At 61.4% G+C, this 57,671-nt stretch carries 41 protein-coding genes, 1 tRNA gene and 12 pseudogenes (2 of these 54 running past the window's edge); 25 read left to right on the top strand and 29 right to left on the bottom strand.

Annotated features, from left to right (window positions below; genetic code table 11):
- From N7E02_RS03530 to N7E02_RS03505, 6 genes are all read left to right on the top strand, one after another.
- A protein-coding gene (locus tag N7E02_RS03530) for a helix-turn-helix domain-containing protein (protein ID WP_286578082.1) crosses the window boundary here: on the top strand, positions 1-791 show its 3' portion. It extends 94 nt beyond the left edge of the window; 791 of the gene's 885 nt are visible here — the last part of the coding sequence; the start codon falls outside the window, past its left edge; it ends in the stop codon at positions 789-791.
- 212 nt (positions 792-1,003) lie between these two features.
- Entirely contained in the window at positions 1,004-1,780 is a 777-nt protein-coding gene (locus N7E02_RS03525) for an L-iditol 2-dehydrogenase (protein WP_286578081.1), read from the top strand.
- 331 nt (positions 1,781-2,111) lie between these two features.
- Positions 2,112-2,618 (top strand): flavin reductase, encoded by a 507-nt coding sequence (locus N7E02_RS03520; RefSeq protein ID WP_286578425.1) that lies wholly within the window; start codon positions 2,112-2,114, stop codon positions 2,616-2,618.
- 159 nt (positions 2,619-2,777) lie between these two features.
- The gene (gene selD / locus N7E02_RS03515) at positions 2,778-3,827 is read left to right on the top strand and encodes a selenide, water dikinase SelD (protein WP_286578080.1); all 1,050 of its coding nucleotides are present in this window, start codon (positions 2,778-2,780) and stop codon (positions 3,825-3,827) included.
- 64 nt (positions 3,828-3,891) lie between these two features.
- Entirely contained in the window at positions 3,892-4,287 is a 396-nt protein-coding gene (locus N7E02_RS03510; protein WP_286578079.1) for a hypothetical protein, read from the top strand.
- Positions 4,288-4,408: 121 nt separating this feature from the next.
- Complete coding sequence (locus N7E02_RS03505) at positions 4,409-5,467, top strand: transglutaminase-like domain-containing protein (RefSeq protein WP_286578078.1); 1,059 nt, start codon at positions 4,409-4,411, stop codon at positions 5,465-5,467.
- A 123-nt stretch (positions 5,468-5,590) separates the two neighbouring features.
- Here N7E02_RS03505 and N7E02_RS03500 read toward each other — a convergent pair whose 3' ends face one another.
- From N7E02_RS03500 to fdnG, 11 genes and pseudogenes are all read right to left on the bottom strand, one after another.
- Positions 5,591-5,986, bottom strand: a complete 396-nt coding sequence (locus N7E02_RS03500; protein ID WP_286578077.1) for a hypothetical protein — start codon at positions 5,984-5,986, stop codon at positions 5,591-5,593.
- Positions 5,987-6,000: 14 nt separating this feature from the next.
- Positions 6,001-6,096: transfer RNA gene (locus tag N7E02_RS03495), tRNA-Sec, on the bottom strand.
- A 25-nt stretch (positions 6,097-6,121) separates the two neighbouring features.
- Positions 6,122-6,265, bottom strand: a complete 144-nt coding sequence (locus N7E02_RS03490) for a hypothetical protein (RefSeq protein ID WP_286578076.1) — start codon at positions 6,263-6,265, stop codon at positions 6,122-6,124.
- 6 nt (positions 6,266-6,271) lie between these two features.
- Complete coding sequence (locus N7E02_RS03485; RefSeq protein WP_286578075.1) at positions 6,272-6,556, bottom strand: hypothetical protein; 285 nt, start codon at positions 6,554-6,556, stop codon at positions 6,272-6,274.
- Positions 6,557-6,793: 237 nt separating this feature from the next.
- The gene (gene selB, locus N7E02_RS03480; RefSeq protein ID WP_286578074.1) at positions 6,794-8,725 is read right to left on the bottom strand and encodes a selenocysteine-specific translation elongation factor; all 1,932 of its coding nucleotides are present in this window, start codon (positions 8,723-8,725) and stop codon (positions 6,794-6,796) included.
- A complete protein-coding gene (locus N7E02_RS03475) occupies positions 8,722-9,549 on the bottom strand; it encodes a tetratricopeptide repeat protein (protein WP_286578073.1) in 828 nt (275 codons plus the stop codon). The genes selB and N7E02_RS03475 overlap by 4 nt, the downstream gene beginning before the upstream one ends.
- Positions 9,536-10,936 (bottom strand): L-seryl-tRNA(Sec) selenium transferase, encoded by a 1,401-nt coding sequence (gene selA / locus N7E02_RS03470; protein WP_286578072.1) that lies wholly within the window; start codon positions 10,934-10,936, stop codon positions 9,536-9,538. Before selA ends, N7E02_RS03475 begins: the two co-directional genes overlap by 14 nt.
- Before the next feature lie 3 nt (positions 10,937-10,939).
- Entirely contained in the window at positions 10,940-11,863 is a 924-nt protein-coding gene (gene fdhE, locus N7E02_RS03465; RefSeq protein WP_286578071.1) for a formate dehydrogenase accessory protein FdhE, read from the bottom strand.
- A gap of 134 nt (positions 11,864-11,997) precedes the next feature.
- The gene (locus N7E02_RS03460; RefSeq protein WP_286578070.1) at positions 11,998-12,714 is read right to left on the bottom strand and encodes a formate dehydrogenase subunit gamma; all 717 of its coding nucleotides are present in this window, start codon (positions 12,712-12,714) and stop codon (positions 11,998-12,000) included.
- A pseudogene (fdxH, locus tag N7E02_RS03455) lies at positions 12,714-13,705 on the bottom strand (formate dehydrogenase subunit beta). Before fdxH ends, N7E02_RS03460 begins: the two are co-directional and overlap by 1 nt.
- Positions 13,705-16,798, bottom strand: a pseudogene (gene fdnG, locus N7E02_RS03450) (formate dehydrogenase-N subunit alpha). The pseudogenes fdxH and fdnG overlap by 1 nt, the downstream one beginning before the upstream one ends.
- Positions 16,799-17,109: 311 nt before the next feature.
- On the opposite strand from fdnG, the gene osmF reads away from it, so the two are divergent.
- From osmF to N7E02_RS03425, 5 genes and pseudogenes are all read left to right on the top strand, one after another.
- Complete coding sequence (gene osmF, locus N7E02_RS03445; protein ID WP_374730609.1) at positions 17,110-18,021, top strand: glycine betaine ABC transporter substrate-binding protein OsmF; 912 nt, start codon at positions 17,110-17,112, stop codon at positions 18,019-18,021.
- A gap of 75 nt (positions 18,022-18,096) precedes the next feature.
- Positions 18,097-18,485 (top strand): annotated as a pseudogene (locus tag N7E02_RS30280) (ABC transporter permease); the annotation flags it as partial.
- A gap of 102 nt (positions 18,486-18,587) precedes the next feature.
- A complete protein-coding gene (locus N7E02_RS30275) occupies positions 18,588-19,229 on the top strand; it encodes an ABC transporter permease (protein WP_510185296.1) in 642 nt (213 codons plus the stop codon).
- Positions 19,226-20,163 (top strand): annotated as a pseudogene (locus N7E02_RS03430) (ABC transporter ATP-binding protein). The gene N7E02_RS30275 and the pseudogene N7E02_RS03430 overlap by 4 nt, the downstream one beginning before the upstream one ends.
- The gene (locus tag N7E02_RS03425; protein ID WP_286578068.1) at positions 20,160-20,897 is read left to right on the top strand and encodes an ABC transporter permease; all 738 of its coding nucleotides are present in this window, start codon (positions 20,160-20,162) and stop codon (positions 20,895-20,897) included. Before N7E02_RS03430 ends, N7E02_RS03425 begins: the two are co-directional and overlap by 4 nt.
- A gap of 12 nt (positions 20,898-20,909) precedes the next feature.
- On the opposite strand, the gene N7E02_RS03420 is transcribed toward N7E02_RS03425, so the two are convergent.
- From N7E02_RS03420 to N7E02_RS03410, 3 genes and pseudogenes are all read right to left on the bottom strand, one after another.
- On the bottom strand, positions 20,910-23,324 hold the full coding sequence (locus N7E02_RS03420) for a DNA translocase FtsK (protein ID WP_374730608.1): 2,415 nt from the start codon (positions 23,322-23,324) through the stop codon (positions 20,910-20,912).
- Positions 23,325-23,568: 244 nt separating this feature from the next.
- Positions 23,569-24,914 (bottom strand): annotated as a pseudogene (locus N7E02_RS03415) (sigma-54-dependent transcriptional regulator).
- The gene (locus N7E02_RS03410; RefSeq protein ID WP_286578067.1) at positions 24,911-26,674 is read right to left on the bottom strand and encodes a sensor histidine kinase; all 1,764 of its coding nucleotides are present in this window, start codon (positions 26,672-26,674) and stop codon (positions 24,911-24,913) included. The pseudogene N7E02_RS03415 and the gene N7E02_RS03410 overlap by 4 nt, the downstream one beginning before the upstream one ends.
- 290 nt (positions 26,675-26,964) lie before the next feature.
- On the opposite strand from N7E02_RS03410, the gene N7E02_RS03405 reads away from it, so the two are divergent.
- Complete coding sequence (locus tag N7E02_RS03405) at positions 26,965-28,290, top strand: dicarboxylate/amino acid:cation symporter (RefSeq protein WP_286578066.1); 1,326 nt, start codon at positions 26,965-26,967, stop codon at positions 28,288-28,290.
- Positions 28,291-28,371: 81 nt separating this feature from the next.
- Here the strand turns inward: N7E02_RS03405 and N7E02_RS03400 are convergent, their stop codons facing one another.
- Together N7E02_RS03400 and N7E02_RS03395 are read right to left on the bottom strand one after the other, a co-directional pair.
- Entirely contained in the window at positions 28,372-29,490 is a 1,119-nt protein-coding gene (locus N7E02_RS03400) for a mandelate racemase/muconate lactonizing enzyme family protein (RefSeq protein WP_286578065.1), read from the bottom strand.
- A 26-nt stretch (positions 29,491-29,516) separates the two neighbouring features.
- Entirely contained in the window at positions 29,517-30,542 is a 1,026-nt protein-coding gene (locus N7E02_RS03395) for a GntR family transcriptional regulator (protein ID WP_286578064.1), read from the bottom strand.
- A 114-nt stretch (positions 30,543-30,656) separates the two neighbouring features.
- Here N7E02_RS03395 and N7E02_RS29385 point away from each other — a divergent pair.
- The 10 genes and pseudogenes from N7E02_RS29385 (at position 30,657) to N7E02_RS03335 (ending at position 41,886) form a co-directional block, all read left to right on the top strand.
- Positions 30,657-31,717, top strand: a pseudogene (locus tag N7E02_RS29385) (Ldh family oxidoreductase).
- An 86-nt stretch (positions 31,718-31,803) separates the two neighbouring features.
- Positions 31,804-32,517 carry a FadR/GntR family transcriptional regulator gene (locus N7E02_RS03375; RefSeq protein WP_286578061.1) on the top strand — a complete coding sequence of 238 codons (714 nt, stop codon included), beginning with the start codon at positions 31,804-31,806 and terminating at the stop codon, positions 32,515-32,517.
- A gap of 62 nt (positions 32,518-32,579) precedes the next feature.
- Positions 32,580-33,554: a sialic acid TRAP transporter substrate-binding protein SiaP gene (locus N7E02_RS03370; protein ID WP_286578060.1), complete on the top strand. Its 975-nt coding sequence runs from the start codon at positions 32,580-32,582 to the stop codon at positions 33,552-33,554.
- Positions 33,555-33,613: 59 nt separating this feature from the next.
- Positions 33,614-34,189 carry a TRAP transporter small permease gene (locus N7E02_RS03365; protein WP_286578059.1) on the top strand — a complete coding sequence of 192 codons (576 nt, stop codon included), beginning with the start codon at positions 33,614-33,616 and terminating at the stop codon, positions 34,187-34,189.
- A 3-nt stretch (positions 34,190-34,192) separates the two neighbouring features.
- Positions 34,193-35,599 (top strand): TRAP transporter large permease, encoded by a 1,407-nt coding sequence (locus N7E02_RS03360; RefSeq protein WP_286578058.1) that lies wholly within the window; start codon positions 34,193-34,195, stop codon positions 35,597-35,599.
- A gap of 59 nt (positions 35,600-35,658) precedes the next feature.
- Positions 35,659-36,696, top strand: coding sequence for an L-idonate 5-dehydrogenase (locus N7E02_RS03355; protein WP_286578057.1), 1,038 nt, complete (start codon positions 35,659-35,661; stop codon positions 36,694-36,696).
- A 16-nt stretch (positions 36,697-36,712) separates the two neighbouring features.
- Positions 36,713-37,912, top strand: a complete 1,200-nt coding sequence (gene uxuA / locus N7E02_RS03350) for a mannonate dehydratase (protein WP_286578056.1) — start codon at positions 36,713-36,715, stop codon at positions 37,910-37,912.
- Positions 37,909-39,315 carry a mannitol dehydrogenase family protein gene (locus tag N7E02_RS03345; RefSeq protein WP_286578055.1) on the top strand — a complete coding sequence of 469 codons (1,407 nt, stop codon included), beginning with the start codon at positions 37,909-37,911 and terminating at the stop codon, positions 39,313-39,315. Before uxuA ends, N7E02_RS03345 begins: the two co-directional genes overlap by 4 nt.
- 37 nt (positions 39,316-39,352) lie before the next feature.
- A complete protein-coding gene (locus N7E02_RS03340) occupies positions 39,353-40,363 on the top strand; it encodes a zinc-binding alcohol dehydrogenase family protein (RefSeq protein ID WP_286578054.1) in 1,011 nt (336 codons plus the stop codon).
- Position 40,364: 1 nt separating this feature from the next.
- A pseudogene (locus tag N7E02_RS03335) lies at positions 40,365-41,886 on the top strand (UxaA family hydrolase).
- 114 nt (positions 41,887-42,000) lie between these two features.
- On the opposite strand, the pseudogene N7E02_RS03330 reads toward N7E02_RS03335, so the two are convergent.
- The 8 genes and pseudogenes from N7E02_RS03330 to N7E02_RS03295 form a co-directional block, all read right to left on the bottom strand.
- Positions 42,001-43,289, bottom strand: a pseudogene (locus tag N7E02_RS03330) (L-fuconate dehydratase).
- A gap of 73 nt (positions 43,290-43,362) precedes the next feature.
- Positions 43,363-44,208 carry a fumarylacetoacetate hydrolase family protein gene (locus N7E02_RS03325; protein ID WP_286578053.1) on the bottom strand — a complete coding sequence of 282 codons (846 nt, stop codon included), beginning with the start codon at positions 44,206-44,208 and terminating at the stop codon, positions 43,363-43,365.
- A 44-nt stretch (positions 44,209-44,252) separates the two neighbouring features.
- Positions 44,253-44,986, bottom strand: a pseudogene (locus N7E02_RS03320) (SDR family oxidoreductase).
- A 144-nt stretch (positions 44,987-45,130) separates the two neighbouring features.
- The gene (locus N7E02_RS03315) at positions 45,131-45,943 is read right to left on the bottom strand and encodes an amidohydrolase family protein (protein WP_286578052.1); all 813 of its coding nucleotides are present in this window, start codon (positions 45,941-45,943) and stop codon (positions 45,131-45,133) included.
- A gap of 4 nt (positions 45,944-45,947) precedes the next feature.
- Positions 45,948-46,954: pseudogene (locus N7E02_RS03310) on the bottom strand (aldo/keto reductase).
- Positions 46,955-47,026: 72 nt separating this feature from the next.
- A pseudogene (locus N7E02_RS03305) lies at positions 47,027-47,970 on the bottom strand (ABC transporter substrate-binding protein).
- Positions 47,971-48,075: 105 nt separating this feature from the next.
- On the bottom strand, positions 48,076-49,131 hold the full coding sequence (locus N7E02_RS03300; protein ID WP_286578051.1) for an ABC transporter permease: 1,056 nt from the start codon (positions 49,129-49,131) through the stop codon (positions 48,076-48,078).
- A 3-nt stretch (positions 49,132-49,134) separates the two neighbouring features.
- A complete protein-coding gene (locus N7E02_RS03295; RefSeq protein ID WP_286578050.1) occupies positions 49,135-50,685 on the bottom strand; it encodes a sugar ABC transporter ATP-binding protein in 1,551 nt (516 codons plus the stop codon).
- A 166-nt stretch (positions 50,686-50,851) separates the two neighbouring features.
- Here N7E02_RS03295 and N7E02_RS03290 point away from each other — a divergent pair, with 166 nt between their 5' ends.
- Positions 50,852-51,523, top strand: a complete 672-nt coding sequence (locus N7E02_RS03290) for a FadR/GntR family transcriptional regulator (RefSeq protein ID WP_286578049.1) — start codon at positions 50,852-50,854, stop codon at positions 51,521-51,523.
- Positions 51,524-51,529: 6 nt separating this feature from the next.
- Here the strand turns inward: N7E02_RS03290 and N7E02_RS03285 are convergent.
- Together N7E02_RS03285 and N7E02_RS03280 are read right to left on the bottom strand one after the other, a co-directional pair.
- Positions 51,530-52,700, bottom strand: a pseudogene (locus N7E02_RS03285) (pyridoxal phosphate-dependent aminotransferase).
- 90 nt (positions 52,701-52,790) lie between these two features.
- The gene (locus N7E02_RS03280; protein WP_286578048.1) at positions 52,791-53,228 is read right to left on the bottom strand and encodes an Lrp/AsnC family transcriptional regulator; all 438 of its coding nucleotides are present in this window, start codon (positions 53,226-53,228) and stop codon (positions 52,791-52,793) included.
- Positions 53,229-53,343: 115 nt separating this feature from the next.
- Here N7E02_RS03280 and rocF point away from each other — a divergent pair, with 115 nt between their 5' ends.
- Both rocF and ocd read left to right on the top strand, forming a co-directional pair.
- On the top strand, positions 53,344-54,264 hold the full coding sequence (gene rocF, locus N7E02_RS03275) for an arginase (protein WP_286578047.1): 921 nt from the start codon (positions 53,344-53,346) through the stop codon (positions 54,262-54,264).
- Positions 54,264-55,340: an ornithine cyclodeaminase gene (ocd, locus tag N7E02_RS03270; protein WP_286578046.1), complete on the top strand. Its 1,077-nt coding sequence runs from the start codon at positions 54,264-54,266 to the stop codon at positions 55,338-55,340. The genes rocF and ocd overlap by 1 nt, the downstream gene beginning before the upstream one ends.
- Before the next feature lie 15 nt (positions 55,341-55,355).
- Here the strand turns inward: ocd and N7E02_RS03265 are convergent, their stop codons facing one another.
- The 3 genes from N7E02_RS03265 to N7E02_RS03255 all read right to left on the bottom strand — a co-directional run.
- Positions 55,356-56,225 (bottom strand): MBL fold metallo-hydrolase, encoded by an 870-nt coding sequence (locus N7E02_RS03265; RefSeq protein WP_374730607.1) that lies wholly within the window; start codon positions 56,223-56,225, stop codon positions 55,356-55,358.
- A 207-nt stretch (positions 56,226-56,432) separates the two neighbouring features.
- A complete protein-coding gene (locus N7E02_RS03260) occupies positions 56,433-57,014 on the bottom strand; it encodes a TetR family transcriptional regulator (protein ID WP_353622759.1) in 582 nt (193 codons plus the stop codon).
- A 90-nt stretch (positions 57,015-57,104) separates the two neighbouring features.
- Positions 57,105-57,671, bottom strand: partial view of a multidrug efflux RND transporter permease subunit gene (locus N7E02_RS03255; protein WP_286578044.1) — the 3' end only. Its footprint extends 2,580 nt past the window's final position; only the last 567 of its 3,147 coding nucleotides appear in the window; its start codon lies beyond the right edge, outside the window — the gene reads right to left on this strand; its stop codon occupies positions 57,105-57,107.

Below are 57,671 nucleotides of genomic sequence, written 5' to 3'. Positions count from 1 at the left end.
CGTGGAGCGTCTGGAACGCGCATCCGGAATGCGAGATCCATCTGATCCGCAATGCAGAGGGTACCTGTCATATTGGCGACTATGTCGGCAGTTTCACCGCAGGTGATCTGTTCATAACAGGACGTGGGCTCGCCCATAACTGGGTGACCCCGCTGGCCCAGGATGAAGCAATAGAAGGCCGCGACGTGCTCATCCAGTTCGATGAGGATCGCATTTTGCGGACGGCCAGCGAATGGCCGGAACTTGCAAGCCTGAAGCCCTTTCTAATCGCCGCTCGCCGGGGGATGGTTTTTGAAGGAGAGACCAGGATGGCAGGTGGACAGCTGATGGAGGCGATCAGAGAGGCTCGCGGTGTCGAACGTCTTTCGCTGTTTCTCCAGTTGCTTCATGTGCTTTCGTCAAGCACAGAGCGACGGCTCCTCTCATCGGAAAACTTCGCACCGAATTCGGATCTCAATTCCCATCGAGCCATTCGTGACGTCCTGAGCTGGATGGCCGAAAATTGCGCCGATAACATCCGCCTGGCAGATCCGGCCGCGCGCGTCGGCATGACCGAGACGTCCTTCTCGCGCTTTTTCAAGCGCCATACCGGCACGACATTCAGCCGCTACCTCAGCGAATTGCGCATCGCCAAGGCATGCCAGGCCCTTGACCGAACAGATCTGGCGATCACCGCGGTTGCGCCGGAGGTCGGAGACGACAACCTCTCCAACTTCAATCGGGCGTTTCGTCTGTTACGCGGGATGCCACCGAGCCAGTATCGTGCGATCCGGCGGAAGATCCAAAACTGACGCTATTTTTCCTGGATATCCCGCCAGTCATACGCTCGAGTGTGCCGACGAGATAAAATTTCATCACATTCTCGCATAGCGGACGCTAGCTTCGGGAATGGCGGCGGCCTATTCCTCTGCCATCGCGGATATTTCTCCGCTTATCCAGCTCATCGGACGGCCCCCGGAATATTCGGGTATCCTGCCAGCACGAGCATTCAAGGGAGGCTTAAATGTCAGGACGGCTGCAAGGCAAGAACGCAATGATCACGGGTGCTGGAAGAGGTATCGGCCTTGCCTTCGCCAAGGCCTACATCGCAGAAGGCGCATGTGTTGCCATCTGCGACATCGATATCGCCCGCGCTGAAGCCGCAGCCAAGGAACTTGGCGAAAGCGCCATCGCGGTCAGGATGGACGTCACCAGCAAGGACAGCATCGACGAAGCCGTCTCCAAGGTGGCGCAGACTTTCGGCAGCATCGACATCCTTATAAACAATGCCGCCCTCTTCACAGCCGCCCCCATCGTGGAGATTACCGAGGCGGACTACCGGAAGGTCTTTGACGTCAACGTCTATGGCCCGCTATTCACCCTTCAGGCGGTCGCCAAGCAGATGATCGCGCAAGGCAAGGGCGGCAAGATCATCAATATGGCATCGCAGGCCGGCCGACGTGGAGAGCCACTCGTCGCGGTTTATTGCGCCACGAAGGCTGCCGTCATCAGCCTGACGCAGTCGGCTGCCCTGAACCTCATCGAGCACAAGATCAACGTCAATGCCATCGCGCCAGGCGTGGTGGACGGCGAGCATTGGGATGGTGTCGACGCATTTTTCGCGAAATACGAAAACAAGGCGCCGGGCCAGAAAAAGAAGGAAGTCGGCGCCGCCGTGCCTTACGGGCGCATGGGGACTGCGGAAGATCTTACGGGCATGGCGGTCTTTCTCGCATCATCCGATTCCGACTATGTCGTGGCACAGTGCTACAATGTCGACGGCGGTCAGTGGATGAGCTGAGTTTGACCTGCGGCGCGCCACGGCCGCCGTTTTGGATCAGAAGTCTATCCGCTCTTATTGAACGCGCTGATCCTTGATCAGCGCGTCTTCGCTTCTTGTCCTGCAATGGCGGTTGGAAATTCTTTGCCGGATTATTGCGCTCTTTGCCCGATCGTTGCTCGACACCAGCAGGTGATCTTGTTTTGCTTGCATATAACGGTGCTGTTTGTTCGCGATGGAGGTTTGGCATCAGCCTTGCTTCTCAGATGAAGGGTAGCGCCCGACACGATACAAAGCGAGTATGCGAGCACACATGAACCAGCAGGTTTTGGGGTCTGATCGTTCAACCGCCATGCAGTCGAATATTGCAGCTTCAGATATCAGGGCTGACTTCCGCGAAGCGATGTCCAAAGTTGGCGCTGCCGTCAACATCGTCACAAGCGATGGTCCTGCCGGTAAGGCCGGCTTTGCTGCCACCGCAGTCTGCAGCGTCAGTGATGCACCCCCGATGATGCTGGTCTGCCTGAACCGATCATCTTCTGCCTATGCCGCAACGATCGAAAACGGAGCGCTCTGCATCAACGTGCTGGCAGCCGAGCATGAGCCGCTGAGCAGGCTTTTCGGCGGCAAGACACCGGTGGAAGAAAGGTTCGGCGGTGCGAACTGGTCGGTCCTGACGACCGGCGCCCCTGCCCTTGAGGGTGCTCTCGCCTCAATCGACTGCCGGATCCGTACTGTCGCCGACGGTAACAGCCATGACATCCTGATCTGCGAGGTCGAGGCAATCCGGCAGCAGTCGGAAGGCGACGGGCTCGTCTACTTCAAGCGCCGCTACCATACCCTTCAGGGCGAGTACTGAAGCTTCCGTCGAAATTACAGCCAGTTTGAACAAATCCGTGCCGAGCCTCGATCACATTTGCCGTGATCGGCGTGGACGGGTTGTGCCGAAGCGTCTATCACCACCTTCAACTATTGCTCCGCGAGACCGATGGGGCTCGCCCAATTGAATGGTATCGACATGGACATTTCCTCTCCCTCCCGTCTTACCGAACTTGCTCATGGCGGCGGCTGTGGCTGCAAGCTCGCACCCGCGGTGCTGCAGAAGCTCCTCGCAGGCCAGCCGGCCGCCCAGCCGTTCAGCCAGCTTCTGGTCGGCAACGAAATGTCCGACGATGCGGCTGTCTGGCAGATCGATGATAATACCTGTGTCATCGCCACCACCGATTTCTTCATGCCGATGGTCGACGATCCCTATGATTTCGGCCGCATCGCCGCGACCAACGCGATTTCCGACGTCTATGCCATGGGCGGCAAGCCGATCATGGCGCTCGCCATCCTCGGCATGCCTATCAACAAGCTGGAGCCGGAAACGATCGGCAAGATTCTGGAAGGCGGCGCCGCCGTCTGCGGCCAGGCCGGCATTCCGGTCGCCGGCGGCCATTCGATCGACTCGGTCGAACCGATCTACGGGCTTGCCGTCATCGGCATCTGTCATCCCTCCCAGGTGCGCCGTAACGGTGGCGCCAAGGCGGGCGACAAGCTGATCCTCACCAAGGGCATTGGCATCGGCATCTATTCCTCGGCGATCAAGAAGAACGCGCTGCCGAAGGAGGCCTATGATGAGATGATCGCCTCGACGACGCTGCTCAACAAGGCCGGAACCAAGCTTGCCGCCAGCGCCGACGTGCATGCGATCACCGATGTAACCGGCTTCGGCATTCTCGGCCACGGGCTGGAAATGGCCCGCGCCTCGGACCTGACCCTGCGCCTCAAGCTCGCCGACATCCCGTTCCTGACCAAGGCGGAGGAACTGGCCGAGAAGGGCTTCATCACTGGTGCCTCCGGCCGCAACTGGGCAAGCTATGGCGAGGCGATCAATCTGCCTGCTGGGATGCCGGACTGGCAGCGCATGCTTCTAGCCGACCCGCAGACATCCGGTGGGCTGCTGGTCGCAGTCAGCGCGGGCAAGGCGGACGAACTGCTGCGGACAATCCGGGCTGCGGGCTATCCGCTCGCCGCCATTGTCGGTTCGGTGGAACAGGGCCCGGCGGCGATCGTCGTCGACTGACGTTTCGACCGGAACAAGGCCCCGGAACGAGCGTTGACGCGTAAGTCGTTAAGGAGGTAGCCCGATGTCCGTTCTTGATCGCCACTGTCCGAAAATCCTCGCCACTGCGGCGGCCCTGATGCTCGTCTCTGCAGGGGCGGCTTCCGCCCAATCTGCCGCCACCGGCACACCGCCATCCGGCCAGAGCCTCGAAAACAAGGTTGCCTGCAATTCCGCCGGCGTCGCGGAAGCCGCGACCAAGCCGGACACCAGTTCGGCTGCAGGTACATCGCCCGGCAATACCGGATCAACGGGCTGGACCGGCGGCACAGGTGGCGCCCATACGGCAACCAATCCTGCCGGAGCTCTGCCGGAATCCAAGACCTGGCAGCCGCCGACGGCGCGCGGGCTGGACCTTGCCATGGCGGTGCCGGCGGAGACCCCAGCAGCCAATCCAGATCAGGCCGACAAAGGCTGCTGAACAGGATCGCCTGACAGTTGAAATCAAAAAGGATTGATAGTCACGATTCCTGTTTCATTGTGACTTGTCTGGGAGTATGGCGGGCGATATTTTTCGCATAGCCGACAGGAGTTGAACCACCATGTTGAATCGCCGCCATTTCCTCGCGAATGCCGCATCGGCATCGCTCGCCGCCGCATTCTTTTCCAAGGGCTCTCTCGCATTCGCGGAAGAACAAAAGGCTGGTGCGTGGCGCACGTTCGAAGTGACCACCAAGGTCGATCTTACCGATGTCAACGGCCCGGCGAAGCTCTGGCTGCCGGTCATCCAGTCCGCCGGCAAATACCAGTCGGCCTACAACCCGCGTTGGGTCTCCGACAGCAAGTCCGTCGACCTGAAGAAGGATGCGGCCTCCGGCGCCGACGTGCTGGCCGCGGAATGGACTGCCGACGGCGAGCGCACGATCGAATTCGTCCAGACCGTCCAAACCCGCAACCGCACCGCAGACGGCGCGGTGGTTCCGCAGGCCGAACTCGATGCGGCCCTCGTCGGCACGCCGAGCGCCCCGATCGACGGCATCGTCAAGGACACCGCAATGAAAATTGTCGGCACTCGCGAGAAGGATGAGGACAAGGCCCGCGCGATCTATGAGTGGGTGGTCGAAAACACCTTCCGTGACGCCAATGTCGCCGGCTGTGGCGTCGGCAACGTCAAGGACATGCTGGAGACCGGCTATTTCGGCGGCAAATGCGCCGACATCAACAGCCTGTTCACAGCGCTTGCCCGCGCCGCCGGCCTGCCGGCCCGCGACGTCTTCGGCATCCGCGTCGCCAATTCCGCAGACTTCAAGACGCTCGGCCGTTCGGGCGACATCACCGGCGCCCAGCACTGTCGCGCAGAAGTCTACCTTCAGGGCCAGGGCTGGGTTCCGGTCGATCCGGCCGACGTCCGCAAGGTCGTGCTGGAAGAAAAGCTGCCGCTCGACAATGATGCGGTCCAAGCCTTCCGCGCCAAGGCTTTCGGCAACTGGGAAATGAACTGGGTCGGTTTCAACACTGCTCGTGACCTCGTGCTGCCGGGCAACTCGATCCAGCAGAATTTCTTCATGTATCCGGCAGCGTTCACCTCGCGCGGCGAAGTGGATTGCCTCAGCCCGAAGACCTTTGCGTACTCGATTTCGTCGAGGGAAATCACAGCCTGATTTGATTTCAGATCAGACGGAAAAGCCGCCCTCGAGGCGGCTTTTTTTGTGGACGGCTTGTTTGAGGCGAAGAGCGCGCCGCGATGCGATCTCCCTCCTTGTGGGGGAGATTACCAGCCAATATCAATGCGGCTTGATTTCCTCGATCGTCAGCCGAAGACCGTCCGCATTGAAGAATTCACCATCGCGGATCAGCGAGCGGTCCTCGTCCAGCTTGCGCACCAGCGTGGCAAGCCGGGACTTGGCTTGTCCGTCTTCGACGAGCCCTTCGCGGCCGGCGCGGTAGAAGACGGCGCCGGACCAGTTGACGCCGGCGCCCTTGAAGACATTCTTCATCTCCGGCCAACGCAGCTCATCGCCCACGACATGAAGATAGGCAGAGCGCAACAGCTCGACCTTCGTTTCCGTGATCGCTACCAAGATGAACAGCATGGTGAAGGAGCCGGCATCGGCATAGGTCTCGATGACCCAGTCGTCGAAATCGTTATCGGCGGGAGGCCCGGCGGGAGGTTTGCTCAAGATGTCTCTCCTGATGGCGGAAGAGAATGGGAGTCGAACCCACCCAAGACAGCGTCGCTGCCCCACCCGGATTTGAAGTCCGGACGCCCCACCGGGGACAGATCTCTTCCAGGCATTGATTTCGTTGCCATTTCATCAGAAACGGCGGTAGCGAAAACGGGTGATTGCTACCGCTTTGCCTTCGCCAAACTCACCTACCGCACGTCCGATCATCTCGTCAATCTGCGCCACGGCATTTGCCGGCGTGACCGGCATCACATCGGAGCGAAGAGGGTACATGACTGCCTAAGCCTCCTGCTGGATGCGCTCCTGAAGAGCGTCCGCGACGGCGTGCAGGAATTCCTTTCGGCGCTGGTCCAATGTCATCTCGGCATCGAGGTTGAGCGGCGCGCGGATCTTTTCCATAAAGCCCGAATGATCGTACTGATCGGAAGCCACGTTTACCTCGACCTCATCCATGAAATGCGCAAGAAGCGGCTCAAGAGCGAGGTTCTTATCCTTCTGATACTGGATGGCCATCTGTTGAGCGAGCTTTCGCATCTGTACATACGGGCCGAACGTGGCACTCATCTAAATTTCCCTTTCATTCGTCTGGCGTAAGCGACCTTAAATAGGTGCTGTTTGTGACGATCACGACAAATATTCGAGATTTATTAGCGGAATACCGTTTATCGATAGCTGACCGGCGGGCGACATTACGTTGACGGCAAGCTCTCCTGTTTGAAATCCGGTCAACGACGTCGCGGCCTGATCCATAACCGATCATAGCGCCAGAATGTCTATCGACGCGCCTCTCCCATCGCGGCATCAGGGAACAGCAGGGCCGAACAGATCGAGCCGATGCGGATTGATGCGGCGAAGATCGCCGCGCCGCAGGGTTACACCATGCCGATCGAAGAATTCGAGGATCTCGATTGCTACTTTCCTGCCGCTCGTCACCTTGTCACGGAAGGCCGTGGCCGTGAATTCCCCGTGTTCCGCCTCTGCCGCGACCTGCCGGATTATCTCCACCATCTCCGCCGTGGTAGTGCGGGTGAAGAAATGGTCGTGACGGATCTGGTCGACGCGGCCGAGCCGGGCGCAGAGTTTCAGCACGCGCCGGATTTCGCGCTCGTCGGTACCGAGCATGTCGGCGAAATCGCGCACCCGCGGCGGGCGGAAACGGTTCTCGTCGATCAGATGCGGCAGGATTTCGGCATAGAGGGCTTCTTCCGCTTCGCCGAGTTGGGCGACATGCCCGGGAAGCCGTACGAAGGCGCCTTCGAGCACGATATTGCCGGCGGTGACTTCGGCGCGAAGCACGGCAAGAAAGGCGGGGGCCGGCAGGCGCGGCGTCATGGCCATGCGCAAACGCTCGCGGCCCTGGCCCTGCAGTTCCGGGTTTTCAGCGTGGAAGGCGGTGAGCAGGTTGACCAGTTGCGTGGCAAAGGCGGCGCGGTGCCTTGCCGACATAGCGTAGCCGATGCCACCCGCTTCGACCAGCACGATGCCGGCGGCGTCGGTTGCGGCATTGAGTTGCGGCGGCGACATGGCCCGGTCGCGAGCAAAGGCGTTGAGATCGACCAGATAGGGTGGGGTGTCGAGTAGCGCGGAGAGCTGTTCGGAAGCGGTGGGCCTTGCCGCCGCCGTCAGCTGCTCGAGGCGTTCTGGCGTCCGGCGTTTTCGGGCTGGCGGCCGGAGGTCGATGAGAGAACCGCCACCGATCGTGCGCTGGGCGGAAACATCGCGCAAGATGAAACGATCGCCGACGGCGGCTGCGATCGGGCGGTCGAGCACGAGCTGGACACGGGCGGTGGCGCCGGGTGCGACCGGGCCTTCCAGCGGCACGATGCGCACGCCGGCCTCGACGCTTTCGTGATGGAAGCGGGCGGAAAACCACTGGCCGATCGCCTTCGGTTCGCTTGCCAGAACCGAAAGCTCGGCGTCGATGCGGTCGGTTGGCGCGTGCAGGACGGGATCGACCACCATGTCGCCGCGATGGATGGCATCCTTGGCGATCGCCTCGCCGGCGAGATTGAGCGCGCAGCGCTGGCCGGCAAAACCACGCTCGACCTGTTGGTTCTGCGCATGGATGGAGCGGACGCGAGCGGAAAGGCCGGAGGGCGAGACGATGACGGCATCACCGATCGCGACCGAACCGGAGAGAACCGTGCCGGTGACGACGGTGCCGGCGCCAGATAGGGTGAAGGACCGGTCGACGGCTAGCCGGAAACGGCCTTCGATGGCGGTTTCGACAGTGGCGCGTTCGGCTTCGGCCAGAATTTCCTTGAGGTCTTCGATGCCCTGTCCGGTCGATGCCGAGACCGGCAGAATGTCGATACCGCTCAGCCTCGTCGGAGCAAGCAGGGTGCGGATGTCGTTGGTGACGGCGGCAATTCGGTCGGCGTCGGCTAAATCGGCCTTGGTCAGCGCGACGATGCCGCGGTCGATGCCGAGCAAGTGGAGAATGGCGAGATGTTCGCGGGTCTGCGGCTTGATGCCGTCATCGGCGGCAATCACCAGCAGCGCGTAATCGATGCCGCCGGCGCCGGCGAGCATGGTGTGGATGAACTTTTCGTGGCCGGGCACGTCGATAAAGCCGGTCACGGCCTCGCCGGCAAATTTCGCATAGGCAAAGCCGAGATCGATGGTGATGCCGCGCGCCTTCTCTTCTTTCAGGCGGTCCGCATCCGTGCCGGTCAGCGCCTTCACCAGCGTCGTCTTGCCGTGATCGATATGGCCGGCGGTTCCGATGATCATGGCGCGCTTCCGGCCGCGATCGCTTCGCCAAGCGGCAGACGGGCGCGACGCTCGGCCTCCGCCGTCTCGGCTGACGAGAGACTGTCGCGGACGGGTTTGAGGAAGGGCTGAGCCAGCGCGCTGCCGCCATTGACGGCACGCAGCAGCCAGGCAAGTGCGGCGACGCGATCGACCGGCGTGCCGGCGCCCATGTGGCAGGCGGCGCCGAGCATGGCCTGCGCATCGGCATCGTCGCCTTCCGCGCCCTTGCGCCACCAGAGAACAGCCTGGGCCGGGTCGCGATCGACGCCGATGGCGTTGTGGTAAAGCATGCCGAGACGGGTCATCGAGGCGGCGACGCCGCCTTCCGCCGCGCGTTCGGCCCAGAGTTTTGCTTCGGCCGGATCGGAGGGGATGATCTCGCCTTCGAGCAGCAACCAGCTCAGCATGTCCTGCGAAGGTGCGTCTCCCTGTTCGGCGGCAAGCCGATAGAGCTTTGCGGCCTTCGCCGGATCGGCATCCGAGCCGGTGGCGTCGGAACCCTGCATGTGAAAGGCAGCGCAATTGCGCTGGCCGACGGGGTCGCCCGCCTCGGCCGACAATGTCAGCCATTTCAGCGCCAGCGGGCGGTCGGAGGGCACGCCGAGACCTTCGGCGAAACAGGCGCCGATATTGTTCTGAGCCCGGGCATTGCCGGCGCGAGCCAGCGGCTCCCATAACGCTAGCGCGGTCTCGTAGTCACCGGCCTTGGCGGCTGCCAGCGCTTCGTCCATCTGGGCTGCGGTCGGGTCAGACGCTATTTGCGGCTCCGCCCCGCGGCCTCGCAGGCGATCAAGCCACCGCATGGCTTGCACCTTCGGAAAAGCTGGCGATGAAGGCCGCCTCGTCGGTCAGGCAGCGCAGGTCGAGCACCATGGCGCCATCCTGCAGGCGTCCGAGGATCGGCCGCGGCAGCGAACGGAACAGTGCGGCCAGCGCTTCGAGCGCACTGCCCGAGGATGCGGTGATCCTCAGTCCCGCGCTCGGGATCGTGTCGACCGGCAGGGCGCCGGAACCGATCTGGCTGGAACAGGGGCAGATTTCGACGCCGTAGCCTTGCGGGCTCAACACGGCCGAGACCTGCGGCAACAGGCGCTCGGCCTGGGCGCGGATATCGGGTTCCTTGCGCGACAGCATGCGCAGCGTCGGCAGGCGTTCGCCGAGACGGTCGGGATCACGATAAAGCTTCAACGTGGCGGCCAGCGCGGCGATACGGATCTTGTCGGCGCGCAGCGCCCGCTTCAGCGGATTGCGGTTGATCTCGGCGATCAGGTCCCTGCGACCGACGATGAAACCGGCCTGTGGTCCGCCGAGCAGCTTGTCGCCGGAAAAAGTGACCAGATCGGCGCCCTCGGCCACCGCCTCGCGCACGGTCGGTTCCTTGGCGAGGCCGTAGCGCGACAGATCGACCAGCGTGCCGGAGCCGAGGTCGTTGAGCAGCGCCACGCCCATGTCGCTTGCGATCTTCGCCAGTTCAGCGCCTTCGACTTCGGCGGTAAAGCCTTCGATGCGATAATTCGACGTGTGGACCTTGAGGATCAGCGCCGTTTCCGGCCCGATCGCCTTGATGTAGTCCCTGGGATGGGTGCGATTGGTCGTGCCGACCTCGACAAGATCGACGCCGGCGCGCTCCATGATATCGGGCATGCGGAAGGCGCCGCCGATCTCGATCAGCTCGCCGCGCGAGACGATGGCCTGCCTGCCCGCGCCGACAGCATTCAATGCAATCAGCACCGCCGCCGCGTTGTTGTTGACGATCGTGGCATCCTCAGCGCCGGTCAGTTCGCAGAGGATGTCGCGCAGATGGCTGTCGCGCTCGCCGCGCTTGCCGGTATCGAGGTCGAATTCGAGTGCTGCCGCATCACGCATCGCATCGACAGCTGCCGCAATCGCCTCCTCGGCGAGAAGAGCCCGGCCGAGATTGGTGTGCAGCACGGTGCCGGTCAGATTGAAGAGCGGCCTCAGATTGGATTTGTCGAGATAACCGAGACGGCTTGCGAGCGAGGCGATGACGCCCGCCTCGTCCGGCAACGCGCCCCCTGCCCTCACCGCATCGCGGATCTCCGAGAGCACCTTGCGCAGCTCTTCGGTGACGACGGTGCGGCCATGGCTCTCGACAAGCGGAGCGACGGCCGGCGCCTTCAGCACCTGATCGACGGATGGCAGCGAGCGGAGATCGGCAAGACCCGACATCGGCTAATACCCGATCAGGAGTGGATCGAAGCCAGCACGCCGGTATTCGCTATCCTTCATCAGGAGATCGAGACCGAGGCTTGCGATATCGTCGGCGACGATTTCGAGCATCGGGTGCCGGTTCTGGTAGAAGATCTTCGTCCAGCTCTGACACTCGTCGCAGACCTCGGCCTTGATGACCGGCTCCTGCCCGCCCTCGATCTCGATGGCGCGGTAGCCAACGCCCTTGGTGGAGCCGCAGGACAGGCACTTGACCCGGACCTCGTTCCACATCGTGGCGCAGGACGAGCAGCAGGCGTAACGGGCGCCTTCGGCACCCTGCACACCGATCACCATGGAGCCGACCGGCTTGCCGCCGCAGCAGGGGCATACGCCGATCGAGACGGGTACCAGACCGTTTCCGTCAATGCCGGCGGCGAGCCGTGCGGCATGAACCTGGGTCGCGGCCGCGACATAGAGGTGATGCGCCAAGCTCTCGATCGGCAGGTTGTCGGCGATGACGTTGTCGACCATCCAGGTCAGCGTCTCATCATCGGCAGCGCGCACAGCTTCCAGCGCTTCGGCAGCGGCCGCCGGCTTTTCCAGCGACTGGGCGCGATCGAGGAACAGCTTCACCGTCTCGCGATAATCGTCGGACAGGACCATGGCCGCCCGGTCGATCGGCGGCATGGCAGCCTCGCGGGCGCGGCTCACCTGCTCGGCTGCGATCGGCTTGATGGGCGGAAGCTCGGCGACGAGATCCGCCTGGATGCGCACGATGCCGGCCAGGAATTTCAGATAGGGGGCGAGATTGCTCGCCTCAGAGAGAACCTCGAAGCGGGTGGCGCGCTCCTTGAAGAAACGGGCCGGGTTCGGCATCAGGGCGAAAGGCGCCTTGGAAATGCCCCCGATCATCGAGGGATCGGGCTGAATGGAAGATACGGACATTCTACCTCGCAGGGCCGACCGGCCACAGCTTTCATCTTGCGCATCGGCTTGAAGATCGCGTCGATCTTCGAAAGGCGCGTGCGTCATTGAAACGGATTGGGCGCTGCGCATCCAGGACGCGCAACGCCTTGGGCTCATTCTGCCGGATCGATCCTACCGCGTCCAGCCATGTCCTTGAACCACTTGCGGTGGTGGCGCCAGGCCCAGCCGCCGGTCACGGTACCGCGCGTCATGGCGCTGATCGTGCCGCGGGTCCAGATGGCCGCGTAGACATGCAGCATGAAGATCAGAATGATGGCGACAGCCGCGAGCGAATGGACCAGAAGTGCGACACGCTGGGTCGGAATGCTCGTGAGCTGACCAAAATACTGTTCCCAGGCCATGATGCCGGTGACGATCAGCACGATGATGAGCGAGGCCATGCCCCAGAAGATGAACTTCTGGCCGGCATTGTACTTGCCGAGTTCCGGCAGGCGCTCTTCATGACCACCGATCACGTCGCCGATCTGCGATGCCCATCGGACGTCATCGCGGTTCGGCAGGTTCAACTTCCACAACTGCGCAAACAGGATGAAGAAGGAGAAGAACAGCACGACGCCGATCCACGGATGGATCCAGCGCGTCGTCTGCCCGCCACCGAACAGTTCGGTGAGGAAGAACAGCGACGGATGGAACATGGCAAGACCGGAGATCAACAGCAGGATCAGGCTGATCGCCGTGATCCAGTGGTTGATGCGCTTGCCCGGTCCATAGCGGACCACCTCGACAGGCGGGCCGCGATGGATGGTATCCTCAGCCCCCACCTTGACGGCGGTGGCCTTGGCCGGCGCGGTATTGGCGGGCGTGCTCATCAGGCGTCCTCCTCACGCTTGTGGGCATGGTCCACGGTCTCGTCGACCAGTTCCTTCGCCTCTTCTTCCTCGTGCTTCGACACGCGGTTGGCCTTGCCGAACAGACCGTGCAGGATCGTGCCCGCGGCAGCCAGTCCCATGACGGCGAGGCCGGCATATTTGGTCGCGCCCTTCCAGGTCTGGACCACGGCCGAGATCTTCGGATCGACCGGCAGGTCGGCATAGATCTGCGGTTTGTCGTTGTGGTGCAGCACATACATGACATGCGTGCCACCGACGCCCGGCGGGTCGTAGAGACCGGCATTGGCATAGCCACGGGACTTGAGGTCGGCAATGCGGCCTTCCGCATGCTTCTTCATGTCTTCCTTGGTGCCGAAGACGATCGCCTGGGTGGGACAGGCCTTGGCGCAGGCCGGGCCTTGACCGACGGCGACACGGTCGGAACAGAGCGTGCATTTATACGCCCGATGATCTGCCTTCGAGATGCGGGGAATGTTGAAGGGACAGCCCTTCACGCAGTAGCCGCAGCCGATGCAGTTGTCGTGGACGAAGTCGACGATGCCGTTGGAATACTGCACGATCGCGCCGGGAGCCGGGCAGGCCTTGAGACAGCCCGGGTCGGCACAGTGCATGCAGCCGTCCTTGCGGATCAGCCATTCCAGATTGTCGGTCTCCGGGTTCACCCATTCGGTGAACCGCATGAGCGTGAACATGTCGGCGGTAAGGTCGTGCGGGTTGGTATAGTACCCGACGTTTTCGCCGATAACCGGATTGGTGTCGTTCCACTCGACGCATGCCGACTGGCAGGCCTTGCAGCCGATGCATTTCGACACGTCGATGAGTTTCGCGACGGGGTGAGCTGCCGCTCGGGCGGCGGCAGCTCGGATGTGGCAGAACGACGGATGAGGTCCTTCTGCGTCAGGTTGGTCTCCATCGGCTGCACCGGCGGATTGCTGACGGCGGTGCGCGGGCTGTCCATGGTATTGGCCATCAGACGCTTACCTCCTTATCCTTGGGTGCGGTCGAGGGTTCAATATTGACGAGGAACGCCTTCGATTCCGGGGTCTCGATATTGGCGTCACCGACAAAGGCTGCGAGCGAATTCGGGCCAAAGCCCTTCTTCGCCGAGCCGGTAAAGCCCCAGTGCAGCGGGATGCCGACGATATGAACCGGCTTTCCGTCGCAGATGAGGGGCCGGATGCGCTTCGTCACCACGGCCTTGGCCTTTACCGAACCGCGTTTCGACCACACGCGGACCCAACCGCCATTGGTGATCTTCTTCTCGGCCGCCAGCTCTTCCGAGATTTCCACGAAGAAGTCCGGCTGAAGCGCCGAGTTCACCCGGTTGTGCTTCGTCCAGTAGTGGAAATGTTCGGTCAGTCGGTAAGAGGTCGCCGCATAGGGGAACTCCGCCGACGTACCGAGCTGTTCGGCGTCCGACTGGAACACACGGGCAACCGGGTTGCCGCGCATTTTCCGGTTGAAGACGTTCTCGACCGGAGACTCGAAGGGCTCCATGTGAGCCGGGAACGGTCCGTCACGCATCATGCCCCGGGTGAAGAGGCGCGAAACGCCTTCCTGGTTCATGATGAACGGGCCGACATCCTGGGGTTTCGCCGTGGGAGCGATATCCGGAACGTCATAACCGGTCCACTTGGCACCATCCCATTCGAGCAGCTTGCGGGTCGGATCCCAGGGCTTGCCGTTGAGGTCCGCCGACGCACGGTTATAGAGCGTGCGGCGGTTCAGCGGCCAGGCGAAGGTCCAGCCCAGATAGGCGCCGGTTTCGTCCGGGTCGTGGTTGTCGCGACGGCCCATATTGTTGCCCTGCTCGTTCCAGCAGCCGGAATAGATCCAGCAGCCGGACATGGTGGAACCATCGTCCTTGAGCTGCGAGAAGTTGACCACCTGCTTGCCGGCGGCAACCAGAACCTTGGTCGGATCGGTCGGGTCCATGACATCGGTCAGCGCGCGGCCGTTGATCTCCTTCGCCAGCTCTTCCGCCGTCGGTTCGCCCGCGTCCTCGTAGTCCCAAGAGAGGTTGAGGATCGGATCGGGGAAGGCGCCGCCTTCCTTGCGATACAATTCCCGCATCCTCAGGAGGATCTGAGCGATGATCCAGGTATCGTGCTTTGCCTCCCCGGAGGCGAGCTCGCTTGCCAGTGCCACTGCAGCCAGCGGCCCGAATTGGTCAACGAACCGTCTTCTTCTGCAAAGCAGGTGGAAGGTAGCTGGAACACTTCGGTCTGGATCGATGCCGTGTCGACGTCGTTGAAGTCACCATGGTTCTCCCAGAAACGCGATGTTTCCGTTTCGAGCGGATCCATCGTGACCATGAACTTCAGCTTCGACAGAGACGAAGTGATCTTGCCACGATTGGGGAAGGCGAGGATCGGGTTAAAGCCCTGGCAGATATAGCCGTTGACCTTGCCGTTGTTCATCAGCTCGAACATACGAAGGATGTCGTATGCCGGAACGTCGAGCTTGGGCAGATAGTTGAACGCCCAGCCATTTTCGGCCGTCGCGGCGTCGCCCCACATGGCCTTCTGGAAGGAGACCATGAACTTCTTGTAGTTCTGCCAGTAGCTGGTCTGACCTGGACGAAGCGGCTTGAACAGGCGCGTCGACATATAGGTCTCGAAGTCGGTGTCCTTCTCGGTCGGCATCGTCAGATAGCCGGTCAGGAGGTGCGACATCAGACCGAGGTCGGTCAGGCCCTGGATGTTGGAGTGGCCGCGAAGGGCGTTCATGCCGCCACCGCGTACACCGATATTGCCGAGGATCAGCTGCAGCATCGCCATGGCGCGGATGTTCTGCGAACCCTTGGAGTGCTGGGTCCAGCCGAGCGCATACATCGACGTCATGGTCTTGGTCGGGGAAGAGCATTCCGCGATCATTTCGGCGACCTTCAGGAATTTCTCCTTAGGCGTACCGCAGATCTGTTCGACCATTTCCGGCGTGTAGGGGGCGAGATGCTCCTTTAACAGGTTCCAAACGCAACGGGGATGTTCAAGCGTCGGATCGGTGACGGCAAAGCCGTCCTCGCCGATAACGTAGTCCCAGCTCGACCGGTCATAGTCGCGCTTTTCCTCGTTATAGCCGGTGAACAGGCCGTCCTGATAGCCGAAGCCGTCCTTGACGATGAAGGCTGCGTTGGTGAACGCCTTCATGTATTCCCACTGCACCTTGCCGTTGTCGATACAGTATTTCATCACGCCGTTGAGGAACGCGATGTCGGATCCCTGGCGGATCGGTGCGTAATAATCCGACACGGAGGCCGTGCGGGTATAACGCGGGTCGACGACAATAAGCTTGGCGCCGCGGTGGGCCTTCGCTTCGGTCACCCATTTGAAACCACAAGGATGCGCTTCCGCCGCGTTGCCGCCCATGACGACGACGAGGTCGGTGTTCTTGATGTCAGTCCAGGCGTTGGTCATTGCGCCACGGCCGAATGTTGGGGCGAGACTCGCCACCGTTGGGCCGTGTCAGACGCGTGCCTGATTGTCGAAACCGACTATTCCTAAGGACTTGGCGAATTTGAAGGTTGCCCAAGCCGTTTCGTTGGAGGTGGCCGAGGCGGCAAGCATGCCCGTCGTCGTCCAGCGGTTCACGTCCAGACCATTCTCGTTCTTCAGGAGAAGGTTGGCGTCGCGGTCGTCCTTCATCAGCCGCGCGATGCGATCGAGAGCCTCGTCCCAGGACATGCGTTCGAACTTGTCCGAACCAGGCTTGCGGTGCATCGGATAAAGGAGACGGGTCGGGGACTTCACGAAGTCCTTGAGAGCCGCCCCTTGGGACAGAGCGTCCCGCGATTGGTCGGATGGTCGACATCGCCTTCGATGTGCATGACCTCCGCCTTGTCACCCTTGCGAACGTCACCCTTGGAATAGATGATGATGCCGCAGGCGACGGAACAGTAGGGACAGGTCTGTCGGGTTTCGGTGGTCATGGCCAGTTTGAAAGGCCGTACATGCGCTATTTCTGCAGCCTCAGCCTCGCTGAAGCCCAACGCACCCATGGAAGTCGCCGCGACACCTGCTCCGGCCAGCTTCAAGAAGCCACGCCTTGAGAGGTCCATATTCATTGTAATTGCTCTCCATTCTAGAGACGAACCAATGTGCGACATTATGCCTGGGTAGGTCTGTGTCAAGTTAACCAGCCACCGCGATGCCGATATTGTGACGGATTTCGACAAATCAGTTTCGGTTGAGATGGGTCACGCTAACCACACCTTCAAAAACTGCTTAAGTCGATAAATTCACGAAGGTTTTTCTTCAAATCCCGATCTTGGAGATGAAACTGCCTCGACAGTTTGAACCCATGCTCTACCTATGCTCCGATCCGTCACCCAACGCGCCGGCGTCAAGACCGGCTCGCCAGTCTAGGGAAGCTCCAATGTCGTTCACGAAGAAATTTGCAGGCCTGCTGTTTGCCCTGTCGATGACCGCCACCGCCGCCTCGGCGCAGGTTGTCGTCTCCTCCAAGATCGACACCGAGGGTGGCGTGCTCGGCAATGTCATCCTGTCGGTTCTCCAGGCCAACGGCATCGAGGCGACCGACCGGATCCAGCTTGGCGCGACACCGGTTCTGCGCAAGGCGATCACCGCCGGCGAAATCGATATCTACCCGGAATATACCGGCAATGGCGCCTTCTTCTTCGAAAAGGCCGACGATCCGGCCTGGAAGGATCCGGCCCAGGCCTATGAGACGGTGAAGAAGCTCGATCTCGACGCCAACAAGATCGTCTGGCTGACGCCGTCGCCCGCCAACAACACCTGGGGCATCGCCGTTCGTCAGGATGTCGCCCAGGAAAACAATCTGAAGACGCTTTCCGACTTCGGCAAGTTCATTGCCGGCGGAGGCAAGATCGTGCTCGCCGCCTCCTCGGAATTCGTCAATTCGGCAGCCGCCCTGCCTGCCTTCCAGACGACCTACGGGTTCAAGCTGAATTCCGACCAGCTGATCACGCTGTCCGGAGGCGACACGGCGGCCACGATCGCGGCCGCAGCCAACGAGACCAATGGTGCCAATGCGGCGATGGTCTACGGCACCGACGGCGGTATCGCACCGTCCGGCCTCGTCGTGCTGGAAGACGACAAGAAGGTCCAGCCGGTCTACCAGCCGGCACCGATCATCCGCCAGGCAACGCTCGAGAAGAACCCGAAGATCGAGGAACTGCTGAAGCCGGTCTTCGAAAAGCTCGATCTCGTGACGCTGCAGGAGTTGAACGGCCGCGTTCAGGTGGGCGGCGAACCGGCCAAGGCTGTGGCCGAAGACTTCCTCAAGAAGAACGGCTTCCTCAAGTAAGCCGCCAATAACATCAGGACACGAAACGAAAGGTCGGGCACGTTGCGGATTGGGCTGGAAAAGACGGGCGTATTGATGGCCGCCTTGATTCTCGCCGCGACGCTTGTCCTGCCCTTCGTGGTGGTAAAGCCGAACCGCATTCTCCAGGGGCAAGGGCGTTTGCTTTACGATCCCTTCCCACCTGGGCCGGGATCGGGTTGACCGCAGTGCTCGTGGCTATCGCGCTCTGCCTCATCCTACGCCTGCCGTCGACCATCAAGCTCGCACTTGCCATGGCGGCGCTCGTCGCCACAGTGCTGGCATTGGGCTGGGCGGCCCATGAGCAGCTGCCGCCCGGCAATACTTACGCCCGCATATCGCCCGGCTCCGGCCTCTGGGTGCTGCTTTTCGGCCTTTCTCTTGCGGCTGTCGATGCGATCGCAAGGCTCAAGCCATCGCCGCAATACCGCCTGCTGCTTCTCGTTGCCGCCATCGCGATCATCGGCGGCATATTCGCCTCCGGTGTGCTGGCGGAAATCTCGGTCGCCAAGGAATATATAAACCGGTCGCAGGCTTTCTGGGCAGAAATGTCCCGCCATGCGACGCTCGCTCTCGGCTCGATGATATTGGCCTTCGCAATCGGCCTTCCGATCGGCATCATCTGCCATCGCGTCTCATGGCTGCGAGCGGCATTGCTCAACAGTCTCAACATTCTCCAGACCATTCCGTCGATTGCGCTCTTCGGCCTGCTCATCCTGCCGCTCGGCTGGGTGGCAGCCAACGTGCCCGGCGCCTCGGCGATCGGCATTTCCGGCATCGGCGTCGCACCGGCCTTTGTCGCGCTGGTGCTCTATTCACTGCTCCCGGTCGTTGCCAACACGGTGGCGGGCCTGGAAAATGTGCCGCGCGAGGCCAATGACGCCGCCCGCGGCGCCGGCATGACGGACCTGCAGCGGCTCGTCTCGATCGAATTTCCCCTCACCTTCCCGAGCCTGCTTGCCGCCGTTCGCATCGTACTCATCCAGAATATCGGCATGGCAACGATCGCGGCGCTGATCGGCGGCGGCGGCATGGGCGTCTTCGTCTTCCAGGGGCTCGGCCAGTCGGCCATGGATCTCGTGCTTCTCGGCGCGCTGCCGACCGTCGCCATGTCCTTCGTAGCCGCCATCGTGCTCGATGCGCTGGTGGATTTCAGCAAAGCTCCCGGCACGGAGGCCCGTTCCGCATGATCGACATAAAATCCGTGACGAAACGCTATGACGGCAAGGCCGTGGTCGACCAAGTCTCCTTCACCGTTCCGGAAGGCTCGATCGCCGTTCTCGTCGGCACGTCCGGCTCCGGTAAGACAACGCTTCTGCGCATGATCAACCAGCTCGTTTCCCAGGACGAGGGCGAGATTCTCATCGATGGCGAGGACACGCGAAACATTGCCGGCCACGAGCTGCGGCGGCGCATCGGCTATGCGATCCAGGGACACGGCCTTTTTCCGCACAAGACAGTTGCGGAAAACATCGCGACCGTACCGCGGCTCCTGAAATGGGAGAAATCCCGCGTCGATGCCAAGGTGCGCGAACTGCTCGATCTCTTCCAGCTCGATCCCGCGCTTTATGCCAACCGTTATCCACATCAGCTCTCCGGCGGTCAGCAGCAGCGCGTCGGCGTTGCGCGGGCGCTTGCGGCCGAGCCTAAGATCCTGCTGATGGACGAACCTTTGGCGCGCTGGACCCGGTGCTTCGAGGAAAGGCGCAGGATGAACTTCTGTCGATCCAGAAGCGCTTCGGCACGACGATCGTGATCGTCACCCACGACATCAACGAGGCCTTCCATCTGGGTGATACGATCGCCGTGATGGATAAGGGCAGACTGCTGCAATACGGCCGCCCGCTCGATCTCTTGAAAGCGCCCGCCACGCCCTTCGTCGAGGGATTGGTCGGAACCTTCGACCGGCCCTTCCGGCTTCTGTCGCTCGGCACCGTAGCATCGGTCATCGAGCCGGGCGATGCCGGTGGCGCGCCGATTGAGGGCGGAAAGACGCAGCAGGAAGCGCTGGCGGCGCTGCTGTGGAGCGGGGCGGACGCCCTGCCGGTCGTCTCCGAAGACGGCAAACCTATCGGCCGCGTGCGGCTGCAAACCCTGCTCGGTCAGGCAGTCAGACCGCAATGAGCATCTGGCGCCTTATCCCCCGCCTGATACTTCTGGTTCTGCTGGTCGGCTTTCTTGCATCGCCGGAAAGCTTCGAGTTCGCCTTCAAGCCGCTGGTGCAGACCAATGCGCCGTCGATCTACAACCAGGGCAGCCTGGCATCGCTGACCTTTCTGCACGTGCGGATGGTGCTGTTCTCGACGGCGCTTGCCACGATCGTGGCGGTGCTGCTGGCGATCCTCGTTACCCGGCCCTTCGGAGCGGAATTCCTGCCGCTCGCCCGCACGGTGGTCAATATCGGCCAGACCTTTCCGCCGGTCGCCGTGCTGGCGCTTGCCGTGCCGGCCATGGGCTTCGGCAACGGTCCGACATTGGTCGCGTTGTTTCTCTATGCGCTGCTGCCGATCTTCGAGAACACCATGACGGCGCTGACGACTGTTCCGCAGAACGTCACGGATGCCGCCAAGGGTAACGGAATGACGCCGGCACAAATCTTCCGCCAGGTGGAACTGCCGCTCAGCCTGCCGATGATCGTCGGCGGGATCAAGATTTCCACCGTCATCGGCTTCGGCACGGCGACAATAGGCTCGACGGTGGCGGCGAAGACGCTGGGCGAAGTGATCATTGCCGGGCTGCAATCCAACAACCTTGCCTTCATCCTGCAGGGCGCGCTTCTCGTGGCAGCCCTGGCGATCCTCGTCTTCGACCTTCTGTCGATGCTGGAAAAATCGCTGATGAAATGGAAGGCCGCCTAGGCGGCCTTCACCTTACTCTTCGCCAGAACGCTGTACCTGCGGGCCAAGGATCTCGCGCTTTCCGACATGGTTCGGCGCACCGACGAGACCTTCCTGCTCCATCCGCTCGACCAGCGAAGCTGCACGATTGTAGCCGATCGAAAGACGGCGCTGGATGTAGGACGTCGAGCACTTCTTGTCCCGCTGGACGACCTTGACCGCGCGCTCGTATAGATCGTCGCCATTGTCTTCCGAGCCCATCGACGTCTGGTCGAAGACTGCTGCATCCTCTTCCTCCTCGACGCCGTCCTCTTCTTCGTCTTCGGTAACGCTGCCGAGGTAAGACGGCTGGCCCTGGGTCTTCAGGTGCGCAACGACTTTTTCAACTTCGTAATCCGAGACGAACGGGCCGTGGACACGGGCGATCCGCCCGCCGCCCTTCATGTGCAGCATGTCGCCCTGGCCGAGAAGATGCTCAGCGCCCTGCTCTCCGAGGATGGTGCGGCTGTCGATCTTCGACGTCACTTGGAAGGAGATGCGAGTCGGGAAGTTGGCCTTGATCGTACCGGTGATGACATCGACCGACGGACGTTGGGTGGCCATGATGAGGTGGATACCGGCCGCACGCGCCATCTGCGCCAGGCGCTGAATCGCGCCCTCGATCTCCTTGCCGGCGACCATCATCAGGTCGGCCATCTCGTCGACGATGACAACGATATAGGGCAGCGCCGTCAGATCGAGCGACTGTTCCTCGAAGATCTGCTCGCCGGTGCTGCGGTCAAAACCGACCGGCACGCTGATCATGATCGTTTCGCCCTTGTTGCGCGCTTCGGCAACGCGGGCGTTGAAGCCATCAATGTTGCGAACGTTGAGGCGCGACATCTTGCGATAGCGCTCTTCCATTTCGCGCACGGCCCATTTCAGCGCCAGCACGGCCTTCTTGGGATCGGTCACGACCGGCGTCAGCAGATGCGGGATGCCATCATAGACCGAGAGCTCCAGCATCTTCGGATCGACCATGATCAAGCGGCATTCTTCCGGACGCAGATGATAGAGCAGCGACAGGATCATCGTGTTGATGGCGACCGACTTGCCGGAGCCGGTGGTGCCGGCAACGAGAAGGTGCGGCATCTTTGCGAGCTCGGCGATAACCGGTTCGCCGCCGATCGTCTTGCCGAGGCAGAGCGGCAGGCGATAATCGGTTCCGATATAGGAATTGCTCTCGACCAGTTCGCGCAGATAGACAGTCTCGCGCTCTGCATTCGGCAGCTCGATGCCGATGACGTTGCGGCCCGGAATGACGGCAACGCGGGCCGACAGCGCCGACATCGAGCGGGCGATATCGTCCGAAAGGTTCATCACGCGGGACGACTTCACGCCCGGTGCCGGGGCAAATTCGTAGAGCGTGACGACCGGACCGGGGCGCACATCGATAATCTCGCCCTTGACTCCGAAATCCTCAAGGATGCTTTCGAGAAGCCCGGCGCTCTGTTCCAGCGCCTCCTGGCTCATCGTCTGCTCTTCGCGCGGCTCAGCGTGCTGAAGCAAGTCGATATCCGGGAACGTATAGTCCTCGGCAAATTGCAGGACGCGCGGTTTGCGTGCGACCTGCTGCGCGGCCGGCATCTCGATCGTCTGAACGGTCGGGGCAATCGCCGGCTCGGCATTCACCTGCGCCTCGACTGCCGGCAACGGCTGGTGTTCAACATGGATCGGAGCGGGCATTGCCTCGCGGACCGCAACCTGACGGTAAAGGTGGATTGCGGACGTAGCATCACCCCGAACAGGTGCCGGGATCGGCGCCTGTTCGATGGAGGCTGGTGCGGGCGCGGGCGGCACGAACCGCTTGACCGTAGGGGACAATGCGGCCGCCTTGCGGGGAGCAGGATCCGGTGTCGACGACAATGAGCGGACAGCAACCTTGGCCTCGACATTTTCCGATGCGCCGAGGCTCATCATTTCCCAGATCAGGTGATCGGGGATCGTGGTCATGCGGCGGGTTGGCGCGACCTGAGGCTCAGTTGCCTGTGGTGCGGCTTGCGTGACGGGCTGGTGCTGGAGGGGCTGTTCGACAAGCCGCTGCACGGCGGCGTCGATGGGCTGGGAGATCGGAGCTGCGTTTTCGCCGGCGGCAAATGCCTGGACGATCCGGCGCTGGAGATTATTCACCTGGAAACCTGCATGGATATGAGTGTGCGGTAGCTGGGCCCGGCCAGCGGGCGCAGCGACAATATGGGCAGGCGAAACGATCGCCTGCTCGGCATTCGGCGCGTCGACGACCGCTTCGGCCTCCGGCTTAGCCGGGCTGCGGCCCGGCGTGCGGGTAAAGCGGACATTGGGACCTAGGATAAAGGCGCGCTGCCAGGTCGGGAGTTTGTCCGGGTCAAGCTCGACCGCCGGGATCGGCTCAGGCAGCGGCAACGGATGATCAGGATCATTGGCCGCCACGAACTCCTGTTCGTTGCTCCAATTTGCGCTGTCGATCGGGGAAATGTCTTTGCGGGAAGGCGGGAAATTCATGCTACGCGAAACCATCAAACAACGTGTTCACACCAGCCCCTGTTAATAAAATGCAAACCTTAACCAGGTGTTTCCGCAGCGCGTTTTTTGCCGCTCATTTTGAGACAAACAGAGCAGTCGGGCAGCGATCCAAGACCGCCAGCATCAAACAAAATTCAATTTATTTAGCGACTTAATGTCGATCTACATATTCGCTACGCACAATACCGTGGCGTTGCAGCTTGTCATAAAATGTCTTGCGCGGGATGCCGAGCGCGGCAATCGTCGCCTGCACGTCCCCGCCGCATTCCGTCAGCGTTTCACGGATGATATCGGCCTCGAAGCGCTCTAGTCGATCCGGAAGCGAGGCCTCGCCCGACGCTTCGATCTGCTTTGCCGGCATGGGATCCGATGGCTCCAGCCCGAGTACGAATCGCTCCGCATAGTGGGACAATTCGCGGACATTGCCCGGCCAAGAATGGTCGCGCAGATGATCAATCACCGGACGAGGCATAACGGGCACGTCGCGGTCGAAGCGACGGCTGGCCTTGCGGGTAAAATAGTTAAAGAGAAGGGGACGTCTTCCCTGCGCTCCCGCAACGGCGGAATGGTCAGTGTCACGACGTTCAGGCGGTAATAAAGGTCCTCGCGAAAGATCGCCCGCTGGTCCGGCTGGCCGAGATCGACCTTGGAAGCAGCGATGACGCGAAGGTCGACCGGGCGGACCTCGTTGGTCCCGAGCGGCGTCACCTCGCGCATTTCGAGCACCCGCAGCATCTGGACCTGGGTCGACAGCGGCATGCTCTCGATCTCGTCGAGAAACAGGGTGCCGCCGCTCGAATGCTCAATGCGGCCGACACGCTTCTTCTGGGCTCCGGTAAAAGCGCCGGCCTCATGGCCAAAAAGCTCGCTCTCGATAACCTGTTCCGGCAGCGCGCCGCAATTCAGCGCGACGAAATTGCCGCTCGCCCGACGGCCCCAGGCATGCAGCGCGCCGGCGACGACCTCCTTGCCGCTACCCGTTTCCCCGGTGACCAGCACATCCACGTCGGTGTCGGCGATCTGGCGCAGCATATGCCGCAACCGCTCCATGACCGGCGTCTGGCCGATCAGCGGAAAACCATCCTCACCATTCCTATCGCCGGCTTTCAATTGGCGATTTTCCATCACAAGGCTACGCTTTTCCGCCGCATGGCGGACACATTGGATGAGACGTTCTGCCGGAAACGGCTTGGCCAGGAAGTCATAAGCTCCATCCTGAATAGCCTTCACCGCCATCGGGATGTCGCCATGGCCCGTCATCAGGACGACCGGTATTTCGCGGTCGAAACCTGATATGCGCTCAAACAGTTGCAGCCCGTCCAGGCCGGGCATGCGGATATCGGTAACGACGACACCTGGGAATGTGTTGTCCAGTTGCGCCAGCGCCTCGCTGCCGGACGAAAACGGCCGAACATCGAAGCCGGCTAGGCTCAGGGTCTGGCCGGTCGCCCGCAACAGATCCTTGTCGTCATCGATGAGAAATACCGGCACGCTCATTCGTCAGCCCTTTTCAGATGAACGGTAAAGCCGGTGCCGCCCTCACCGGTCTCGACGGTCAGCCTGCCACCATAATCGGAGACAATGTCCTTGCAGATCACCAGACCGAGGCCGAGGCCCTTATCCTTGGAGGAATTGAACGGTTGGAACAGCTCGGCCAGGATTTCCTCCGCAATGCCCGGACCGTTGTCGGCTACCGTGATGGCGACTTCCCTGCCGGAGGCGATCGCGGACACGGTAACCCGGCCATTGCCGCGGTCCTCCACGGCCTCCAATGCATTCTGCAGGAGGTTGATGAACACCTGTTCGAGGCGGAGGCGGCTTCCCATGACCTCCAGATCATCGGGCACCCGGTCGATGGCCAGCTTGTCCAGGGAACCGGTGAAGCGGCTCTTCAAAAGCATGACTGCGCCTTCGAGTACCTCACCGAGTGACACCGGCTCTGCTGCTGTCCGGCCTCGACGAGCAAGCGCCTTCAAATCGTCAGTGATCGCGCCGATCTGATCCGTCAGTCCAGCAATCAGATCGAGATTTTCCTTGAGTGGCTCGACCTGCTGCCGTTCGAGAAAGACCTTGGAATTGTCGGCATAAGCCCTGATCGTCGCGACCGGCTGATTGATTTCGTGGGCCACCCCTGCGGCGACTTGGCCGAGAATTGCCAAGCGGTTGGCCTGCACCAGATCCTGCTGCACCGCCTGCAGCTTCGTTTCCGTCGTGCGGTGGTTGGAAATTTCTGCCTGCAGGCTGTCGCGGGTGAGGCTGAGAGCACGCGTTCTCTCGACGACCCGCCGCTCCAGCTCCTCGCGCGCAGCCTTCTGCAGAACCATCGCCGTCTGCGCCATCTGCCGACGCCGGATCCATACGGCAGCCACCGCGAAGACGACCAGAAGCGCCACCCCCAACAATCGGAACTCGCGCATATCCGCGGCAACGGCTCCATCGATCGGCAGGAGATATTGAAAACTCCAGTCCGTCGAGACAACAGGAACCATGATCTGCAGATAACGAACCGCCCCGCCGCCCGGCAGGAAAACACGTACGATGGACGCATCCGATGCGAGCTTTTCCAGCTCAGCCAAAGGCAGCGGCGTGAGCGAAGCGTCACCGAACTGCAGGCTGTCGCGGATGGATGCCAGGCTTGACGACGGCAACGGCTCAGTGGTCATGAAGCGCCAGGACGGCACGCTTGTGATCAGCACTACATGATTGTCGTCGGTGACGAAGGACGGCCGCTGCGTGTCGCGCCAATCGGCCTCCAACTGATCGAACTCCATCTTGGCGACAACGACACCAAGCGGCTTTTCCGCCGGGCCGACCCGGTGAGAGATGTACAAGCCCGGCCGATTGCTTACGGAACCGAGCGCAAAATGTTCGCCGCCACCTTCCCGCATTCCGCGCGAGAAATAGCTGCGGAACGTATAGTCGTTGCCGACAAAGCTCTTTTCCTCGCGCCAGTTGCTGGCGGAGATCGCAATGCCATCGGCGCCGACGACATAGATCACCGCAGCCTTGGTGGGCGCGATCAAGTCTTCGAGCTTGCGGCTGAGAGCGATCCTTGCGGTCGGCTCGTTGCTTGACAGCGCATCTTCGACGTCCCGATCTCGGGCCAGCAGGAGCGGCAGCGCCCGCGGACGCTCAAGAACCGCACGCAACAGGGCCACCTTCAGGTTTGCCTCTGTCCTGCCTTGAGCGGAAAGTGTCGATAACGCCGACGCCCGGCCGTATATGCCGGCAACATAGAAAACCGCCGCGCAGGCCATCAACAACGCAAGGCCGAAGACGATCCATGTGCGCCGGGAAGGTGCAGGAGGCTCTTTGTTCTGACTTTCTGACACGACGGCATTTGAGCATAAATCCGCACAATGAGCAAATCCACAGGTGCGGAAATTCGCTCAAATTCGGCATCACGAGTTAAGGCCGCAAATTTAAACGATTAAAATCAAGACTTTATGACGCAGACTCCAAACTGGCACGCCGCTTGCTGCCGATCTCCTGACATCAATGCGCCCGGGAAGAGCCAATAGTTGGTTGTGGCGCGATGGAGGACCTAATGATTGAAGTACCCGCATCCACGCAGCCGCGTGCACCCCTGCCATTCTACCGCCACCTGTATGTTCAGGTTATTGCCGCCATCGTCGCCGGCATGCTGATCGGCCACTACTGGCCTGATTTCGGCGCCAGCCTGAAGCCGCTCGGTGACGCCTTCATCCGGCTCGTCAAGATGATCATCGCGCCGGTGATCTTCCTCACGGTCGCCACCGGCATTGCCGGTATGTCGGACCTGAAGAAGGTCGGCCGCGTCGCCGGTAAGGCAATGATCTACTTCCTGGCGTTTTCGACTCTGGCACTGATCGTCGGCCTGATCGTCGGCAATCTGCTGCAGCCTGGCGCCGGCATGAACATCGACCCGGCCACGCTCGACGGCAAGGCCGTCGCGACATATGCCACCAAGGCGCATGAGACGACGATTACCGGCTTCCTGATGAACATCATTCCGGAAACCATCGTCGGTGCGTTTGCCCAGGGCGACATCCTGCAGGTCCTGTTCTTCTCGGTCCTGTTCGGTATCGCGCTCGGCATGGTCGGCGAAAAGGGCAAGCCGGTCACGGATTTCCTGACCGCGCTTACCGCCCCGGTATTCCGCCTCGTCGCCATCCTGATGAAGGCTGCCCCGATCGGCGCCTTCGGTGCCATGGCATTCACCATCGGCAAGTACGGCATCGGCTCGGTCGCAAACCTCGCCTTCCTCATCCTCACCTTCTACATTACGGCTGTGCTCTTCGTCGTCGTGGTTCTCGGTGCGGTGGCGAAGTATAACGGCTTCTCGATCTTCGCTCTGCTGCGGTACATCAAGGAAGAGCTGTTGCTCGTTCTCGGCACATCCTCTTCGGAAGCCGCCCTGCCGAACTTGATGCAGAAGATGGAACGTGCCGGCTGCAAGCGCTCGGTTGTTGGTCTGGTCATCCCGACCGGCTACTCGTTCAACCTCGACGGCACCAACATCTACATGACGCTGGCGGCACTGTTCATTGCCCAGGCAACCGGCATCGATCTGTCGCTCACCGACCAGATCCTGCTGCTGCTCGTCGCAATGCTCTCTTCCAAGGGTGCAGCAGGCATTACCGGTGCGGGCTTCATCACGCTGGCCGCGACGCTCTCCGTCGTTCCCTCGGTTCCGGTTGCCGGCATGGCGCTGATCCTCGGCATCGACCGCTTCATGTCGGAATGCCGCGCGCTGACCAACCTCGTCGGCAACGCGGTCGCCACGATCGTCGTTGCCCGCTGGGAAGGCGAGCTCGACAAGGATATGCTGGACACTGCCCTTGCCGGTGGCTCCACCGACAATGCAACGGGCCGTCTTCAGCCCGCAGAATAAGCCTCCCAAGGCAAATGCGGGGCAGCAATGTCCCGCCTCGATCTGCCGCCTCCGGGCGGCAGATCTGTTTTCAGCGCTCCGTCAGGCGAGGCTCTTGCCAAAACGGGCATAACTTTCAGCCAGAACTGTCGTCCCGGCGCCCGGTTTTTGCGGGCGCTTGTAAACACCGCCGACGACATCCGCCGGTTCCTCGAAATGGTCCTTGATCCAGGGGATATACTCGAGAATCGTAGAGGCCGGATGCCAGTAGCTCAGATGCACATGAACCTGGCTCATCTCGCCCGCATGGGGCACGACCGGGAGGCGATGCGCCAGCGCCAGATCGGCCACCTGGATGAATTCCGTGATCCCGCCGAGCCGCGTGACGTCCGGCTGGACATAGGCGACTGCGCCGGCGCTGATGAATGACCGGAACGCGTCGACCGTATAAAGCTGCTCACCAAGCGCCACGGGAATGGTCGATGAGCGCGCCAGAAGCCGATGGCTCTCTACATCGTCATACCACAGGGGTTCTTCGAACCAGTAGATATCGAGGCCGCGGGACTGCTCGCAGAATCGCTGGCAGGTGGGTAGATCCCATTTTCCGTTGCCGTCGATGGCGATACGCACATCCGGACCAAGCCGCTTGCGAACCGCCTCCAGCCTGCGCACGTCGACATTCGGATCATCATGCCCAACCTTCAGCTTGATCCGGGTAAAGCCATCCTCTTCCACCGCACGGGCGGAACCGGACAAGAGATCGTCCAACGAGAAGGACAGCCAGCCGATATCGGTATTGTAGGCCTCCAGCCGGTCGGTTCTTGCGCCGCCGAGATAGGCCCAAAGCGGCAGCCCGGCCTTCTTGCTCTTCAAATCCCATATCGCCACATCGACCGCGGCTAGCGCCAGTTGCGTAATTCCGGCCCGGCCGACCCATTGCAGGGATGGATAACGGGCAAGCTTCGTCCAAAGCCGCTGATGGTCATTGGCATCCTCGCCGATCAATAGCGGCGCATAGCAGTCCCGGATACAGGCGGTGATCAGCCGATCGGACGGCAGATGTGCGTGGGTTCCAGTAAAGCCGTATCCGGTCAGCCCATCTGTCGTGGTAATCACCACCCCGACCACGCCCCAATGGGTGATGCTGTGCGTCGAATCCGAAATCGAATCTGAAGTCAGCGGCAGATGCAGGATGAACGGTTCCAGCGATTTGATCTTCATATTGGCTCCTCCCAATAATCGTTGGTTCAAATGAATTCGACGTCGCGCAGGCGCTCCAGATAGGGGATATCCGGCAGCGAAAGGCCGCGCGCTGCCCGGGCGATGCGCAGCATGGCTCGCTCCCGCGAGATTTTGAGATGGTCCACCAACGCGTCCCGTGCATCGGCGATCCTGCCGGCCATCAGACGCTCGAACACGTCAAGATGCTCGATCAGAAACGGTTCTTCGGTGATGGACGGTGATTTCGGTTGGTAGAGGCGGTGGTGCGCGACGAGGACTGCCTGCGGCAGGCTGATCGCCTGCATCAGGGGTGGATTATCGCAATATCCCAGCAGCTCGCTGTGAAGCTGGTGCTCTATCCGGTCCAACGTCTCGCCATCCGCCCCTTCGCCGGCTCGAATGGCCTTTTCCAGGTCCGCCAGCAGATGCGACAACAAATCGTCCGGCAGTCGGGGAAAAGCCTGCGCGAGGGCAAGCGGCTCCAGCGTCCAGCGCAGTTCATAGAGCTGATTGACATGCGTGGTCGTCAGTGCTGGGACATGCCAGCGCCCGTTGTCATCCTTGCCAACGATGCCGCGTTGCTGAAGCCTTGCCACGACCTCGCGCGCGACCGTTCGGCTAACCCCAAAGGATTTGGCGAGCGCTGCCTCGTTGAGCCGCCAGCTGGCAATCGACGTGCGCGAGACGATGTCCATCTCCACCTGCCGATAGATCAGCTCCCAGCTCGCCAAGAAGTGTAGTCGAACATCATCTGAATGGATTGCCTCACATGGCGGCGTATCGCATTTCTCCGCACCGATCCCATCGATGCCCGTCACTATGCTATAGCCCCTGCCCTCACGTTTGCGGACCAACCCCATGGCCTCAAGCTCGACAAGCGCCTGACGCGCTGGTGCGCGGCTGATACCGAAGCGAGCCGCGACCGTTGTCTCGTTGAGCCTTGCTGCATCAGGCCATCTTCCGCTCCGAATCTCGGATGCCATCACCTCAAGCGCCCGCTGATAGAGCCGCGGCGAGCGCCCGGCGGCAATGCCGTCCGTCCCATCACCCATGCCTGCTCCTCCTCAGCTCAGCGAAATTCGTCCACCCGTCGTCAGATCATTCATTTGCATCTGTCGAAATCAATGTCTAGTGTACACAAAAGACATTAATGGGCAGGGAGCAGCATGGACGTCATTCAGCAGAAGGTATCGCTCGTTGATCTCGACCGGTTCTGCCGCGAGGTTCTGACGGGATGCGGAGCCGACCAGGCGACCTCCGACGCGACGACGCGGGCACTCATGCATGCGACACGCTGTGGGGTGGACAGCCACGGCGTCCGCTTGCTCGATCACTATGTCAGGGCGCTGGAGGGCGGCCGGCTCAACAAGACGCCCAATGTTAAAAAGACTTCAGGCTTCTGGCGCCGTCGAGACGCTGGACGCGGATCATGCGCAAGGCGCAGTCGGCGGCTATGCAGCGATGGAAAGAGCCATCGAGCTTGCTCGTCAATTTGGGATAGCCGCCGTCGGCATTCGCAACGGCTCGCATTTCGGTGCGGCAGGCGCCTATTCGATCGAAGCGGCGAAACAGGGATTGATCGGCCTCTCCTTCTGCAATTCGGACAGTTTCGTGCGCCTGCATGACGGCGCTACTCGCTTCCACGGTACGAATCCGATTTCCATGGCCGTGCCGATAGCCGGCGAGGCCCCGTGGCTGCTCGATATGGCGACCAGCGCCGTGCCCTTCAATCGTGTCATGCTTTACCGCAGCACCAGCACCACATTGCCGGAAGGTGTCGCATCCAATGATGCTGGCATCGATACGACCGACCCGCAGATCGCGGAGATGCTGGCGCCTCGTCGGCGCGGCCTTTGGTTTCAAAGGGGCGGCTCTGGCGGGCATAGCCGAGATTTTCAGCGCCGTGCTGACCGGCATGCGCCTGAGCTTCGACATCCCGCCGATGGGCGGTGAGGACATGAAAACACCGCGGCAGCTCGGCGCCTTCGTGATGGCCATCATGCCCGAAGCCTTTGGCGACCGCGCAACCTTTGAGGCCGGGATGAAGCGCTATGTGGAGACACTGCGCGCATCCCCCGCCCGCGACGGCGCGGACGTCATGGCGCCAGGTGATCGGGAATGGCAGGTCGCCCGCCACCGCGAAGCCCACGGCGTCGAGCTGGATCCGGTGACGCGAGAGGCCTTCGGGGTTCTTGCCAAGACCTATAGCGTGAAACCGCTCCTATAAAATTCCAATAGCCGCTTGACGGATAAAAATTGGTAAGACAATCTGACCAGATGGCATCTGGAGGAGAATGATGCCGGGAGGGCTTCATGTTTGTCGCGCTTGAGCCACGCAGGCTTTATCGCCAGGCTGCAGAACAGTTGCGTAGTCTGATCCAATCGGGAGAGATCCCGGTCGGTGAACGGCTGCCGGCCGAGCGGGATCTGGCCGAGCGTCTTGGCGTTTCACGCCCGACAGTGCGGGAAGCTCTGATCGTGCTGGAGGTCGAAGGGTTGGTGCAGATCCGCATGGGCTCCGGCGTCTACGTCAACAGCAGGGCCACCGATGCAAGCCAGGTTCTTGCCGCCGATGACAGCGAGGGACCGTTCGAAATTCTGCAAGCGCGCTGCCTGATAGAAAGCGCTATTGCCGAAGAGGCTGCAAGACGTGTCAACGCAGCCGCCATCGAGCGCATCGACCAGATCCTAGAGGAGATGGAAGGCGCGTTGGGAGATTCTGAGCGGGCGCTCATGCTCGACCGGGCCTTTCATACCGCAATCGCCGATATCATCGGCAATTCGGCGCTCAACGTGTTCACAGGGTTGATCTACGACAAGCGCTCCTCGCCCTTCTTCGAAAAGCTCGCAAGCTATTTCGAGGGCCCGCATACGTGGCGGGCAGCGCTTGAGGAACACAGGGTCATACGGGATGCGCTGGCGGCGGGAGACCCGGCAGCATCGCGCGAGGCCATGCGAATGCATCTGACGCAGTCGCAGAAGAGATTCTCGGAAAGCTTCGGGGAGGAGCCGACGAGAGAGGAGTGATCGCGACCGCTCGGGAGGCGGCCGATCAAGGGAGCAATCTGAACGTAATTCGGGAGGAGAGAATGAGTTCAAGATTTAATATGCTGCTCGGCGCAGCAGCCGTCGTCATGGCGTCGGCATTGTCCGCGCATGCGCAGGAAACGCTGAAATGGGCGCATGTCTACGAGACATCCGAACCATTCCATACGGAATCGGTCTGGGCGGCTCAAGAAATCGCCAAGCGCACCAACAACCGCTACAAGATCGATGTCTATCCGGCATCGCAGCTCGGCAAGGAAGCCGACATCAACCAGGGCCTGAAGCTCGGCACGGTCGATATGATCATCTCGGGTTCGAGCTTCGCGGCCCGTGACTACAAGCCGATCGGCGTCACCTATTTCCCCTATATCTTCCGCGATCCGAGCCATCTGATCGCCTATACCAAGAGCGACGTCTTCAAGCGCCTTGCAAAGGGCTATGAGGACAAGACCGGCAATGTGATCACCGCCGTCAGCTATTACGGCACGCGTCACACGACATCGAACACCGACATCACCAAATGCGCCGATCTCAAGGGCGTGAAGATGCGGGTGCCGGACGTTCCGGCCTATCTCGCCATGCCACGCGCCTGCGGCGCCAACACGACGCCGATTGCATTCGCCGAAGTCTATCTGGCACTGCAGAACGGCACCGTCGACGCCCAGGAAAATCCGCTGACGACGATCGAAGCGAAGAAATTCTTCGAAGTGCAGAAGAATATCGTTCTCTCCGGCCATATCGTCGATCACCTGAACACGGTCGTTTCCAAGAGCCGTTGGGCGAGCCTCTCTGACGAAGACAAGCAGATCTTCCGCGAAGTCATGCAGGAAGCCGCGGCCAAGACGACGAAGATCATCGAGGAGCGTGAAAAGTCACTCGTCGACGACTTCAAGAAGCGCGGCCTCAACGTCGTCGAAGTCGACAAGGCCGACTTTGAGAAGAACGTGCTCGAAAAGGTGACCTTCGAAGAGTTCGGCTACGACAAGGCCGACTGGGAAGCGATCCGCGCCATCAAGTGATCCCGTTCGGCGCGGTTTGAATAGAAGCCGCGCCGGCTTCTCATGAATGGGACAAGCTCATGACGACAATCCAAGAGGTTCATACTCAGGTCACGCCTGAGGAACTCGCGCATACCTTCGACGAAGCACCTGTCGATGTCGATCTGAAGGCCTATGCCTTCGAGGACTGGATCACGCTGGCGCTGTTCTGGCTGATGACGGGCTGCGTCTTCCTGCAGTTCTTCACCCGCTATGTCCTGAACGACAGCTATGCCTGGACGGAGGAGATTGCGGTCAACTGTTTGATCGGCGTCGTGTTTCTGGGTGCCGTCATGTGCGTGCGCATGTCGCGTCATATCCAGGTCGACGTGCTCTATCATTATCTGCCGGCCCATGTGACACGGGTCATGGCAACCATCGTCGACATCATCCGCATTGGTTTCTTCGCCTACGGCTCCTGGCTGATGTGGCGCTATATGGAGATCGTCGCCGGCGAAGAGATGGTGACCGTCGCCCTGCCGCGTGGGATCGTCTTCTATTCGGTTCTGGCGGCCTTCGTGCTGATGCTGTTCCGCTCCATCCAGGTATTCATCGCCAACATGCGCCGTGGCTATTCGGTGCTGGAACGGCCCGAAGCCTTCCAGAGCGAGGGCTGAGCCATGCTGCTTCTGATCGGATCCTTTCTGCTTTTGATGATCATCGGCGTACCCGTTGCCATCTCGATGGCCACCTCGTCGCTCGCCTATATCGTCTTCTATGGCGTGGCACCGGATATCATCGCCGCGCAACGCCTGATCGCCGGCGTCGAGAGCTTCCCGCTGCTCGCCGTGCCCTTCTTCATTCTCGCCGGCAACCTGATGAACATCGCCGGAGTGACCGGCCGCATCTATTCCTTCGCCGTCGCCCTCGTCGGCTGGATGAAGGGCGGGCTTGCGCAGGTCAACATCATCGGCTCGGTGGTCTTTTCCGGCATGTCCGGCACGGCCCTGGCAGACGCGGCCGGCATCGGCACGATCGAGATTAAGGCGATGAAGGATCACGGCTATCCGGTCGAGGCCGCCGTCGGCGTCACGGCCGCATCCGCCACGCTCGGACCGATCTTCCCGCCGTCCTTGCCCTTCGTCATCTATGGCATGATGGCCAATGTCTCGATTGGCGCACTGTTCATGGCCGGCATCGTTCCCGGCGTGGTGATGACCGTCCTTATGATGATTACGGTCGCCGTCTTCGCCTTCATCAAACACTGGGGTTCGGACACGCCTTTCAGCTTCAAGAATCTTTCCGGTGCATCGCTGGAAGTTCTTGTCGTGATGATGGTGCCGCTCGGCATTTATCTGCTGACGTTTTTGGGCCTATCGCTCAACATGGCAGTCGGCATCGCGCTTCTCGTGCTTATCGCAGCCGACTGGTATTTCGACTTCTCGGCGGTGATGGCGCTGATGACGCCGGTGATCCTGATCGGCGGCATGACGATGGGCTGGTTCACACCGACGGAAGCCGCGGTCGCCGCTGTTCTGTGGTCGCTGTTTCTCGGGTTGGTGCGCTACCGCACCATGACCTTCCGGACGCTGGCCAAGGCGACGATGGACACGATCGAGACCACCGCTTCGGTGCTCTTCATTGTTGCCGCTGCTTCTGTCTTCGCCTGGCTCTTGACCGTCAGCCAGACGGCGCAACTGCTGTCGACGGCGATCACCAGCCTCACGGACAGCAAATGGGTCTTCCTGATCCTCGTGAACCTGCTGATGTTGTTCGTCGGCTGCTTCCTCGACACGATCGCTGCGATCACCATCCTCGTGCCGATCCTGTTGCCGCTGGTGCTGCAATTCGACATCGATCCGGTGCATTTCGGACTAATCATGACCTTGAACCTGATGATCGGGCTGCTGCATCCGCCGCTCGGCATGGTGCTCTTCGTGCTCTCGCGCGTCGCCAAACTCTCGGTCGAACGCACGACCATGGCCATCCTGCCCTGGCTGGTGCCGCTCTTTATCGCGCTGATCATCATCACCTTCGTCCCGGCCGTCACACTGTGGCTGCCGACGGAGATGGGTCTGATCCGCTGACAAGAACCGCCTGCGCCGGCGACCGGCGCAGGCCCTCATTCCAATCGAAGGCATGAACCATGTTGACGAAGATCGTTCGTCTCTACGGCAAGCAGGACCTCAAGGTCGAGACACAGGATTGCCCCGAACCCGCCGCGGGCGAAGTCCGGTTGAAAATGGCCTGGGGCGGCATATGCGGCTCGGACCTTCACTATTTCCAGGATGGCGGCTTCGGTCCGGTCCGGGTGCGCGAACCGATTATCAGCGGGCACGAGGCTTCGGGATTTGTCGAGGCGATTGGCCCGGGCGTCACACGGCTGAAACCCGGCATGCTGGTCGCCGTCAGCCCGTCGCAGCCCTGCGGGATCTGCGACTATTGCAGCATTGGCCAGCCGATACATTGCCTCGACATGAAATTCATGGGATCGGCCATGCGCCTGCCCCATGAGCAGGGCATGTTCCGCGAACATCTTATCGTTCCCGCCATCCAGTGCTTCCCAGTTGAGGGCGAGGTATCGGCAGCCGAGGCCGCCTGCGCGGAGCCTCTGGCCGTCTGCCTTCACGCGGTGGCCCAGGCCGGTGATCTGTCAGGCAATAACGTATTGGTCACCGGTGCGGGGCCGATCGGCCTACTTGTCGTCGCAGCCGCCCGTCATGCGGGTGCCGGCAGGATTACCGTCACGGATCTCGCCGATGCAGCCCTTTCCCGCGCACCTGCAATGGGGGCAAACGAGACGATCAATGTCTCGAAACCCGATGCTCTTGCGCCCTACCAGAAGGACAAGGGCAAATTCGACGTGGTGTTCGAATGCTCGGCCGCCGGCCCGGCAGTCGTCTCGGCGTTCCAAAGCGTGAAACCGCGCGGCACGATCGTGCAGGTCGGCGTCACCGGCGAAGTGTCGATCCCGCTCAACATTCTGGTCGGCAAGGAGATCGTCTGGCGCGGCTCGCAGCGTTTTCACGAGGAATTTTCCCGCGCGGTCGAGCTGATCGGCAGCCGCGCGATCGATGTCCGCCCGATCCTTTCCCACACATTCCCGATCGACGAGGCCCTCCAGGCCTTCCTGCAGGCTGGTGACCGCACCGCCGCCTGCAAGGTCCAGATCGCACTCGGCTAAAGCTCAAGGAAGATACATGCGACACACATGGCGATGGTTCGGACCGGTGGACAAGGTGAGTGTCAGGGACGCCGCGCAGGCGGGTGCCGAGGCCATCGTCAGCGCGCTCCATCATATCCCGACCGGAGCGGTCTGGCCGGCCGATGAAATCGAGAAGCGCCATCAAGCGATCCGCGATGGCGGCCTGTTCTGGGATGTGGTCGAAAGCGTGCCGGTGTCGGAAGACATCAAGACCCAGACCGGGGATTGGCACGGTCATGTGAAGAACTGGCAGGAGACCCTGCGTCGCCTCTCCGCCTCCGGCATCAAGACCGTCTGCTACAATTTCATGCCGGTCCTCGACTGGACGCGCACCGATCTGCGCTGGGAGACAAAACACGGCGCCAGGGCAATGCGTTTCGATCTCGTAGACTTCATCGCCTTCGACATCCATATCCTCAAGCGGCCTGGCGCGGCGAACGAGTATCCGGAAGCCCTACAGGACGAAGCCGGAAGACGTTTTTCGACCATGGATGACGGCCGGATCACGTCACTTGGCAGGAATATCGGAGCCGGACTGCCCGGCTCGGCGGATGGTTACACGCTGGCTCAGCTCCTCGAAAAACTCAGGACCTATCAGGGCATCAATCGCGACAGGCTGCAGTCCCATCTCGTCGACTTCCTTTCCGAGGTAACACCCGTGGCTGAAGAGGTCGGCATCAACATATGCGCCCATCCGGACGATCCGCCATGGCCGCTTCTCGGCCTGCCTCGCATTCTTTCGACCGAAGCCGACTATGCGCACATGCTCGGCCAGGTGGACAGCCGTGCCAATGGCGTGACGCTCTGCTCAGGCTCGCTCGGTGCGCGCGCTGACAACGACCTGCCGGCGATCGCCACCCGCTTTGCCGATCGCATCCATTTCGTCCATCTGCGCAATGTCACCCGCGACGACGACAGCCTGCCCTGCTCCTTCTTCGAAGACGAGCATCTGGAAGGCGGTACCGACATGGTGGCGGTGATCGCTGCCCTGCTGACCGAAGAGAAACGCCGTAAGGCCGAAGGCCGGGAAGATCACCAGATCCCGATGCGCCCCGACCATGGCCAGGAAATTCTCGACGACCTCACACGAGGTGCTCAGCCCGGATATCCAGCGATTGGGCGATTGAAGGGGCTGGCGGAGTTGCGCGGCATCGAGCGGGCGCTTGGCCATAGCCAATACGGGCTAAGTCGATGACACAGCGTCTTTCACCCGCAGCAGCGCTCCCGCCATCGGTCAGGCAACCCGGCTTCGATCGGAACGAGCTCCGACCCGGCATCCTGCATTTCGGTCTCGGCGCCTTCCATCGCGCCCATCAGGGAATCTATACGCTGCGCGCTTTGCAGAGCGAGTTCGGCCCTTGGGGTATTGTTGCCGTCAACCTCCGTTCTCCCGAACCGGTCGACGCACTGGCCGCGCAGGACGGGCTCTACTCCATCACCGTGCGCGACAGCGACGGCGACACGAGCGAGGTGGTCGGTGCAACGGTAGACTGGCTCTGCGCCGCCACCGACCGGGACCGCGTGCTCGCCTATCTCGCCAGCCCCTATATCCATGTTGTAACCCTGACCGTGTCCGAAAAGGCTTATGGCCTGCATCCATCGACAGGCGGGCTAGATGAGGCGCATCCGGCTATCGCCAATGACCTCGAAAACCTCGACGCGCCGGTCGGTGCCGTCGGGTATCTCGTTGCCGGTCTTGCCGCCCGACGCGAAAAGGGTATGCGCCCTTTCACCGTGCTCTGCTGCGACAACCTTCCGTCCAATGGCAAGGTGGTGCGGCGGCTCGTGCTGGAGATGGCCGAGCGGCGCGATCCGAAGCTCGCCCAGTGGATCCGCGAGGAAGTGACCTTCCCATCCTCCATGGTCGATCGCATCGTGCCTGCCGCCACCGATGACACCCGCATTCGGGCAAGGAACATGCTCGGCGTCGAGGATACGCTCGCACTCGATACCGAACCTTTCATGCAATGGGTGATCGAGGACGAATTCGTCTCCGGACGCCCTAAATGGGAGGCAGGCGGTGCGCTGTTCGTGAAGAATGTCGCACCCTACGAGAAGATGAAGCTGAGGCTGCTCAACGGCTCGCACACGATGATCGCCCATCTCGGCCTGCTGCGAGGATTGGAATGCGTGCGCGACGTCATGGCCGTGCCGGAATTCGTGGCGATGACCAGGGATCATATGCAGGCGGCTGCCGCGACGCTCGACCCCGTCCCCGGCATCGATCTCGATCGCTACATGAACCAGCTGATCGAGCGCTTCAGCAATCGCGCCATTGCCCATCGCAACATCCAGATCGCCATGGATTCCAGCCAGAAGCTGCCGCAACGCATCTTCTCCCCCGCCATGGAGGCACTGGTAGCAGGATCGGATGGCGCAAGCTTCGCCCGTGTCGTCGGCCTGTGGATCGCGAGCCTGATCCGCTTCGATGATTGCAACGATCCCCGCCGCGACGAACTGCTGAGGGCAGCGCGTGCCACGGAACGACAGGATTACACCGCGGCATTCGTCGGGATCGACGGTCTTATTCCGCTACCGCTCGCGCAGTCGCGCCCATGGCGCGATCTCGTCAACAAGGAAGTGGCGAAATGGCTTTGAGACCCGCCGCACACATCACAATCTGCAGGAGTTCATCATGAAGGCGCTCGTCTGTATCGAGCCCGGTCGTCTGGCGCTGGAGGATCGCCCGGATCCTGTTCGCGGCGAAGGCGAGGTCAAGGTCCGCATCCGGCATGTCGGCATCTGCGGCACCGATTTTCACATCTTTGCCGGCAAGCATCCTTTCCTCGAATATCCCCGGGTCATGGGACATGAGCTTTCGGGCACGGTTGAAGAGGCACCGGCAGGCAGCAGGCTCAAGGCGGGCGAGCCGGTCTATATCGTGCCCTATCTCTCCTGCGGCACCTGCCAGGCGTGCAGGCGTGGCCTGACCAATGCCTGCCGCAATATCGCGGTGCTCGGCGTCCACAGTGATGGCGGCATGGGGACCTATGTCTGCGTGCCGGAAGGCAATGTTGTTCCGACCGGTAACATTCCGCTGGAAGACGCTGCAATGATCGAGTTCCTGGCGATCGGCGCCCACGGGGTCAAACGGGGCGCGGTCACCGCCGAAGATCGCGTGCTTGTTACCGGCTCGGGCCCGATCGGCATGTCGGCGATCATCTTCGCCAAGTCCCGAGGCGCGCATGTGACCGTCATGGACACGCGCGAGGACAGGCTCGCCTTCGCAGTCGACAAGCTCGGCGCTGACGAAACCATTGTTGCCGATGACGAGGCGGAAAAGACGGCCGAGCGACTTACGGCCGGCGAATGGTACGATGTCGTGATTGACGCGACCGGCAACGCCATCCCCATGCAGCGCGGCTTCAACTTCCTCGCCCATGGTGCCCGCTACGTGCTGCTCTCGGTCGTGCGGCAGGACATCACCTTCTCCGACCCGGAATTCCACAAGCGCGAGGCGACGCTGATTGCCAGCCGCAACGCCCAGCCGGATGATTTTGCCGAAGTCGTGCGCCAGATCGAAGCCGGCCGTGTGCCGACCCGGGCGCTCAACACCCACCGCGCGCCACTGGCCGACGCCGTCGAACTCTTTTCTGCCTGGTCGAAGCCGGAAGCCGGCGTGATCAAGGTCATCCTGGAGGTATGAAATGCCTGCGAAAACATTGAGACTGAACGAGCAGGACAATGTCGTCGTCACGATCGCCGACCTGCCGACCGGCTCTCCCGTCGAGGGTGCCATCCTGACGTCGGCGCGGGTTCCGCGCGGCCACAAGGTTGCAAGCCGCGTGATCGCCAAGGGCGAGCCGATCCGCAAATTCGGCCAGGTGATCGGCTTCGCCTCGACCGATATCCAGCCCGGCGAATGGGTTCATGAGAAGAATGTCACCATGGGCGAGGATTTTGCCCGGGACTACGCCTTTGCTTCCGAGGCCGGCCCGGCGGATGCGCTGCGCCAAGGCGAGGTACCCGCCTTCTTCGAAGGCTTCCGCCGCGCCGATGGCCGAGCGGGTACGCGCAACTATATCGGCATCCTCTCCTCGGTGAACTGTTCCGCCACCGTTGTCGACTATGTCGCCGACGAGATCAACCGTTCCGGCATTCTCGACGACTATCCGAATATCGACGGTGTCGTGCCGCTGCCGCATGGCCAGGGCTGTGGCATGGCGGGCAAGGGGAAGCTTTCGACGTGCTGTCCCGCACCCAATGGGGCTATGCGAGCCATCCGAATTTTGGGGCCGTCGTCCTGATCGGGCTCGGCTGCGAGGTGTTCCAGATCCCACGGATGAAGGACACCTACAAAATCGCCGAGGGCGAACACTTCCAATCGCTGACCATCCAGGAGATCGGCGGCACGCGCAAAGCGGTCGAAGCGGGTGTGGCGCGGATCAAGGAAATGCTGCCATTCGTCGCGCGTTCGAAGCGCGAGGCCCTGCCTGCCTCCGAACTCACGCTCGCCTTGCAATGCGGCGGCTCGGACGGATATTCCGGCCTTACCGCCAATCCTGCCCTCGGCGTAGCCGCAGACATGCTGGTGCGGCAGGGCGGCACGAGCATTCTTTCCGAAACGCCTGAGATCTATGGAGCGGAACACCTTCTCACCCGCCGCGCCGAAAGCGTCGAAGTTGGCCAGAAGATCGTCGACCTGATCCACTGGTGGGAAGAATACACGACCCGCAACGGCGGCGAAATGAACAACAACCCCTCCCCCGGCAACAAGGCGGGCGGGTTGACGACGATCCTGGAAAAGTCCTCGGCGCCGTCGCCAAAGGCGGAAATTCCACGCTGCGCGGCGTCTATCGCTATGCCGAGCGGATCGACCGCAAGGGCTTCGTCTATATGGACACTCCCGGCTACGATCCTGTCGCGGCTACCGGCCAGGTCGCCGGCGGAGCCAACATCCTCTGCTTCACCACGGGCCGTGGGTCGGCTTACGGCTGCAAGCCGGTGCCGTCGATCAAGCTTGCCACCAACAACCAGCTCTATGCCCAGATGCCGGAAGACATGGACATCAACTGCGGCGATATCATCGACGGCGTGACGCTGGAGGAGAAGGGCAAGGAGATTTTCGAAACTGTTCTTGCCGTCGCTTCGGGCAAGCCGTCAAAGTCGGAGGAGCTAGGTTATGGGCGCAACGAGTTTGTTCCGTGGCAGATCGGTGCGGTGATGTGAGGGTAAATGCGCACGGCGTTAACCTCGGGCTTGTCCCGAGGATCCAATCACGTCGCAGATTTTGAAAGCTTGCAGGTGCTCGGGACGAGCCCGAGCATGATAACCAAAAGCCGATCACGCCGCCTTCGGCCGTCCAAACTGATAGGCCTCGATCGACTGCGGCTTCATCTCGATCGAAAAGCCCGGCCGTGACGGCGGCATGTAGGCGGCGTCCTGGATCACGCAGGGATCGATGAAATGCTCATGCAGATGGTCGACATATTCGATCACCCGTCCGTCCTTCGTGCCCGACACGGCGATGTAGTCGATCATCGACAGGTGCTGGACGTATTCGCAGAGGCCCACCCCACCCGCATGGGGCCAGACTGCCTTGCCGAACTTGGCGGCTATCAGCAGCACCGCCAGCACCTCGTTCAGCCCGCCCATGCGGCAGGCGTCGATCTGGACGATGTCGATCGCGCCCTCAGCGATGAACTGCTTGAACATGATGCGGTTCTGGCACATTTCGCCGGTCGCCACCTTCACCGGCGCAATCGCCTCGCGGATTTTTTGTGCCCGGCTACATCATCCGGACTGGTCGGCTCTTCGATGAAGAATGGCTTTGCGAAGGACAGCGCCTTAACCCAGTCGATCGCCTGGTCAACGTCCCAGACCTGGTTTGCGTCGATCATTAGATAGCGGTCGGGCCCAATCACCTCGCGGCAAATGGTGAGACGCCGAATATCGTCCTCGAGATCGCGGCCGACCTTCATCTTCACATGATGGAAGCCGGCATCGACCGCCTCCTGCGCCAAGCGGCGCAGCTTGTCGTCGGGATAGCCGAGCCACCCGGCTGAGGTCGTGTAGCAGGCATAACCTTCACGTTCGAGGATTGCGATGCGCTCCGCCTTGCCTGCCTCTGCCTTGCGGAGGATGTCGATCGCCTCCTCACGGGTCAGCGCATCGGTGAGGTAGCGGTAGTCGATGATATCGGCTATCTCTTCCGGCGACATGGTGGCGATGAATTTCCAGACCGGCATGCCCGCCTCCTTGGCGAGCGCATCCCAGAATGCGTTGACGACGGCACCGGTGGCGAGGTGCATCGCCCCCTTGTCCGGCCCGATCCAGCGTAACTGGCTGTCGCCGGTCAGATGCCGCCAGAATTTTCCGGGTGCGGCGCGCATTTCGGAAAGATCTTTGCCGATGACGAGATGGCGCATCGCCTCGATTGCCATGCAGACGATGTCGTTACCGCGGCCGATGGTGAAGGTCAGGCCGTGGCCGGCAATGCCTTCGCGATCGGTTTCGAGAATGACATAGGCTGCCGAATAATCCGGATCGGGGTTCATCGCATCCGACCCGTCGAGGCTTGCCGACGTGGGGAAGCGCAGGTCGAAAACGCGAAGATTGGTGATGCGGGTCATGGCGGCCTCCTCTGCCGGATATGTTCTGGAAATCGGCGCGCCAGCCTCCGAACCGGCGCGCCGATCAACGGACCTAGATATCAGCCTTGAAGGTCTGCTTCTGGGTGCCAAGTCCCTCGATGCCGAGTTCGACGACATCGCCGGCCTTGAGAAAACGCGGCGGCTTCATGCCAAGACCGACGCCTGGAGGCGTGCCGGTTGAAATGATGTCACCCGGATGCAGCGACATGAACTGGCTGAGATACGAGACGAGGAAGGCGACCCCATACACCATGGTCTTGGATGAGCCATTCTGCATGGTCTCGCCATTGACCTTCAGCCACATGCCTAGGTTTTGCGGATCAGCGACTTCGTCCTTAGTGACCAGCCAGGGGCCGATCGGTCCAAACGTGTCGCAGGATTTTCCCTTGGTCCACTGGCCCGAACGCTCCGCCTGGAAGGCCCGCTCCGAGACGTCGTTCGTCAGGCAATAGCCCGCGACATAGTCCAGCGCATCGGCTTCCGAAACATACTTTGCCGTCTTGCCGATAACGACGCCGAGTTCCACCTCCCAGTCGGTCTTTTCAGAACCGCGCGGGATGACGACATCGTCATTCGGGCCGACAATGGCGGAAGATGCCTTCATGAAGATGATCGGCTCCGGCGGCACGGTCGCGCCGGTCTCGGCGGCGTGGTCGGAATAGTTGAGGCCGATGCAGATGAACTTGCCGGTGCCGGCGACGCAGGGGCCGAGACGGGGCGAACCTTCGATGACCGGCAGGCTCGCAACATCGATCGCACCAAGCGTGGCAAGTGCATCGGGGGCGAGCGCGGCACCAGAGAGATCGGCGACATGCGCCGAGAGATCGCGGATCTTGCCGTCGGCGTCGACAATGCCGGGCTTTTCAGCGCCGGGTGCGCCATAACGCAGGAATTTCATGGGTATGTCCTTTCACTTCGAATTTCGGTCTTTTAAGAAACGGCTCAGATGGACCAGCCGCCATCGATACCGACGGCCTGACCTGTCGTGTAGGTAGCGTCGGCGAGATAGACGGCGAGGTCGGCGATCTCTTCCGGCGTGCCGAGCCGGCCCATCGGCTGGCGGGCTATGAAGGCGGCGCGGGCTTCTTCGTAATTGCCCTGGGCGCGCATCCGTTGCTCCAGCGACGGGCTTTCCACCGTTCCCGGGCAGATCGCGTTGCAGCGGATGCCGCGGGTCACATAGTCGGCAGCGATCGCCTTGGTCAGGCCGATCACCGCCGCCTTGGTCGTGCCATAGGCGCAGCGGTTCGGCACCCCTTGGAGCTCGAGGCGATCGAGGCCATGTTGATGATCGTGCCGTCGCCGCGCTCCAACATGCCGGGCAGCACGGCCCTGATGGTGCGCACCATGGCGCGGACATTCAGATCGAAGGCGAAATCGAGGTCGCTTTCGGCCATGTCGAGCACCGTGCCGGCATGAACCACACCGGCGCAGTTGAACAGAACATCGACGCCGCCGACCTTTTCGAAGAAGGCCGAAACCGCGGCATTATCCAGCACGTCGAGGCGCGCGGTCTGAACGTTGGCCGTCCCGTCGAGCGACGATAGCGCCTCTTCGTTGACGTCCGTGGCCCAGACTTTCGCGCCTGCGGCTGCGAAGGCCTGAGCGCTCGCCTTGCCTATTCCCTGACCGGCGGCGGTCACCACGACCACCTTGCCTCCTAGCTTACCTGTCATGTCTGCTCCCTTGTCAGTCGACCCCATTTCAGTCGAGATGGATCCTCATCCATCATCCCCACCATTCCCCATCCGGCGGCCGCGTGAAAGACCTCTCTTCGCAAATGCAGTACGGCAACGTCGCCCATCTCGAATCTCATAACCTCACAGGCGATAGAAGCGCCGGGCATTGTTGCCGAACACCGCTGCGTGATCAGCATCGGGCACGATCTCGCGGCATTGCTTGATCCAGCCGACATAGCTGCCGGCGAGATTGACCACCGGCCAGTCGCTGCCCCAGATCACACGCTCCGCGCCGAACAGCTCAAGGATCGTTTCGACATAGGGCCGAACCGCTTCAGGCTTCTGGTCTCCCGCTTCGGTCAGGAGGCCGGAGAGCTTGCAGCAGACATTACCAAGCCCCGCCAGGCGTTGCATGCCTTGCCGCCACCCCCGATAGTGCCCCTCGGCAATCCGCGGTTTAGCGCCGTGATCAATAACGACGGGCAGATCCGGGTAGAGGCGAGCAAAGGCTTCCAGCGACACCAGATGCGGTTCCAGCACCAGCGCATCGAAGACAAGACCGTGGCCGAGCATGGCCACAATGGCAGCATCGAGCGCGGGATCGTCGATCCAGGTCGGATCGGCGATATCCTGCAGCATCGGCCGGAGGCCCTTCAGCTTGGGGGCTTTGGCCAGTTCAGCAATGACCACCGGCGCATCCGGCGCCTTCATGTCGACCCATCCGATAACGCCGAGAATGGTTTCGCTCTTCTCGGCGAGCCCAAGCATGAAGCGCGTATCTTCGACGCTCGGCAGCGACTGGACGAGAACCGTGCCGCCGACACCGACCGCGTCGATTTCCGGCGCCAGATCGGCAGGCAGGAAATCACGGTGGATCGCCGCGAGTTCCGGCGGTGGCCAGCCGCCGTGCCGGTCCTTCATCAGCCAGAAATGCTGGTGAGCGTCGATGATCATCGCCTCAGCCACCCGTCACCGATGCGTCCGCAGCGATTACGCCCTTGTCTTTCAGGCGAACCCAAAGGAATCTGGGATATCCTGCTCGAACCAGCCGACATTGGCTTTCATCTGCTCGCCGTTACGGGCGCCCGAGACAACGGTGACGACGGCCGGATGCAGCGCTGAAAAGGCAAGCGCCGCTGCCTGCATAGCGACGCCCTCGGCCTCGCAGGCCTCCTCAATCTCCTCCACACGGGCGAGAATATCGGCCGGCGCCTCTGCATAGTTGAACTTGCGATTACCGGCCAGAAGACCCGAATTGAAGGCACCTGCGACGACGATGCCGACGCCTTCGCGGTGACAACGGTCGAGAAGCGGCAGGCTTTCCTGCTCCAGGAGCGTGTAGCGACCCGCGAGCATCGCGACATCGATATCGGTTTCGTCCATTGCATCGGCTATCGCTTGCCACTCGTTGACACCGAGCCCGATCGCCTTGACCAGACCGGAGACACGCAACTCGCCAAGCGCCTTGAACCCGCCGCCCTTCGTCAACTGATCCCAATAGTGCTGGTGAAGGTCGCCATGGTTGGCGCGCCCGATGTCGTGGACGTAGAGGATATCCGGCGAGAACACGCCAAGCCGCTGGCGGCTCGCCTCGAAGGAGCGCATGATCGCATCGTAGCTGTAGTCGTATTTCGGCCGGAAGGGCAGTGGTGAGACGTAAGCGTCCTCTTCCGGTCCAACCGTTTCATCCGGCACCATGATGCGGCCGACCTTGGTGCTGAGCACGTAGTCCTCGCGCAGCTTGTCGGTGACCATGGTGCCAAGCCTGCGCTCCGAGCGGGTATAGCCGTAGAACGGTGCGGTATCGAAATAGCGGATGCCGGCATCCCAGGCCGCGTCGAAGGCGCTGAGCGATTCCTGGTAGCTGGTGACGCGGTAGAGGTTGCCCATCTGGGCGCAGCCGAGCCCCATGAGCGTAAACGAGACGTCGCGGTTGCGCAGTCTGCGCCTGTCTGAAACCTTCATGGTATTCTCAAATCCTGCTCGTCATCGAAAAGAAGCGCGCGGACCTGATGAAGCCCGCGCGCCGGCTTGATTTTAGTAGAGAACGTTCTTGGCTTCCGGCTTGTCGATGTTGTCCTTCGTCACCACGACGACGCCGGTATCCACGGCCTTCTCGACCTTCTGCTTGCCGAGGATGGAAAGCAGCGTCTCGATGCCCTTCTCGCCCATCTGGTAGGAGCCCTGAACGACGGTCGCGGTCAGCGTGCCGTCCTTGACGAATTCCTGCAGGTCCTGGTTTCCGTCGAAGCCGATCGCAGTGATCTTGCCCGCCTTGCCGGCCTGCTTGATCGCCCGGCCCATGCCGATTGCGGTTGGCTCGTTGGCGCCGAAAATGCCTTTCAGGTCGCTATTGGCGGCCAGAACGTCAGTCGTCTGATTGAGCGCGGTCGCCATCTGCGACTGCGAATAATAGGGGCCGACGATCTCCAGCTTGGAATTGGCCTTGATATAGTCGGTGAACCCGCCGACACGGCCGATTTCGGAGCCTGCACCGGCGACATAGGACATGACGGCGATCTTGCCCTCGGTGCCGACCTTCTCGATCAGCGCCTTGGCCGCAAGCTCGCCGGCCTTGCGGTTATCGGTCGCGAGGAAGGACTGGTAATATTTGTCAGAACCCTCGGCGAGCTGGCTGTCGATGACAACGACCGGAATGCGTGCTTCCCACGCCTTCTTGACCGCCGGCACCAGCGCATCCGGATCGGACGGCGCGAGCAGGATCGCGGCCACCTTACGGTTGACGGCATTTTCGACCATGTTGACCTCGTCGGCGATGGCGGATTCCGCCGCCGGTCCCTGGAAGGTCATGGTGTGTTCGCCCTTGGCACCGCCGATCGCGGCCTCGGCACCCTTCTGCACGTTCTGCCAGAAGGTCGAGTTGACCGTCTTGACGATGACGGCGATTTCCCCGCCGAAGCGGCGGATGCCCCGACGAAGGCAAGTGCCGACGCCATCAGGACCGTTGCAAGTCTACGCATGTTTTCCTCCTCGAATGACCCCAATAAGGTCCGTTGTGCGGGAAGGCTCCTCCCCTTCCCGTGGCTTGGCATGTTCAGGCTCGACCCCCGGCCGCTCCCGTGTCCTCAGCGGCGGTTGCGCAACTGGTCGATCCAGACGGTGACCAGAATGACGAGGCCGATGATGATCTGCTGGGTGAAGGCTGAGACGCCGTTCATGTTCAATCCGTTGCGCAGGATGCCGATGACGAAGGCACCGATCATCGTACCAGAGATCGTCCCGACACCGCCGATCAGCGACGTGCCGCCGATCACGGCGCTGGCAATCGCATCGAGTTCGTAGGCCACGCCCTCGTTCGGCTGGGCGGTGACGAGGCGCGACATCAGCACGCAGCCGGTGAGACCCGCAAGCGTGCCGGACACGACATAGGTGAAGGCCGTGACGCGCGAGACGTTGACGCCCGAAAGCCGGGCCGCGTCGGCGTTAGAGCCGATCGCGTAGATATAGCGGCCAAGCACCGTGCGGTTCAGCACGAAGGCGGCGATGAAGCCGATGACGATCATCAGCACGACCGGATAGGGAATGCCCGGGAAGCTGACGACCGGAAACCCCTGGTCGTCGATGGATTCGATGCGGAACAGCGAGCCGTTGCCGAGTTCTCCGAAAGCCTCACCAAGACCGGACACCGCCCGCGCGCCAGTAATCTGCAGCGCCACGCCGCGGGCGATCAACATCATTCCGAGCGTTGCGATGAAGGGCGGCAATTTCAATTGGGTGACGACGAGCCCGTTGATCAGCCCGCAGAGCGACCCGGTCAGGATGCCGAGCAGCATCGAGATCCAGATCGGCAATTGCAGCTCCTTGACGGCGAGCGCCGCCACGACGCCCGCCAACGCGAGCACGGAACCGACCGAGAGATCAATGCCGCCGGTGATGATGACATAGGTGGCTCCGATGCCGAGCAGCGCGATGGACGTCACCTGCAAAGCGATCGTCATGCCGTTGCCGACGGTGAAGAAGGCGCTGCTGGTGGCGGAAAACACTGCCGCCAGCACGACAAGACTGCCGAGTGCTGCGAACTTCTGGATGATATCCTTCTGCCGTTCGCTCAGGCGGCGACCCTGACTGGCAGGGTTCGGAGCCGGCTGCTGCACCGGTTTTTCGCTGGTCATGTCGGCCATTCTCTAAAATCCCTGTTCGCCGCGCCGGCTGCTGCCGGAGGCGTAATGCATGATTTCTTCCTGGGACGTGTCGCGCGTCTTGAGCGTCGCGGTGATCCGGCCGCCGTGAAAGACAGCGATACGATCGGACATGCCCAACACTTCCGGCAGTTCCGAACTAATCAGCACGACGCCTATGCCGCGGGCCGCCAACTCGTCCATGATCTGGTAGATCGCGAATTTCGCGCCGACATCGATGCCGCGCGTCGGCTCGTCGAAGAACATGATGCGCGGTTCGCGGAACAGCCATTTGCCGATGATGATCTTCTGCTGGTTGCCGCCGGAAAGAAGACGGACCGGCTGGCTGAGGCTCGGTGTGCGGATGTTCAGGAGATCTACATAGCGCTGCCCCGCCTCCCGATGCCGCTTGCGGTCGATCACGCCGAACCGGCTCGCGACCGCCTCCATCCGCGCCATGACCAGATTGGCGTCGACCGGCATCTTCACCGCCAGACCTTGCGCCTTCCGGTCTTCGGAAAGGTAGGCGATGCCCGCCTCGATCGCGCTGCGCGGATCGGTGATCTTCAGTTCCTCACCATCGAGCGTGATCGTGCCGGCATCGAGCGGATCGGCACCGAAGATCGCGCGCGCCACTTCCGTGCGCCCTGCCCCCATCAGGCCGGCAAAGCCCAGGATCTCGCCTCGGCGGATCTCGAAACCGATATCGGAAAATACGCCACGTCTGGTCAGACCGATGGCGGAGAAGATGACCTCCTCGCCGGGCTCGCGCGTCGGCTCGGGAAACTTGTCCTCCAACGAACGACCCACCATACGGGCGACGATATCGTCGAGGGTGAGTGCGCCAAAATCATCGGTCGAGATATACCGTCCATCGCGCAACACGGTGACGCGATCGACGATTTCCACCAGCTCGTCCAACCGGTGGGATATGTAGATGATGCCGGTACCCTGGCTCTTCAGGTCACGAATAACCTTGAAAAGGAGTTGCGCCTCCTGCTCCGTCAGCGACGAGGTCGGCTCATCCATGATCAGCACGGTCGCATCAAGCGACAGTGCCTTGGCGATCTCGACCATCTGGCATTGCGCAACTGAAAGCGTACGCACCTGCACGTTCGGGTCGATATCGACGCCGAGCCTGTCGAGACAGCGCTTGGCATCGACGATCAGCTTCTTCCGATCGACCAGAAAGCCACGGCGCGGCTCGCGGGCGAGATAGATGTTTTCCGCCACTGTCAGGTGCGGAACAAGGTTGAGTTCCTGATGGATGATGGCGATACCGGCGGCTTCGGAGGCAAGCGTCGAGGCGAATTGCACCGGCTCGCCCTTGAAGGTGATCGATCCTGCATTGGGCTGGTAGACGCCGCTGATGATCTTCATCAGCGTCGACTTGCCGGCTCCGTTCTCGCCACAGACCGCATGCACTTCGCCGGCGCGCAGATCGAAGCTCACACCGGACAGCGCCTTGACGCCCGGAAACTCCTTCGACACGCCTTCCAGCTTCAAAAGCACGGCAGCAGGCATAGTCATGCCGACAGGTTGCGGCACTCCTCCCATCGCGATCTCCTCTTCGCGCAAGGGCGTCCCACGGCCCTTGGTTGCATCAAATCCCGCTCCCGACTTTTGGTCAAGCCAATTTTGACGATTTATCTTGCACACATGCCGAAATTTGCGACAACTATCCGTCAATCGCTTGTGAAATGTGCAAATTGGCCAGACCTCAATGACGGATACACGACGCCTCTACCAGCAGACTGCCGATCGCGTCCGGCTGCTCATCGCCAAGGGTGACTATCAGCCCGGTGTACGTCTACCGGCCGAAAGGGAGCTTGCGCAGCAGCTCGGCGTATCGCGTCCTTCTCTGCGGGAAGCCCTCATCGCGCTGGAGATCGACGGGACGATCGAGATCAGGATGGGGTCTGGCATCTATGTGCTGAACACGGCGAAACCTCCCGGCAATGGTCGATCGCTGGGGGAAAGCCCGTCGGAGCTGATGCAGGCACGAGCCGTGATCGAAAGCGCCATCATTGTCCAGGCTGCCGCGAGCATGACGAGCGAAACGCTTGTTGCGTTGCAGGCTATCCTTGCGGCGATGGCCGATGACATTGCGAATGGCCGCAAGCCGATAGAACAGGATCGGGCGTTTCACATCACCATCGCCGAAAGCGCCGGCAATACGCTGCTGGCCGAGATCGTCACGAACCTGTTCGACGAGCGCCACAGCCCGCTATCGGCCGGTATCCGCGGGCATTTCGAGACGACCGACAGCTGGACCGCGGCGCTGGTCGAGCATCATGCCGTTCTCGCCGCGCTTGAAGCGCGAGACCCGCTTGCGGCGCAGGCGGCGATGCATTCGCATCTTGCCGCATCCGGACGCCGCTGGCTGGAGAACTGACCGGGTCTACCGAGCGCGGATGTAGCGGCTCAGCCGCTCCGCCGCATCCTCGATCTGCTTCGGATCACGCAGATAACAGGCGCGCATGAAGGCCTCGCCGCCGGGGCCGAAGGCGGTGCCCGGCGCCATGCCGACACCCGTCGCATCGACGATCCGGAAAGCCTCCTCGCGGGCATCGGCAATGCCGTCGATCTTCAGAAAAGCATAGAGGGCGCCAGGTGGTCTGCGGGTCTCGACACGGTTGGTTGCCACCAGCGCGTCGCAGAGGATGTCGCGAGAGGTGCGCGCACGCCCGATATTCGTGCGGACGAAATCGTCGCCATGATCGAGCGCGGCGATCGCGCCCTTCTGCATGAACTGCGCGACGCCCGAGGTGGAATACTGGATGAGGTTGGTCAGCGTCTGGCCGATCTCGGCCGGCGCCACCATCCATCCGACGCGCCAGCCGGTCATGCACCAGTTCTTCGAGAAGGAATTGGCGAAGATGATCTCGGTCTTCCGGTTCCATCACATCCATGAAGGACGGCGCCCGAGCACCATCGAAATAATAGAGACCGTAGATTTCGTCGGCGATGATCCAGAGACCGTGGCGGCGGGCGAGATCGAGGATCGCCACAAGATCGTCCTTGGTCGCCGTCCAGCCGGTAGGGTTGGACGGAGAGTTGATGAACAGTGCCTTTGTCTTCTGCGTGATCAATGATGCGAGGCGATCGATATCGATCTGCCACTGGCTATCGATGAAATCGAGCACGACGGACTTCGGCTTCGCCTCCGCGACTGTGATCGCATGCACCACATTCGGCCATGCGGGCGAAAGATGGATGATCTCGTCGCCGGCAGAGGTGACAGCTTGGATGGCGAGCACGATCGACTGCATGCCCGAGCCGGTGACATAGACATTGTCGGTAGAAAGATTGTTGCCGTAGTGGCGATCGTAATAGCGGACGACCGCCTGCCGGAGTTCGGGAATGCCCTGCGTCCAGGTATAGAAGGTCTCGCCTGCCGCAAGTGCCTCACCCGCTGCCTTGGTAATGAACTCCGGCGTCGGCAGATCCCCTTCGCCGATCCAGAGCGGCATCAGGTTTTCACGCCCCCGGGCATAGGCGACAATTTCGCCGATACCACTGCGTGGCGCGGCTGCGGCACGGGCGCTGATATCCGGTCTGATGATGGTCATGGGCTTCTCGGCGTGAAGGAGAGTAAAATTGGCAGAACCAAGCAGTAGGTGCGCCGCACAAGCCCGTCAACTTCGGATATGGCTAAAGATTTAAAGCCTGGCCCTGGTACTGCGCGGCGTCGCCAGGAGAAGGTTGGTTTCACTGGCCGTGATGCCCGGCACCAGCCGGATGCGGCGTAGTACGTTATCAAAATCAGCGAGCGTCGCGGTGCCGAGCTCGACGACCAGATCCCAGCGGCCGTTGGTCGTGTGGATTTCCGAGATTTCCGGAAAGCCGCCGAGCGTGCGGATGACCCGATCGGCGACACGGCCCTCGATCTCGATCATCATGATGCCGCGTACGGGAAGATCCACGGTGTCGGCCCGAAGGATAACGGTATAGCCGAGAATGCTGCCATTGCGCTCGAGCTTTTCCATGCGGGCGCGCACCGTTGCGCGCGACGTGCCGAGGTCGGCCGCGAGATCGGAAATGCTTCGGCGTGCGTCGTGACGCAAAAGCGTCACCAGCTTGTGGTCGAATTCGTCCATGGACATATTGATAAATCACGCTGCCGAAATGAAAAGCTGTTTCGGCGTTTTTGGCAAATAGATCTGTTCAATCCGCCACCCACCCATGATCTTTTCAAGCAAACGGAGTAAAGACATGCATTGCAGACTGATCGGTATCCCTCTTCAGGACGGCGCCTCGCAGCTTGGCTGCGAAATGGGCCTGAGCGCGCTTCGCGTCGCTGATCTGAAGGGCGCGCTGGAAGAACTCGGGCACCAGGTTACGGATATCGGCAATGTAGTGATCGGCGATTTCCCGGATATCAGTCATCCAAACCCGGCCGTCCGCAACCTGCCGCAGATCGCAGCCTGGACGAAGCTCCTGACAGAGGTTGCCCATCGTGAAAGCGGCGAAGGCATGCCGATTTTCATGGGCGGCGACCATGCACTCTCAGCCGGCACCGTCGCCGGTGTCGCAAGATATGCAGCCGAACAGAACCGGCCACTCTTCGTGCTGTGGCTAGACGCCCATACGGATTTCCATACGCTGGATTCCACAAAAAGCGGCAATCTGCATGGCCTGCCGGCCGCCTATTATACCGGCCGTCCCGGCTTTGACGGCTACCTTCCGCCGCTCTCCCACCCGGTCGATCCGGCCAATGTCTGCATGATCGGCATCCGCAGCGTCGATCCGGCCGAGCGCGAGGCGCTGAAAGAGAACGACGTCACCGTGCATGACATGCGCACCATCGACGAACATGGCGTCGCCGTACTGGTGCGGCGTTTTCTCGACGACGTCGAGGCGGCCAACGGCATGCTGCATGTCAGTCTCGACGTCGACTTCCTCGACCCGTCGATCGCGCCTGCCGTCGGTACGACCGTGCCGGGCGGCGCGACTTTCCGCGAGGCACATCTGGTTATGGAAATGCTGCATGACAGCGGCCTCGTCACCAGCCTCGACCTCGTCGAACTTAACCCTTTCCTCGACGAGCGAGGCCGCACCGCCAAACTTCTCGTCGATCTCACCGCGAGCCTGATGGGCCGCACCGTCCTCGACCGACCCACAAGGAGCTATTGATGCCGGCAGAACAGCAGCTCAACATCGTCCCCTTCATCAGCGTCGAGAACATGATGGACCTCGTGCTCTCGACGGGGACGGAAACCTTCCTCAAGGAACTCGCGGCCTATGTGGAAGAGGATTTTCGCCGTTGGGAGCTGTTTGACAAGGTCGCCCGCATCGCATCCCATTCCCGTGACGGCGTGATCGAGCTGATGCCGGCCAGTGACGGCGCACTCTACGCCTTCAAATATGTGAACGGCCATCCGAAGAACACCAAAAGCGGCCGCCAGACGGTGACTGCCTTCGGCGTACTTTCGGACGTCGACAGCGGCTACCCGCTGCTCCTGTCCGAGATGACTATCCTGACGGCGCTCAGAACCGCAGCCACATCTGCAGTCGCAGCCAAATATCTGGCGCCGAAGGGTGCCAGAACGATGGCCCTGATTGGCAATGGTGCACAGAGTGAATTCCAGGCGCTCGCCTTCAAGTCGCTCCTCGGCATCGAAAACCTGCGGCTCTACGATATCGACCCGGCCGCGACCGAGCGCTGCCGCCGCAATCTCTCGCATCTGGGTCTGAATATCGTCGCCTGCCGCACGGCTGAGGAGGCCGTCGAAAGCGCTCAGATTATCACCACGGCCACTGCCGATAAGCAGAATGCGACGATCCTGACCGACAACATGATCGGCCCCGGCGTGCACATAAACGCCGTCGGCGGCGACTGCCCCGGCAAGACAGAACTGCACAGCGACATCCTGCTGCGCGCTTCTATCTTCGTAGAATATCCGCCGCAGACTAGGGTCGAGGGAGAGATTCAGCAATTGCCGGAGGATCTTCCGGTGACCGAACTCTGGAGGGTCATCACAGGCCAGACCGCTGGCCGAGCCGGCGGGGCTGAAGGAGACCGTCAGATCACCCTGTTCGACAGCGTTGGCTTCGCGACCGAGGACTTTTCCGCGCTCCGTTTTGTCTACGACAAGCTCAAGGGCTGCGATCGGTTCGAAAAGCTCGACCTCCTGGCCGATCCGGACGAGCCGCGGGACCTCTTCGGCATGCTGCTGCGCCGTCAGGCCGCAGCGCCTATCGGCGCGTAGACGACCAAGCTGCCCTCACCAAGCTGCTATCGAAAACGCGTCCAGCGGGATTTTCAGGTAGCTGCGGCCATTGCTTTCAGGCTCTGGCAGCCGCCCCGCATTGAGGTTGACCTGAAGGGCATGCAGCATCAGCCTTGGGAATGGTAACGTTGCGTCGCGCGCCTCCCGTGCGCAGATGAAGTCACCCCTTCTCTGGACATGCGGATTGCATGCCCTCTGCTCGGCAACCGTGCTTTCCCACAACGCCTCACGCCCACCGGGCCGGTAGTCATGACCGGTAAACAGGCGTGTCTCGTCGGGAAGCGCGAGGATGGCCTCGATCGAGGACCAGAGATTGGCAGCATTTCCACCTGGAAAATCTGCGCGCGCACTACCGCTATCAGGCATGAACAGCGTATCATGGATGAAGGCCGCATCACCTGCCACATAGGTGATTGACGCAAGCGTATGCCCCGGCGAGTGCATCACGCTACAGGATAGTTCGCCGATCTCGAACCGTTCTCCATTCTCGAAGAGGCGGTCCCATTGCGAGCCGTCGGTCTTCATCTGCGGCATGTTGTAGATCTTCTGCCAGAGTTTCTGAACCTCGGTCACCTTGGCGCCGATCGCCGTCGGTGCCCCGGTCACCTGCTTGAGGTAGCTGGCGGCAGACAGATGGTCGGCATGAGGGTGGGTATCAAGGATCCATTGCAGCTTCAGCTTTTCGCCATCGATATAGGCAAGGATGGCGTCCGCGCATGACGTAGCAATACTGCCGGACTTTTCGTCATAGTCCAGAACCGGGTCGATGATCGCGCAACACTTGATGGCGGGATCGGTGACGACATATTGTATGCTGCCGCTGCGCTCCTCGTAGAAGCCTTTGACCAGGGGACGGGCGCTCATCATGAAAATTCCGAATATTGATCGTCTGCAAACTGTGGCGGGCTGGTTATGGCCGATCATTCCAATCTCGGCAAACGGGCCTACAGGAGAAACATTCTTTCTCGCCGCTTGGCTCCGTTCAGAGCTGCGCACGCAACATGATGCCATTCCGAACAAGCGGGTCAAGCGCGCCCTATGGCTGTGCCCTAAAGCTGGTAAGCAGGCGTCTCACCTCATCACTGCCGTCCTTGATAAGGTCGAATTTCTGTCCGTACAAAAGCCAGTCCCAGCAGATTCCTTCATCAGCCATTTAAAGGCGCGGCTCGCGGATTTCGGTGTCCACGTTTCTACCAGGCGGCGCTGCCGTTCGGCCTTTACAAGGATATTCTCGAGATGCTGGGTATGTTCGTAATCCATCTTCTCAAGCTCCTCCTTGACCGGCTGGAACTCGTCGGTGAGGTTTGTTCTCAGCAGGATCGTGAGGAGCCGTTGGCGCTGGCGATCCCGCGCCAGCATCTGCAGCCAGTCGCAGGCCATCGCTTCGATCAGCAGTAGCGGGTCGCGCTCGCTGCCGTCGAGATCATCAACATCCGCCATGTTGACTCGAGGAAGTTGCGCAGCGTTGTAAAGCTCCAGGAAAAGATCGCTCTTGCTTTCGAAATGCCAGTAGATCGCGCCGCGCGTCACGCCCGCTGCAGTGGCGATCTCATCGAGTGTGCTGTTGGCCACACCCTTCTCGAAGAAAAGCTTCTCGGCGGCATCGATGATGGAGCAGCGGGTTTCCGCGGCCTCGGCCTTGGTGCGTCTCATTCTCCTCCCCTTCCGATAATTCCAAAGCGGTTGATGCTCTCGAACAGAAAGTCGTCGGCCCGGAAACCCATGGCTTCCGGGCCGATCTTATCAATGGGCTGATGCCGTTTCCGAGGCTTCGGCCTTGTCCCTAGTCAGCGGCTCCTTGCGAGCACCGCCGAACAGCCTCATGACGAACATGAAGAAGGCCGGAACGAAGAAGATCGCCAGCACCGTGGCCGAGATCATCCCGCCCAGAACGCCGGTACCGATGGCGTTCTGGCTGGCGGCGCTGGCACCGGTCGCGATCGCCATCGGAACGACGCCGAGCGTAAAGGCTAGCGATGTCATCAGGATCGGGCGAAAGCGCAGATGCGCGGCTTCCACAGTCGCCTCGTAGGTCGTCTTGCCCTCCGCTCGCAGATCCTTCGCGAACTCGATGATCAGGATCGCGTTCTTCGCCGACAGGCCGATGATCGTGATCAGACCGACGAGGAAGTACACGTCGTTCGGCATATCGCGGATCATCACGGCCGCAACCGATCCGATGACACCGAGCGGCACGACGAGCATGACCGACAGCGGAATGGACCAGCTTTCATAGAGTGCGGAAAGCAGCAGGAAGACGAACAGGATCGAGAGCGCGATCAACGCCGGCGCCTGAGAACCCGACTGAAT

This window comes from Terrirhizobium terrae, from assembly GCF_030323265.1.
Lineage (GTDB): Bacteria > Pseudomonadota > Alphaproteobacteria > Rhizobiales > Rhizobiaceae > Neorhizobium.
The sequence above is the reverse complement of the archived record's forward strand: the minus strand, read 5'-3'. Positions and strand labels throughout refer to the sequence as shown.

What these genes read in the sequence shown, in the direction of transcription:
- N7E02_RS03525 (WP_286578081.1), top strand. Translation starts at nt 1,004, where the DNA reads ATGTCAGGACGGCTGCAAGGCAAGAACGCAATGATCACGGGTGCTGGA.
- N7E02_RS03520 (WP_286578425.1), top strand. Translation starts at nt 2,112, where the DNA reads ATGCAGTCGAATATTGCAGCTTCAGATATCAGGGCTGACTTCCGCGAA.
- selD (WP_286578080.1), top strand. Translation starts at nt 2,778, where the DNA reads ATGGACATTTCCTCTCCCTCCCGTCTTACCGAACTTGCTCATGGCGGC.
- N7E02_RS03510 (WP_286578079.1), top strand. Translation starts at nt 3,892, where the DNA reads ATGTCCGTTCTTGATCGCCACTGTCCGAAAATCCTCGCCACTGCGGCG.
- N7E02_RS03505 (WP_286578078.1), top strand. Translation starts at nt 4,409, where the DNA reads ATGTTGAATCGCCGCCATTTCCTCGCGAATGCCGCATCGGCATCGCTC.
- N7E02_RS03490 (WP_286578076.1), bottom strand. Translation starts at nt 6,265, where the DNA reads ATGTACCCTCTTCGCTCCGATGTGATGCCGGTCACGCCGGCAAATGCC.
- N7E02_RS03485 (WP_286578075.1), bottom strand. Translation starts at nt 6,556, where the DNA reads ATGAGTGCCACGTTCGGCCCGTATGTACAGATGCGAAAGCTCGCTCAA.
- selB (WP_286578074.1), bottom strand. Translation starts at nt 8,725, where the DNA reads ATGATCATCGGAACCGCCGGCCATATCGATCACGGCAAGACGACGCTG.
- N7E02_RS03475 (WP_286578073.1), bottom strand. Translation starts at nt 9,549, where the DNA reads ATGCGGTGGCTTGATCGCCTGCGAGGCCGCGGGGCGGAGCCGCAAATA.
- selA (WP_286578072.1), bottom strand. Translation starts at nt 10,936, where the DNA reads ATGTCGGGTCTTGCCGATCTCCGCTCGCTGCCATCCGTCGATCAGGTG.
- fdhE (WP_286578071.1), bottom strand. Translation starts at nt 11,863, where the DNA reads ATGTCCGTATCTTCCATTCAGCCCGATCCCTCGATGATCGGGGGCATT.
- N7E02_RS03460 (WP_286578070.1), bottom strand. Translation starts at nt 12,714, where the DNA reads ATGAGCACGCCCGCCAATACCGCGCCGGCCAAGGCCACCGCCGTCAAG.
- osmF (WP_374730609.1), top strand. Translation starts at nt 17,110, where the DNA reads ATGTCGTTCACGAAGAAATTTGCAGGCCTGCTGTTTGCCCTGTCGATG.
- N7E02_RS30275 (WP_510185296.1), top strand. Translation starts at nt 18,588, where the DNA reads ATGTCCCGCCATGCGACGCTCGCTCTCGGCTCGATGATATTGGCCTTC.
- N7E02_RS03425 (WP_286578068.1), top strand. Translation starts at nt 20,160, where the DNA reads ATGAGCATCTGGCGCCTTATCCCCCGCCTGATACTTCTGGTTCTGCTG.
- N7E02_RS03410 (WP_286578067.1), bottom strand. Translation starts at nt 26,674, where the DNA reads ATGGCCTGCGCGGCGGTTTTCTATGTTGCCGGCATATACGGCCGGGCG.
- N7E02_RS03405 (WP_286578066.1), top strand. Translation starts at nt 26,965, where the DNA reads ATGATTGAAGTACCCGCATCCACGCAGCCGCGTGCACCCCTGCCATTC.
- N7E02_RS03400 (WP_286578065.1), bottom strand. Translation starts at nt 29,490, where the DNA reads ATGAAGATCAAATCGCTGGAACCGTTCATCCTGCATCTGCCGCTGACT.
- N7E02_RS03395 (WP_286578064.1), bottom strand. Translation starts at nt 30,542, where the DNA reads ATGGGTGATGGGACGGACGGCATTGCCGCCGGGCGCTCGCCGCGGCTC.
- N7E02_RS03375 (WP_286578061.1), top strand. Translation starts at nt 31,804, where the DNA reads ATGTTTGTCGCGCTTGAGCCACGCAGGCTTTATCGCCAGGCTGCAGAA.
- N7E02_RS03370 (WP_286578060.1), top strand. Translation starts at nt 32,580, where the DNA reads ATGAGTTCAAGATTTAATATGCTGCTCGGCGCAGCAGCCGTCGTCATG.
- N7E02_RS03365 (WP_286578059.1), top strand. Translation starts at nt 33,614, where the DNA reads ATGACGACAATCCAAGAGGTTCATACTCAGGTCACGCCTGAGGAACTC.
- N7E02_RS03360 (WP_286578058.1), top strand. Translation starts at nt 34,193, where the DNA reads ATGCTGCTTCTGATCGGATCCTTTCTGCTTTTGATGATCATCGGCGTA.
- N7E02_RS03355 (WP_286578057.1), top strand. Translation starts at nt 35,659, where the DNA reads ATGTTGACGAAGATCGTTCGTCTCTACGGCAAGCAGGACCTCAAGGTC.
- uxuA (WP_286578056.1), top strand. Translation starts at nt 36,713, where the DNA reads ATGCGACACACATGGCGATGGTTCGGACCGGTGGACAAGGTGAGTGTC.
- N7E02_RS03345 (WP_286578055.1), top strand. Translation starts at nt 37,909, where the DNA reads ATGACACAGCGTCTTTCACCCGCAGCAGCGCTCCCGCCATCGGTCAGG.
- N7E02_RS03340 (WP_286578054.1), top strand. Translation starts at nt 39,353, where the DNA reads ATGAAGGCGCTCGTCTGTATCGAGCCCGGTCGTCTGGCGCTGGAGGAT.
- N7E02_RS03325 (WP_286578053.1), bottom strand. Translation starts at nt 44,208, where the DNA reads ATGAAATTCCTGCGTTATGGCGCACCCGGCGCTGAAAAGCCCGGCATT.
- N7E02_RS03315 (WP_286578052.1), bottom strand. Translation starts at nt 45,943, where the DNA reads ATGATCATCGACGCTCACCAGCATTTCTGGCTGATGAAGGACCGGCAC.
- N7E02_RS03300 (WP_286578051.1), bottom strand. Translation starts at nt 49,131, where the DNA reads ATGGCCGACATGACCAGCGAAAAACCGGTGCAGCAGCCGGCTCCGAAC.
- N7E02_RS03295 (WP_286578050.1), bottom strand. Translation starts at nt 50,685, where the DNA reads ATGGGAGGAGTGCCGCAACCTGTCGGCATGACTATGCCTGCTGCCGTG.
- N7E02_RS03290 (WP_286578049.1), top strand. Translation starts at nt 50,852, where the DNA reads ATGACGGATACACGACGCCTCTACCAGCAGACTGCCGATCGCGTCCGG.
- N7E02_RS03280 (WP_286578048.1), bottom strand. Translation starts at nt 53,228, where the DNA reads ATGGACGAATTCGACCACAAGCTGGTGACGCTTTTGCGTCACGACGCA.
- rocF (WP_286578047.1), top strand. Translation starts at nt 53,344, where the DNA reads ATGCATTGCAGACTGATCGGTATCCCTCTTCAGGACGGCGCCTCGCAG.
- ocd (WP_286578046.1), top strand. Translation starts at nt 54,264, where the DNA reads ATGCCGGCAGAACAGCAGCTCAACATCGTCCCCTTCATCAGCGTCGAG.
- N7E02_RS03265 (WP_374730607.1), bottom strand. Translation starts at nt 56,225, where the DNA reads ATGAGCGCCCGTCCCCTGGTCAAAGGCTTCTACGAGGAGCGCAGCGGC.
- N7E02_RS03260 (WP_353622759.1), bottom strand. Translation starts at nt 57,014, where the DNA reads ATGAGACGCACCAAGGCCGAGGCCGCGGAAACCCGCTGCTCCATCATC.